Origin of the sequence: Streptococcus infantis, assembly GCF_047465185.1 — a bacterium.
Lineage (GTDB): Bacteria > Bacillota > Bacilli > Lactobacillales > Streptococcaceae > Streptococcus > Streptococcus infantis_O.
Window position 1 is genome coordinate 229461 of sequence record NZ_JASHAJ010000001.1, and the last position, 55004, is coordinate 284464.

Sequence of the window (55004 nt, forward strand, 5' to 3'; positions counted from 1 at the left end):
ACAGATTTGGGAGCAATTACTTCAAGCTTCCAAACATTTGCAGTGAGAGATAAGGCTCCGTTACTTGATGTCAAACTCATTTGGGAAGGTGGCAAGCCAGAGTTCTATGAAATGACAACATATTATCAAGAGCTTTCAGAAGAACCTGAGCAACCAACTCCAGATCCAGAGCCAACTCCGAACCCAGAGCCAACTCCAAATCCAGAGCCAACTCCAAATCCAGAGCCAACTCCAAATCCAGAGCCAACTCCAGATCCAGAGCCAACTCCGAACCCAGAGCCAACTCCAAATCCAGAGCCAACTCCAAATCCAGAGCCAACTCCAGATCCAGAGCCAACTCCAGATCCAAAGCCAACCCCAGATCCAGAGCCAACCCCAAATCCAGAGCCAACTCCAGATCCAGAGCCAACTCCAAATCCAGAGCCAACTCCAGATCCAAAGCCAACCCCAGATCCAGAGCCAACTCCAGATCCGAAACCAACTCCAGATCCAGAACCAACTCCAGAACCTGAAGTCCTTTCAAGTAAGGGAGATCAAGAACCACCAGTAGTTGAAATTCCTGAATTTACAGGTGGCGTTAATGCTGCAGAAGCGGCTGTTCATGAAATCCCAGAATTCAAGGGTGGCGTTAATTGGGTTGAAGCGGACAAGAATGAGCTCCCAGAATTCAAGGGTGGCGTTAATTGGGTTGAAGCAGCTAAGAATGAGGTTCCAGAATATAAAGAGCCTGTTGCAAACCCAGCTACACCAATTGCGGATCACAAGCCAGCTCAAATTTCAACAAACCAAAAACAAGAACAACCACATGCACCAGCAACTGAAGCAAAAGCTCAGCTTCCAGCAACTGGTGAGCAAGATTCAGTAGGTTTAGCTTTCCTAGCTAGTCTTGGATTGGTTCTTTCTGCAACCTTTATCAAAAAGGGGAAAGAAGACTAAGTACGAATCTTCATTCGATGCAGAATAGCTTGTTTTAAAAAGAAAAACCAGGGACACTAGTTCCTGGTTTTTTGTGATTCGAAAGTATAGAAAACTGCAAATAAAATACCAACGAAGTAATCGTTGGTATTGAAAAATGCTTAAGATGCTCCGTTATTTGCGCTAACTCCTGCTTCAGTAGTTGGAGTGTTTGAAGAAGAATCAGATTGCTCATTTTTCTGAGAATTGTTATCTGATTTTGTATCCTCCTTCTTGCTAGGAGTTTGAACCTCTTCTTTTTGAGTTGTTTCTTGATTGTTAGTTTGATTTTGTGCAGGGGTATTGGATTCAGCGGGAGCTTCCTTTTGAACTTCCTTGATAATAGTTGTTTGCGGATTTGTATCTTTTTTATCTTTTTCCTTATCAAAGGCATTCATAATCGTGATGCTAGCCGTAATCAAACCTAGAATACTAGCAATCGTCGCGATTGTTTTTTGAAAAACAGTGAATCCTTTTTTGATGTGTTCGGTCTTAGGCTTTGATCTTCTACGATAGTTAGACATAATAGCTCTCCTTTACTATGATTCATTATACCCAAAATCTTTAAAAAAAACTTAAATAAACCTGAACGGCCTTTCTTGTCGCCTGAACTGTTTCGTGTTACAATAGAAGCAGTGATTTTAGAAAGCGTGAGAAACCATGATTTACTTTGATAATTCGGCTACGACCAAGCCTTATCCAGAAGCACTTGAAACCTATATGCAAGTTGCTGCAAAAATTATTGGAAATCCTTCTAGTCTCCATCGATTGGGGGACCAGTCTACCAGAATTTTAGAAGCTTCTCGACAGCAGATTGCGGATTTAATTGGTAAGAAAAGCGACGAAATCTACTTTACATCTGGTGGTACTGAAGGGGATAACTGGGTTATCAAAGGAGTTGCATTTGAAAAAGCGCAATTTGGTAAACACATCATCGTGTCAGACATTGAGCACCCAGCAGTCAAGGAGTCAGCTCTCTGGCTTAAGACTCAAGGTTTTGAAGTGGATTTTGCACCTGTAGATAAAAAGGGATTTGTAGATGTAGCTGCTTTAGAAAAACTACTTCGTCCTGATACGACCTTGGTCTCCGTCATGGCAGTTAACAATGAAATTGGCTCTATCCAGCCCATCCAAGCTATTTCAGAGCTTTTAACAGATAAACCAACCATTTCTTTCCATGTAGATGCTGTTCAGGCCTTGGCAAAAATACCAACAGAAAAGTATTTGACAGACCGAGTTGATTTTGCAACCTTCTCCAGTCATAAGTTTCATGGAGTTCGTGGTGTTGGCTTTGTCTACATCAAGTCTGGAAAGAAAATTACACCCCTATTAACCGGTGGTGGTCAGGAGCGCGACTATCGTTCCACAACTGAGAATGTAGCAGGGATTGCAGCGACAGCTAAAGCACTACGTTTGGCTATGGAGAGATTAGACTTGTTTACTAGTAAAACGAGTCAGATGAAGGAAGTTATCCGTCAAGCTCTTCTTGAATATCCAGATATTTTTGTCTTTTCAGGTGAAGAAGGCTTTGCGCCCCATATTTTGACCTTTGGGATTAAGGGAGTTCGTGGGGAAGTCATTGTTCACGCATTTGAAGACTATGACATTTTCATTTCCACAACATCAGCTTGCTCGTCCAAGGCTGGGAAACCTGCTGGGACCCTGATTGCCATGGGCATTGAAAAGGATAAAGCCCAGTCAGCAGTACGACTCAGTCTAGATCTAGAAAATGATATGAGTCAAGTTGAGCAATTTTTGACTAAGCTAAAATTAATTTACAATCAAACTAAAAAAGTAAGATAGGAGCATTCATGCAATATTCAGAAATTATGATTCGCTACGGGGAACTTTCAACCAAAGGTAAAAACCGTATGCGTTTCATCAATAAACTACGTAATAATATCTCAGATGTTTTATCTATCTATCCTCAAGTCAAGGTAACTGCTGATCGCGACCGTGCCCATGCTTATCTTAATGGAGCCAACTATGCAGCAGTAGCTGAGTCTCTCAAACAGGTTTTCGGGATTCAAAACTTTTCTCCAGTGTATAAGGTTGAAAAATCCGTAGAAGTTCTGAAGTCTGCTGTCCAAGAGATTATGAAGGACATCTACAAGGAAGGGATGACCTTTAAAATCTCAAGTAAGCGTAGCGACCACAACTTTGAGCTAGATAGTCGAGAACTCAATCAGACACTTGGTGGAGCAGTATTTGAAGCTATTCCAAATGTGCAGGCACAAATGAAAAATCCTGATATTAACCTTCAGGTGGAGATTCGTGAAGAAGCAGCCTACCTTTCATATGAAACCATTCGTGGTGCAGGTGGTTTGCCTGTCGGAACTTCAGGGAAAGGGATGCTCATGTTGTCAGGGGGGATTGACTCACCTGTTGCTGGTTATCTAGCTCTAAAACGTGGAGTGGATATCGAGGCTGTTCACTTTGCGAGCCCTCCATACACAAGTCCAGGTGCCCTCAAGAAAGCCCAGGACTTAACCCGTAAATTGACTAAGTTCGGAGGAAATATCCAATTTATCGAGGTTCCCTTCACGGAGATTCAAGAAGAAATCAAGGCTAAAGCGCCAGAAGCCTATCTGATGACACTGACTCGTCGCTTTATGATGCGCATTACAGACCGTATCCGTGAGGTCCGAAATGGTTTGGTTATCATCAATGGTGAAAGTCTTGGTCAGGTGGCTAGCCAAACCCTTGAAAGTATGCAAGCTATCAATGCTGTTACAAATACGCCAATCATTCGTCCAGTTGTAACTATGGATAAACTAGAAATCATTGATATTGCACAAGAAATTGATACCTTTGAAATCTCTATCCAACCCTTTGAGGACTGCTGTACTATTTTTGCGCCAGATCGTCCAAAAACAAATCCTAAGATTAAGAATGCGGAGCAATATGAAGCACGTATGGATGTCGAAGGCTTGGTTGAGAGAGCACTAGCGGGAATCATGATTACGGAAATCACACCTCAGGCTGAGAAGGATTCAGTCGATGAGTTGATTGATGATCTCCTTTAATCAGAAAAACCAGAGGAAAAGATAAAATAAGTAAAAAAAAGTTAGTTTATTGTCTTAAATTTGGACGGAAACTGACTTTTTTTCTATTTTTATGATATAATTAGGTAAAATTTTGAATATAGAGAGTTTTCTGACAATGAATCAATCCTACTTTTACCTGAAAATGCGAGAGCATAAACTCAAGGTTCCATACACAGGCAAGGAGCGCCGTGTACGTGTTCTCCTCCCGAAAAACTACGAGAAAGACACGGATCGAACTTATCCGGTTGTCTATTTCCATGATGGTCAAAATGTCTTTTACAGTAAAGAATCCTATGTCGGTCATTCATGGAAGATCATTCCTACCATTAAACGTAATCCAGATATCAGCCGTATGATTGTAGTAGCTATTGACAATGATGGCCTAGGCCGTATGAACGAGTATGCGGCATGGAAATTCCAAGAGTCTAATATTCCCGGTCAACAGTTTGGTGGTAAGGGAGTCGAGTACGCTGAGTTTGTCATGGAAGTGGTCAAACCCTTTATCGATGAAAACTATCGTACAAAGTCTGATCGCAAGCACACTGCTATGGTTGGATCTTCTCTAGGTGGCAATATTACACAGTTTATTGGCTTGGAGTATCAAGACCAGATTGGCTGCTTGGGAGTGTTCTCATCAGCCAACTGGCTTCACCAAGAGGCCTTTGATCGCTATATGGAGCGAAAAAAACTATTACCTGATCAACGAGTCTTTATCTATGTCGGGACGGAAGAAGCAGATGACACGGATAAGATCCTTATGGCTGGTAATATTAAGCAGGCCTATATTGACTCTTCTCTTCGCTATTATCATGATTTGATAGCAGGAGGAGTTGAGTTGGAAAATCTCTCACTCAAGGTTCAAGCCGGGGCTATCCACCATGAAATTCCATGGGCAGAAAATCTTCCAGCTTGCTTACGCTTTTTTGCAGAAAATTGGTAATCAGTATAAAGGAGACAGGATATGCATATTGAACATCTTAGCCACTGGAGTGGTCATCTTAACCGTGAAATGTATGTCAATCGATACGGACATGGAGGCATCCCAGTTGTTGTCTTTGCTTCTTCAGGTGGTAGCCACAATGAATACTATGATTTTGGGATGATTGATACTTGTGCATCCTTTATTGAAGAAGGTCGCGTGCAGTTCTTTACCCTTTCAAGTGTAGATAGTGAGAGCTGGCTTGCGACTTGGAAAAATAGTCATGATCAAGCTGAGATGCACCGTGCCTATGAACGATATGTGATTGAAGAAGCGATTCCTTTTATCAAGCACAAGACAGGCTGGTTTGACGGTATGATGACAACAGGATGCTCTATGGGAGCCTATCACGCTTTGAATTTCTTCCTCCAACATCCAGATGTCTTTACCAAGGTAATCGCCCTCAGTGGTGTCTATGATGCTCGTTTCTTTGTTGGAGATTACTACAACGATGATGCTATCTATCAAAATTCACCAGTAGACTATATCTGGAATCAAAATGATGGTTGGTTTATTGATCGTTACCGTCAGGCTGAGATTATTGTTTGTACTGGTCTAGGTGCTTGGGAACAAGATGGCCTGCCTTCTTACTACAAGTTAAAAGAAGCCTTTGACCAAAAACAAATTCCTGCCTGGTTTGCAGAATGGGGGCACGATGTTGCCCATGACTGGGAATGGTGGCGCAAACAAATGCCATATTTCCTCGGTCATATGAGTCTTTAAAAGGAGTTGCTTATGAATTATCTTGTAATTTCACCCTATTACCCACAAAATTTTCAGCAATTTAGTATTGAGTTAGCCAATAAAGGAATCACAGTTCTAGGGATTGGGCAAGAACCCTACGAACAACTAGATGAACCATTGCGCAATAGCTTGACGGAGTACTTCCGAGTTGATAATCTTGAAAATATCGATGAGGTTAAACGAGCAGTTGCCTTTCTTTTCTATAAGCATGGTCCAATTGACCGCATTGAATCACACAATGAATACTGGCTTGAGTTGGATGCTGCCCTTCGTGAACAGTTCAATGTTTTTGGTGCCAAACCAGAAGACCTCAAGAAGACCAAGTTCAAATCTGAGATGAAAAAACTCTTCAAAAAAGCTGGAGTTCCAGTTGTGCCAGGTACTGTCATTGAAACAGAAGCAGATGTTGACAAAGCTGTGAAAGAAATCGGTCTTCCCATGATTGCCAAACCTGATAATGGAGTAGGTGCAGCAGCAACCTTCAAACTTGAAACAGAAGATGATGTAAACCACTTTAAGGCTGAATGGGACCACTCAACCATTTATTTCTTTGAAAAATTTGTTACCTCTAGTGAAATCTGTACCTTCGATGGTTTGGTGGATAGAGATGGAAATATTGTCTTTTCTACGACCTTTGACTATGCACATACACCACTTGATCTCATGATTTACAAGATGGACAATTCTTATTATGTTCTTAAAGATATGGATCCAAAATTGCGTAAATATGGTGAGGCAATTGTCAAAGAATTTGGCATGAAGGAACGCTTCTTCCATATCGAGTTCTTCCGTGAGGGTGATGATTATATTGCCATTGAGTACAATAACCGTCCAGCAGGTGGCTTCACTATTGATGTCTATAACTATGCGCATTCCTTGGATTTGTACAAGGGCTATGCAGCTATCGTTGCAGGTGAAGCATTCCCAGAGTCTCCGTTTGAAACCCAGTATTGCTTGGCAACATCCCGTCGCGCAAATACTAACTATGTTTATTCAGAAGAAGAACTTTTTGATAAGTATCGTGAACAACTTAAAGTTAAGAAAATCATGCCAGCAGCCTTTGCTGAATTGCAAGGAGATTATCTCTATATGCTAACGACATCAAGTCGTGAGGAAATGGAGCAGATGATTCAGGACTTTGGACAACGTCAAGAATAATTGAAATAAAGGCTTAACAAACTCTCTTTGTTAGGTCTTTTTTGAAGAGCAAAAATAAAAGCGTTTTCTCACAGGATTCTTTTAGAAAATCTGTTGCTAAAAGCCCTAAAAATTGATAGAATAGGGATTGTCTAAAAAATATTAAGGAGAATCTATCAATGGATTTCACATGGGCAGTCAAATATGCCACTGAATTTTTGGGAACAGCAATCTTGATTATCTTGGGTAATGGTGCAGTTGCCAACGTTGAACTTAAAGGTACGAAAGGTCACCAAAGTGGCTGGCTCGTTATCGCTGTTGGTTACGGTATGGGGGTTATGATCCCAGCTTTGATGTTTGGTAATGTTTCAGGTAACCATATCAACCCAGCCTTCACTCTTGGACTTGCAGTTAGCGGTCTCTTCCCTTGGTCACAAGTAGCTCAATACATCATCGCTCAAGTTTTGGGAGCAATCTTTGGACAAGCCTTGGTTGTTGCAGCTCACCGTCCATACTACTTGAAGACAGAAAACCCAAACAACATCTTGGGAACTTTCTCAACAATTTCAAGTATCGACCACGGAACAAAAGAATCACGCTTTGCAGCTTCAGTTAACGGTTTTATCAACGAGTTCGTTGGTTCATTCGTACTTTTCTTTGCAGCACTTGGTATGACAAAGAACTTCTTTGGTGCTGAATTAGTTACAAAAGCTCAAGCATTGATTAATGAACAAGTGGCACAAGCGACTGCTCAAGGTCAAACAATTCCTCAAGAACAAGTTACTGCAGCTCTTGAACAAGCAAAAACTCAAGTAGCTCCGTTCTTGTCACCAGGTCTTGCTGTTGCACACTTGGCTCTTGGTTTCCTTGTAATGGCCTTGGTTACTTCACTAGGTGGACCAACAGGGCCAGGTTTGAACCCAGCTCGTGACTTTGGACCACGTCTTCTTCACGCAGTACTTCCAAAATCAATCCTTGGTGAACACAAGGGTGATTCAAAATGGTGGTATGCTTGGGTACCAGTAGTTGCACCGATTGCTGCTGCTATTGCCGCTGTAGCACTCTTCAAATTACTTTACATGTAATCATCAAAAACTGGGAGTTTCCCAGTTTTTTCTTTTTCAAAACTTGAAATGATCTTCAACTCCTAAATGCTTAAATCGTCAGACTTTTTTCATTTTAAAACTAAAGGTGAAAATATGACAAAAATATGGTAAAATAGAGTATTAAGTAAACGTTAAAAAGGAATATTATGCGTAAAGAGATTGCACCTGAATTATATAATTACAATAAATTCCCTGGTCCTGAATTTCATCTATTTGGAGATAAAGTCGAAGCTGAAGGGTTTAACTTTACCTTGGTTGAAAATAGTAAGGACGCTTTTGATGCAACAGCTTTTACTCAACGCTTTTCGGAAGTTTTAAATAAGTATGATTATATTGTAGGAGACTGGAGCAATGAGCAGTTGCGCTTGCGAGGATTCTACAAGAATGAGCGAGCTGAAGAATCTTTGGAGAAAATCAGTCGTTTACAAGATTACCTACTTGAGTATTGTAGCTATGGATGTGCCTACTTTGTCTTAGAAAATGAGATTCCTAAACGAGCACCATTTGACCAAAAAATGCGCAAGAGAGAAGAAGAGAAAGACAACCGTAAAGGGAAGAAGTCTTCTCAAAATAGGAAAAGAAATCATACGGACAAGAGAAATAGACGACGTCGTAAGGAACAGAAACCTCAGAACGAAGAAAAAGGACAACGTCATTTCGTCATCCGTCAGAAAGATTAGAGAATAAGGAGAAAACATGAAACCGTCGATTTATAGTTTAACTCGTCAAGGCATGCAAGAATGGGTCTTGGAACAGGGCGAAAAGAAATTCCGTGCCGACCAAATTTGGGAGTGGCTTTACCGTAAACGTGTTCAGACATTTGAAGAAATGACCAATTTGTCTAAGGATTTGATTGCCAAGCTTAACGAGCAGTTTGTTGTCAATCCCTTGAAACAACGCATCGTTCAAGAGTCAGCTGACGGGACAGTTAAATATCTCTTTGAATTGCCAGATGGGATGCTGATTGAGACTGTTCTGATGCGTCAGCACTATGGTTTGTCAGTCTGTGTAACAACTCAAGTAGGATGCAATATCGGTTGTACCTTCTGTGCATCAGGTTTGATCAAGAAGCAACGTGACCTCAATAACGGGGAAATCGTTGCCCAGATTATGTTGGTTCAAAAATATTTTGACGAACGTGGACAAGATGAACGTGTAAGCCATATCGTTGTAATGGGTATCGGAGAGCCATTTGATAACTATAATAACGTTTTGAACTTTATCCGTACCATCAATGACGATAAGGGAATGGCAATCGGAGCTCGCCATATCACTGTTTCAACCTCAGGTTTGGCCCACAAGATTCGTGAGTTTGCTAATGAAGGTGTGCAGGTTAACCTTGCTGTCTCACTTCATGCGCCAAACAATGAACTTCGTTCAAGTATCATGAAGATTAACCGTGCCTTCCCAATTGAAAAACTCTTTGCAGCTATTGAGTATTATATTGAAACAACTAACCGTCGCGTAACTTTTGAGTACATCATGCTCAATGAAGTGAATGATGGAGTGGAACAAGCACTTGAGTTGGTAGAATTGCTGAAAAATATCAAGAAATTGTCATATGTCAACTTGATTCCTTACAACCCAGTTAGTGAACATGACCAGTACAGTCGTAGTCCGAAAGAGCGCGTGATGGCCTTCTATGATACACTCAAGAAGAAAGGCATCAACTGTGTTGTTCGTCAGGAACATGGTACTGATATCGATGCAGCATGTGGACAATTGCGTTCAAATACCATGAAGCGTGACCGCCAAAAAGCGGTAGCTGAAGTAAATCCATAAGATGAAACGAAAAAAATTACTAAGCTTGGGAGTCGTGCTATACAGTCTTTGTATTGTCTGTTTTTGTTTTACTCCCCAGCCAAAACTTCCGATAGGAGTGGAAACTCCAGGTATTCAAACTATTGGACGCCTGGTTTTTCTTTTGACGCCTTTTAACTCCTTTTGGAAATTGGGTGAAGTGACTAGCCTTCTGCAGCTATTCTGGATATTTTTGCAAAATGCCTTAAATATCCTCTTGCTCTTCCCACTGATTTTCCAGCTTCTCTATCTTATACCTGCTCTAAGAAAAACGAAGAAAGTGATTTTGTTTAGCTTTTTATTGAGCTTGAGCATAGAGTGTACGCAACTAATTTTAGATTTTTTCTTTGATTTTAACAGGGTATTTGAGATTGATGATTTATGGACCAATACTTTGGGTGGCTACCTGGCTTGGGTCCTTTATAAACTACTACATAGAAACAAGATAAGGAATTATAATGAGTATCTTAGAAGTTAAGAATTTGAGTCACGGTTTTGGAGACCGTGCGATTTTTGAAGACGTGTCTTTCCGTCTCCTCAAGGGTGAACACATCGGCTTAGTCGGTGCCAATGGTGAGGGGAAATCAACCTTTATGAGCATCGTGACTGGTAAAATGCTACCGGACGAAGGTAAGGTGGAATGGTCTAAATATGTGACAGCAGGTTACCTGGACCAGCATGCTGTGCTCAAAGAAGGTCAAACCGTACGTGATGTTCTTCGTACTGCCTTTGACGAATTATTCAAAGCCGAAGCTCGCATCAATGACCTTTACATGGAAATGGCAGAAGAAGGTGCAGATATCGAAGCTCTGATGGACGAAGTTGGAGAACTCCAAGATCGTTTAGAGAGTCGTGATTTCTATACATTGGATGCTAAGATTGACGAAGTCGCGCGTGCTCTTGGTGTCATGGATTATGGTATGGATACGGACGTAACCGCCTTGTCAGGTGGACAAAGAACCAAGGTTCTCTTAGCCAAACTCCTTCTTGAAAAGCCAGATATCTTGCTTTTGGATGAGCCAACCAACTATCTAGATGCGGAGCATATTGACTGGCTCAAGCGCTATCTCCAAAACTATGAGAATGCCTTTGTTCTTATTTCGCATGATATTCCTTTCCTAAATGATGTGATCAATATCGTCTATCATGTAGAAAATCAACAGTTGACACGCTACTCTGGCGATTACTACCAGTTCCAAGAAGTCTATGCTATGAAGAAATCTCAACTGGAGGCAGCCTATGAGCGTCAACAGAAAGAAATTGCGGACCTCAAGGATTTCGTAGCCCGTAACAAAGCTCGTGTCGCAACTCGAAACATGGCTATGTCTCGCCAGAAGAAATTGGACAAGATGGACATTATCGAGCTTCAAAGTGAGAAACCAAAGCCGTCCTTTGATTTTAAACCAGCTCGTACACCTGGTCGCTTTATTTTCCAAGCCAAGGATTTACAGATTGGTTATGACCGTCCGCTTACCAAACCTTTAAATCTCACCTTTGAACGCAATCAAAAGGTTGCCATCATTGGTGCCAACGGTATTGGTAAAACAACTCTTTTGAAAAGTCTCTTAGGAATTATTCCACCAATTGCTGGGGAGGTTGAACGTGGGGACTATCTAGAACTCGGCTACTTTGAACAGGAAGTGGAGGGTGGCAATCGCCAAACACCATTAGAAGCTGTTTGGAATGCCTTTCCGGCCCTCAATCAAGCAGAAGTTCGTGCAGCCCTTGCCCGCTGTGGTTTGACAACGAAGCATATCGAAAGCCAAATTCAAGTCTTATCAGGTGGGGAACAAGCCAAGGTTCGTTTCTGTCTCTTGATGAATCGTGAGAACAATGTCCTTGTTCTAGACGAGCCTACCAACCACTTGGATGTGGATGCCAAGGACGAACTCAAACGTGCTCTAAAAGAGTATAAGGGCTCTATACTTATGGTTTGCCACGAACCAGACTTCTATGAAGGTTGGATGGATCAAATCTGGGATTTCAATGAGCTAACATAAAAGTCATAAAAAAGCCAAGTCTCATCGGCTTGGCTTTTTTTACGTGGGTTGCAGCAAATAGTAGAAGTCGTATTTCTTCCGCTCTGTTTCTGTATCAAAAATAACTAATTGGTTTGATTTCCTTCGATTACGTTCTCCTCAAAGTGTCCCACACCACCTTCAACAACAAATGGGCAAGTAACTTTCTTTTTTATTCCATTTTCATCATAAGAACAAGTGATGTGATAGATTCCATCGGAAAATGAATTTTTTGGTAAAGATAAGATTTTTTCCTTAAAGGCGTCCACAGGACTAGCATTTTCTGCCTTTATATTCGAAAGGTCACAATCAATATCGAGAGTAAGACCCTTGTTTTTCATGAGATCATTTGTTGTAATATTATAAAAGCCGGCTGCGTCAGAATCTCCTTTTTCCCGATTGCTGACAGCCTGCGCCATAATTGCCACATAGTAGTTTTCTATTGGATATTTTCTAAATTCAAAACTAGAAGCAATTTTTCCTGGTGTATCAAAAAGCTTATTTATTTTGTCAGCAGTAGCATTTTTGATACTATCTTCTTCTTGTTGGAAATTCGGCCTTTCTTGGTTTACATCTAGCAAGAAACTGAATTCGTCTTGTTTGACAGTAGTAAATAGTGCCTTTTCTTTGTCGTTAAGAAGTGTTTCAAGATCTGTTCCTGAAAGAAGAAAGAAATTTGATAAATGTTCTCCATCCTTTCCATGAATTTTTGCAGTAGTAGTTTCTTTTAAAATAGTTCCATCTGATAAATTTTCTGTATATGTTAGCTTGTAGGCTGTTCCATAAAATGCTTCAATCTCTCTGTGTTTATCAACTAACTCAACCTTTCCCTTAAGCCCAAGAGATTGGAATTCCTCAGCAAAATTGGGAGTAGAGTATGTATTGGCTGGCGAAGAGGGAGAGAAAGAGGCTGTGAGCAGTGCTATGCTAGTAAGAAAAATTACCGTAGCCCCAAAGATAAAACCAAGTATAGCTAAAATATCTTTTCCCTGACCTAGCTTTATTATCTGATAAATACCGATAAGGAGAACGATAGAGTACACAATACTAGCGCTAACTAGTAGTGGATAATTATCAATGTAATTAAGTGGAGCCCCCTTAAAACCTACTATTTGCAGGAAAGCTCCAATTGTAGCTAATACTAACTGTATAGTAGAAGTCTTTTGAATCAAGTCATTGTCTTTGAAGGCAGATTTTAATTTTGAGATGTCTCGAAATATAAAAATATTTCCAACTACAATTGCCACATATGATAAGAAAAATACTGGCCACAAGATTATTAAAGCAAGTCCTGCAGAGTCATAAACAATCGAATATACAACATTAAAGACTAAATATGTTGGCAATAGTAAACCAAGCCGGAATAGGTTGATTTTATAGGGTTTCATAGGAAAATCTCCTCGTTACTATTGACTAAATTATATCATATTTGAAACAAAAAAGAGAGCGTTTACATAAAAGTGTAAATAAAAAAGATAGAGAATGACCTATCTTTTTAGTAGTTGAGATATTGTTCAATCTCAGATTTTTGGATTTCTTTGCCATAATGACAAATCGGGCAAGAAACGAAATAAGTTTTTCCATAAGGAAAGAGAGGAATCCAGTAAAGAGTAAACTTACGTCCGTATTCCGTAATTTCCCAAGTACCAACATTGTTACAATGGTCACATTCGATAGCAGTTTGTGTATGTCCCAACACTTTTTGGTAACCTTTTGACCCCCAAAATAGAATCATTTTTATACTCCTTATAGTTAATGGTGTTATTGTTTACTGAAATCGTAGTCTTTAACAATTTCGATACTGTCGATGGTAATAGCAGTAGTTGGTTTATCTTTTTCGTCTTTTTCAGCCTTGGCAATTTTATCTACTACATCCATCCCATCAATCACTTGACCAAAGACTGGGTGTTTCCCATCGAGAGTAGGATTTCCACCTTCTTTGTAGGCTTGGATAATTTTCTTAGGATAGCTATTTGTAGGAAGTTTAGCTGAATAGTCTGTTGTACTTTGGTTGATGAAGAACTGGCTACCATTTGAGTTTGGTTGACCAGTATTGGCCATAGATAGAGCACCGCGGATATTATAGAGGTATGGAGAGATTTCGTTTTTAAAACCTGTTCCCTTGTCTTTTGTTTGATCCTTACCGTGCCAGATAGATTCACCACCTGTACCATCACCTTTCGGATCTCCTGTTTGTATCATAAATCCATCAATTACACGGTGGAAAGTCACACCATTGTAGTAACCTTCTTTAGCATGAGTCAAGAAGTTTTCTACCGCAAGAGGGGCTAGCTTTGGAAAAAGTTTGATACGAATATCACCCAGACTTGTGTGAATGATAGCTTCAGCTTCGTCTTCAGCTACTTCCCTAGAAAGTTGAGGGAAGTTAGCATTTTCATTGGTTAAAGCGTCTTTGAAATCTTTTTCTGCTTGAGTAGCGGTTTTAGAACTTTCTTCAGTAGCAATTTTAGAATCTACGTAATCATCACCACGAAGAACACGTTGGATGCTTGTACATCCACCAAGGGCAAAGGTAGATATGAGTAGTAGTGTAGCTAATTTTTTCATGTTAATCCTCTCAAAAATCATTTTTACCATTGTACCCTAAAAGGAGGTGGATTTCAAATATTCAATTAAGAATATTTATCTAACACATGCAACTTTATAGCTTTACTTACACCATTTTGTTCATTAGAGTCAGTAACTGCTTTTGCACAAGTTTTGACATCTCTAGGAGCATTCCCCATTGCTATACCTAGCCCTGCGGTTTCAATCATGGGAATATCATTATAATTATCTCCAATGGTCATAATTTCATTAAGTGATAGTTGATAATACTTGGCTAATTCTAACAGAGCTTGTTTTTTGGATACTTGATTATGTGTGACTTCAAGATAGTTATCTTTAGAGAGATAGAAGTCGGTTTGAGGGAAATCTATTGAGGATAAGTTTTTTTGAAGTTTCTGTATGGTATCCGTATTATCTATCAGCAAAAGTTTATGAACAAGAGTTTTCTCGTCTCTTATAAAATCTGCTAAAGATGTAACTTTTGGACTTTCTCCAGTAATAGTTGCTTCGATTTCTACCCATTCATCAATAGTATTCACAAGCCAATCTTTTCCAGAATAAACATTTATAGAAACTGTCGGGAATTCTTTTTTCAAAAAGTCATGAAGTAAGAGCAATTCGCTTTTATCAATAGAATGCTGACTTAGGATTTTATCTCCTAAACTGATGAGTGCTCCATTATAGCAGGCAATAGGAAAGTCGGTGATGCCAAGTTCTTTAGAAATTGGCGCTATACCGAGAGGAGACCTAGCAGAAGCTAAAACAAAAGGAATATCACGTTGTTTTAAAAGCGGCATCAGTTCTATCAAATAAGAATCTAATTGGTGATTTTTATCCAAAATAGTGCCGTCAATATCACTCATAATTAATTTAATTCTTGACATATTTTGCTCCTTTTTAAAATAGTATTGTTGTTCTACCATCTAAAGATTCTTGTATTTCTACATCAGGCTCTTTATCTGTAATCCAGTAATCAAAATCAGCTAGTTCAGAAAGTATAAAATGAGAGTGTTTGTTTATCTTTCCTGTTTCAGCTAGCAAAACACGAATAGCACTTGTTTTAAATGCTCTTTTTTTCATGAGAACATCTTCTTGATCCTCAAAGCTAACTTGTCCGTCTGAAAGACTAGCAGCACCAAAAAATGCTACATCAAATCTAATTCCCTTTAAAGTGTTGGATTCTTCTAATGAATAATAAAAACGATTCTGTCTATGAAATTTTCCACCGAGAATATGAAAATCGACATTTTCATTATTTCCTAAGATAATTGCGTTATCTAATGAATGACTGAAAATAGTAACTTTTTTATCTATAATTTTTGCTAACTCAAGTATAGTGGTTGAAACATCAAAGAATATCAGTTGTGAATCGGAAATGAGTTCATTGGCTAAGTGAGCGATTTTTTCTTTTTCTTTATTAGATTTAGCTGCTCGTCCTTGAAAATCAAGAATGATTTGTTTTTTTATTGGCAACAAACCTCCGTGAGTTCGTTGCGCTCGCTTTTCCTTTGCAAGAATGGAAAAATCTCTCCGGATAGTATCCTTGGATACTTGGAAATAGTCAATCATTTCTCTTGCCGATAGACTTCCTCTATCTTCTAAAAGTTTTATGATTTCTTCTAATCTTTGTGCTTGGTACATAGGAATTCCTCCTTTTTTTAATACTATACTCTTTTTGTAAGTATTTGTCAATAATTGTAATGATTTGTAAGTGTTTTAAAAAATTACAAAAAAATCAACCAGTATTGGTTGATTAAAGATTCTTTTTAGGATGGCGGTCAATGATTGCCTGATGGTCTTTGAGCGCTTGTTCCCCTTTAGGGGTCAGTTTATAGCCACGGATGGAGAAACACTGGGATAATTCTTCTTCTGAAAAATGGTCATGAAATGCTTGATTCAAGTCGGCAGCCTTCATCTTAGAAAGTCCGGCAACCCCCTTCTTTTTAAGGATATTCTTTTTTGTAGTGGCATTTAGATGGTCAAGCGAGTCAAAGGCGGTTTCGATAGTAGCATATCCTTTTTCAACAAGCGTATCTAAATGTTTTGGGATATCAATGCCATAAGAATTACTATATTTTAAAAGAGAACATTTTCAAAGGATTTTTCTTTTGGCTCAATTTCTAATTAATCATTGAACTTAATGCTAGGTCTCGAAAAGAATTATGCTTCCTCTTTCTGTCTGAGTTCAAAGAGGTCTTCTACTTTCAAATCAAAAACTTGAGCAATTTTAAGAGCCATTTCCAGTGAAGGATTGTAACGGTTATTTTCCAAGTGCAGAATTGTCTCGCGTCGCATGCCGATGAGGTCGGCTAACTCCTGCTGGGTCATGCCTGTGGACTCACGAACAGATTTGAGATTAGTAATAATATTGCTTTCTTTGGCCATACTTATCCTCTCCGTTCCAAGATAAGATAGACAACCGCAAAGATGCAAATCAAGGCAGCTATGCTAAAAAATATCTGTCCCATGTAAAGAGTGAGAGACCCCATATACCCAATGATAACTGTTAGGATCATCAGTGCGCCTAGTATAAAAACAAACATCAAGCTAGCTGCCTTGGCTAAATTAGCATAAAAGCGTTCGTCCGGAGTTTCCTTGACATTTTTCAAACAGAAAAAAGCAAATACAATCACTTCAATAACGAGGCCAATTCCCAAAATCCATTCTTTAATACCAGAACTTTCGCTTGGGGTTGCAACCCAAATTCCTAATGTATAAAAAATACTTGCTGCAAACAAAAGTATCGTGTAAAGCTTAGCAGACAAGTCAAAAATAATCTTTCCCTTACCTTTCTGACTTTTATGAGGCCATAGTTTCATATGTAGCCAGCTCCAAATAGCTACAATTTGACATTGCACTGAAATACCAGTAATAACTAACTTGGGTCCCCAACTAAGATTAGAACCAAATAAAACAATAAAATCAATAAAGAGAGCTACGGCAATCATTGCAATGAGGCCACGCATTTTTTGACTTTTTTTCATGATAGACTCCTTTTTTGTGTTATAAATATATAACACTTAAATTTATGTTATAAATATATCACATTTAAATTTGGAAAGCAAGAATTTATATGCCAAGGTGGCAATTATTTGGAAAAATTTTTTAATTAAAGACCTCGCTAGTCAAACAACTAAAGAATTCTTTGAAGCAATGCATCGGATCTGGTTTGGATAGTTTCGTTAATAATATTTGATGATAAAGAATTTTTGGAAAATCTAGATACTGTATGAATCTCTACTTTTTTTCTTAGACTGTTATAAAGTCTGTCAGAATAAGCTTTGTAGGTGTAGAAGTTAATTTTCTCTTTCTAATTTATCCCTATTAGTCTAAAAAATTTAAAAATTTTAAACTCTGTCAAGTTTTTTTCTTGACACCTCTCAGAAATCTGCTATAATAGAACATGTGCTAAATAGCTTAGCTATTTCACCGAACTAAAAAATAAAAGAAAAGAGATATTAAAAATGGCAGTTAAAATCCGTTTGACTCGTATGGGTTCTAAGAAAAAACCTTTCTACCGTATTAACGTAGCAGATTCACGTTCACCACGTGACGGACGTTTCATCGAAACAGTTGGAACTTACAACCCACTTGTTGAAGAAAACCAGGTAACTTTGAAAGAAGACCGTATTCTTGCATGGTTGGCTGATGGAGCTCAACCTTCAGATACAGTTCGCAACATCCTTTCAAAAGAAGGCGTATTGAAGAAATTCCACGATTCTAAATTCTCAAAATAAGTTTAAAGTAGGTTGACAGATGGATACAATTGAAAATCTCATTATTGCAATTGTGAAACCTTTGATTTCACAACCAGATGCCTTAACTATCAAGATTGAAGATACACCAGAATTTTTGGAGTATCATTTGGATCTTGACCAAAGCGATGTGGGTCGTGTAATCGGTCGTAAGGGTCGCACTATTTCTGCGATAAGAACGATTGTCTACTCTGTCCCAACTGAAGACAAAAAAGTAAGAATCGTTATTGACGAAAAATAAGAAAAGCGGGACATGGTCTCGCTTTTTTTGCAAGGAGAAGGAATGAGAGATTTAACAGTTAGACAACTAGAGGAATACTTACTTGACCATTATCAACAATCTAGGACAGAAGAAGGACTCTTTATAAAACTAGTTGAAGAAGTTGGAGAAGTCGCTGAGGTTTTAAATGGACGTTCCGGTAGAAAAGAGGGTGTCCAAGATTCAAACGAGGAATTGGCAAAGGAGTTGGCAGATATCATTCACTATACAGTGGCAATTGCAGCTATCAACGATATTGACCTAACGAAGACCATTTTTGAAAAAGACAAAAAGGCATCCATCAAGTATCAGCATGTACAAGATTTGGAAAGCTTTTTAGATAAAAAACTTCCATAGTTCTCCTTTTCTCCAACTTGTGAAAATCCCTGTAACATGATAAAATAAAGGGAGAAACAGATACAGGAGATCAAATGAACTATTTTAACGTTGGGAAAATTGTCAATACTCAGGGCTTGCAGGGTGAGATGCGAGTCTTGTCAGTGACAGATTTTACTGAAGAACGCTTTAAAAAAGGGGCAGAACTTGCCTTATTTGATGAAAAAGATCAATTTGTGCGAACAGTGGTTATCGCTAGCCATCGTAAGCACAAAAACTTCGATATCATTAAGTTCAAGGATATGTACCATATCAATGACATTGAAAAATACAAGGGTTACAGTCTAAAGGTTGCTGAGGAGAATCTCAATGAACTTGATGATGGTGAGTTTTACTACCACGAGATTATCGGTTTAGAAGTCTATGAGGGAGATAACTTGATTGGAACCATCAAGGAAATCCTTCAGCCAGGTGCCAATGATGTCTGGGTGGTCAAACGTAAAGGCAAACGTGACCTGCTCTTACCCTATATTCCGCCTGTTGTCCTTAATATAGATATTCCTAATAACCGTGTGGATGTTGAACTCTTGGAAGGGTTAGACGATGAAGATTGATATTTTAACCCTTTTTCCAGAAATGTTCACACCCTTAGAACATTCCATCGTTGGAAAGGCTCGAGAAAAAGGACTCTTAGATATCCACTACCATAATTTTCGTGAATATGCAGAGAAGGCGCGTCATGTAGATGATGAACCCTATGGTGGTGGTCAAGGAATGTTGCTCCGAGCACAACCCATCTTTGATGCCTTTGATGCCATTGAAAAAAAGAATCCGCGCGTGATTCTATTGGATCCAGCCGGTAAGCAGTTTGACCAGGCTTATGCGGAAGATTTAGCGCAAGAAGAAGAACTGATCTTCATCTGTGGTCACTACGAGGGTTATGATGAACGGATTAAGACTCTGGTGACGGATGAGATCTCGTTAGGAGATTATGTCTTGACTGGTGGAGAACTAGCAGCAATGACTATGATTGATGCGACGGTTCGCTTGATTCCAGAAGTTATCGGAAAGGAAGCAAGTCACCAGGATGATAGCTTTTCATCAGGACTCTTGGAATATCCTCAGTACACAAGACCTTACGATTTTCGTGGTATGTTAGTTCCGGATGTGCTTATGAGTGGACACCATGAAAATATCCGTCAATGGCGACTCTATGAGAGCCTTAGGAAGACCTACCAACGTAGACCTGATTTGCTGGAAGAGTATGAATTGACAGCAGAAGAAGAGAAAATGTTAGCAGAAATTAAAGAAAATAACAATTAAAAGGAGAAAACTATGCAAGTAATTAAACGTGATGGACAAGTCGCTGATTTTGATCCAGATAAAATCTACCAAGCTATCCTCAAGGCAGCTCAAACAGTCTATGTATTGACGGACGATTTGCGCCAAAATCTAGCTCAAGTTACTAAAAAGGTTGTTTTGGATTTGGAAGAAGCAAAAGTAGAACGTGCAACTATCAGTATGATCCAATCAATGGTTGAGCACCGCTTACTAGGTGCAGGATATATCACTATTGCAGAACACTATATCTCTTACCGTTTGCAACGTGATTTGGAGAGAAGTGGTTATGGCGACCACATCGCTGTTCACCTTCATTTTGAACAAATTCGCTAAGATAAAAAGAGTGAGATGATAGAAGCATCTCACTCTTTCTTAAATCTTCTTTTTTGGGCCGTTTGGATAGTAGAAGGAACGAAAGTTACTCTTCGAATATCCGACACTCGAATAATACGGCTGACGTTTTTGGCGAAATTTTTAACGATAATTTGTTGGCGGTCAGTATCATACTTGATAATATCGCCTGTAAAACTTGACTCAGCAAAAATGATGTGTACAGCTGTTCTTTTAGCTAAGGCTTCTTCAAGTCTAGCAATTAGGGGATCGCTTTTTTCAGGAATGGAATCTTCATGTCCATTGACAAAATCATGGACTTTTTGCAAAGCCTGTTTTAATAAATCTTTCATTCCGGCCTCCCTTCTTTACATCATTATATAAAAATTTTATGAAATCTACAAGATTTTTCGAATAATCAATTGAGAACAAAAAGGAGAAAAACATGGCAGAATTTACATTTGAAATTGAAGAACACTTGCTTACTCTATCTGAAAATGAAAAAGGATGGACCAAAGAAATCAATCGTGTCAGCTTTAATGGTGCGCCAGCGAAGTTTGACATTCGTAGCTGGAGTCCTGACCACGCCAAGATGGGGAAAGGAATTACCCTCTCAAATGAAGAATTTCAAATCATGGTGGATGCTTTTAAGAATCAATAAACTTTCATCTAAGATTAATTAAAAAGAGGCTAGGGAAATTCCCGGCCTCTTTTATTTGCTTGAAAAATAAGCTTGTGTACGAAGACGTTGGAGTAGTGGTCGGCTGATGAAGCTAATGGCTACAATTTTGGCAAGATCAGGTATGATAAAGGGAATAACACCGACAGCGAGTGCCTTATCAAAAGGCATTCCAGCTAAGAAGTGGAGACTGAGAATACCACCGACAAAAACAAGTGAATCTCCCAAGAGATTTGCAAAGAAAATACGTAGGACACCACTATTGGTGTGAATGAGATAGGAAGCAAGCCCTGCATAGACAAGGTCGAACCAAAGATAACCAGCGCTTGGTCCAACTAAAACATGAAATCCAGCTCCACCGTTAGCAAAGACCGGTAGGCCAATAGCCCCAAGTAAGAGATAAATTCCGACAGAGAGAACAGCTTCTCTAGGTCTAAAAACAGTAGCGATGAGTCCGATAGCAAAGTTTTGCAGAGTGAAAGGAACTGGACCAATCGGCATACTGATTTGGGCCAATACAGCAATCAGTGCAGCCCCGATAGCTGGGATAGCGTAAATGTGTGCTTTTTTCAAAATAGTTAACCTCTTATATAAATTATAGTAACTATTATACTGAATGAGATATAAATGTCAACCTATTTTAAAATAAAAGGTTACAAAATTGTAACAGCCGATTTAAACAAAAAAGAGACCAAGGGGTCTCTCTTTTCTTTTAACGCATGGTCACAAATTCTTCTGATCCAGTTGGGTGGATAGCGACAGTAGCATCAAAGTCTGCTTTTGTAGCTCCCATCTTGATAGCAACTGCGAAACCTTGAATCATTTCATCGACACCATAGCCGATACCATGAAGTCCAACTACCTTTTCGTCTGCACCAGCTGTAACGAGCTTGAAGCGAGCTTCTTGACGGTGACTAGTAACGGCAGAATACATAGATGCAAATTTTGAAGTATAGACTTTGACGTTTTCTTGACCGTACTCTTTGATTGCTTCTTCCTCAGTCAGACCGACTGTTCCGATTGCTGGGTGTGAAAAGACTACAGTTGGAATAGTAGTGTAGTCCATTTTGGCATTGGTTTTACCGTTGAAAAGTCTCTCGGATAGGGTACGACCAGCCTTGATTGCTACAGGCGTTAGTTCCTTTTCACCTGTAACATCTCCAAGTGCGTAGATACCTTCAACGACTGTGTTCTGGTATTCATCAACCTGGATAAAGCCACGTTCATTGAGGGTAACACCAGCTTTTTCGAGTTGAAGTCCTTCAACGTTTGGACGGCGACCAGTTGCCCAGATAACTTGACTGGCAGTATGAGTGCTGCCATCTTCGAAATGAATGGTAATACCTTGTTCAGTTTCTTCAAGTTTAGCAGGAACCTTATGGGTGTGGAGGTTTAATCCAGTATTTTCCATTTCTTGAACTAGACTCTCAACGATATAGCTATCAAATCCACGTAGTGGACGTTCACGACGTACAAAAAGGTCAGTCTTTACTCCAAGTGTATGGAGTACACCAGCTAGTTCGACGGCAATGTAACCAGCACCTAGAATAGCTACCGATTCAGGTAACTCTTCCCAGGCGAAGACATCATCTGAGCTACCACCTAGTTCAGCACCAGGAATAGCAGGGATATGAGGATGAGCTCCAGTCGCAATCACAATATGCTTAGCGCTGATCAATTCGCCATTAACACTGACAGTATGAGCATCAACGAACTCAGCACGTCCTTCAATTAAATCAACTCCGTTACGCTTAAAGCTTCCATCGTAAGACGAGCGAGCACGGTCAATGTAGGCTTCGCGATTCTTACGAAGTGTTGCAAAATTAAATTCGTTATTAGTGCTTGTGAAACCATAGTCAGGTCCATATTTGTGGATACTCTCTGCAATTTGTGCTCCATACCACATGATTTTCTTAGGAACGCAGCCGAGGTTGACACAAGTTCCACCTAATTTCTTTTCCTCAATAACTGCCGCCTTAGCACCATGTTCACCAGCACGATTCATGGTAGCAATTCCCCCGCTACCTCCTCCGATGGCGATAATATCATATTCTCTCATAAGAAAGCTCCTTTATTTGTTTTCTAGTCATATTCTATCTTTTTTTGGAAGTCAATGCAAAAATCTGCTACGCTTAAATTTCTTAAGAAAATACTTGCAAAAATAAAAAAGAAGTTGTATTATATAACTAACACAACAATAAAAGATTCGGCAATTATTTTTGGATAGTCGGAAAGCAATTGTCCATTTTTAGGACTTGTGCTATAATCTTAATATATGTTTATAAAAGAGGTATGAAAATGAAAAAGAAGTCAAAAGCTAAAAAATGGCCCTTATTTACAGCTATAGGAGTTACGTCAGTTCTTGTAGTAGGAGCAGCTGCTGTTCTTCTATTGAGACAACCAAATCAAGCTGCAACACAAGACGAAACTGCAAAAATCGTTCTTGCCAAAGAGGGGTCAGTGGCTTCATCGGTTCTCTTATCTGGTACCGTAACAGCTCAAAATGAACAATATGTTTATTATGATGCTAGTAAAGGTGACTTGGATGAGGTTTCGGTCTCTGTCGGAGATAAGGTAAGTGAAGGCCAAGCTCTTGTTAAGTATAGTAGTACTGAAGCTCAGGCTGCCTATGATGCTGCCAGTCGTGCAGTTGCGAAAGCTGACCGTCATATCAATGAATTGAATGAGGCTCGAAATACCGCCGCAGCAACACCTGTGCTCCCTCAAGCTGGGATTGAAGGCGCTACGGACCAAACCCAAGCACAATCTTCTACATCAGCTACAGCTTCTATCGATTCACAAATCAGTGATGCGCGTGATGTTCGTGCAGATGCAGCGGCACAACTTGAAAAAGCTCAAGCACAGTTGGATGCTGCTACAGTTTTGAGTACAGTAGAAGGTACAGTTGTCGAAGTCAACCGCAATGTTTCAAAATCTCCAACAGGAAATAGCCAAGTATTGGTACATATCGTTAGTAACGACAACTTGCAGGTCAAGGGAGAACTTTCTGAGTACAACCTTGCTAATCTATCTGTAGGCCAAGAAGTTACCTTTACTTCAAAAGTTTACCCAGATAAAACTTGGAATGGTAAGATTAGCTATATTTCAAATTATCCAAAGAACAGTAGTGAAGCAAGCAGTAGCTTAGCTGGTTCAAACACAGGTTCTAAATATCCATATACGGTCGATGTAACTAGTGAAATTGGTGATCTGAAACAAGGTTTTACTGTCAGTGTCGAAGTCAAAAGCATGAGTAAAGCATTGCTTGTACCGATTACTAGCATTGTGATGGAAGAAGATAAAAACTATGTTTGGATTCTTGATGAAAATCAAAAGGCCAAAAAAGTTGAAGTTGGATTGGGCAATGCAGATGCAGAAAACCAAGAAATTACATCTGGTCTGACAGATGGAGCAAAAGTCATCAGTAATCCGACAGCTTCCTTGCAAGAAGGAAAAGAGGTGAAGACTGATGAAGCAACTAATTAGCCTCAAAAATATCTGCCGTAGCTATCGAAATGGTGATCAAGAACTTCAAGTCCTTAAAGACATTAACCTAGAAGTCCATGAGGGAGAATTTGTGGCTATTATGGGACCATCTGGTTCTGGTAAGTCTACCCTCATGAATACAATTGGTATGTTAGATACACCTACAAGTGGTCAGTATTTTCTAGACGGAAAAGAAGTAGCTGGTTTGGGTGAAAAACAATTAGCCAAGGTTCGAAATCAAGAAATCGGCTTCGTCTTTCAACAATTCTTTCTCTTGTCCAAAATGAATGCTCTACAAAATGTAGAACTTCCCTTGATTTATGCAGGAGTTTCAGCTTCTAAACGTCGCAAACTAGCAGAAGAATATCTGGAAAAGGTTGAACTGACCGAGCGTAGCCATCACTTACCTTCGGAATTATCAGGTGGTCAGAAGCAAAGGGTTGCCATAGCGCGTGCTCTCGTTAACAATCCTTCTATCATCTTAGCTGATGAACCAACAGGAGCTCTGGATACCAAAACGGGTAATCAGATCATGCAACTCTTAGTTGAATTAAACAAAGAAGGAAAAACCATCATTATGGTAACGCATGAGCCTGAAATTGCCGCCTATGCGAAGCGTCAAATCGTCATCCGCGATGGTGTCATTTCATCTGACAGTGGTATCGAAGAAAAGGAGGAAAACTAAGATGCAGAATCTGAAATTTGCCTTTTCTTCAATCATGGCCCACAAGATGCGTTCCTTCCTGACCATGATTGGTATTATCATCGGTGTTTCCTCAGTTGTCGTGATCATGGCCTTGGGCGATTCCATGTCTCGTCAGGTCAATAAAAACATGACCAAGTCTCAGAAAGACATTCATGTCTTTTTCTCACCTAAAAAGAGTAAGGACGGTTCCTTTACCCAAAAACAATCTGCCCTGACCTTGTCTGGCGGACAAGAAGAAGATATTGTTGAACCACCAAAACCTCAAGAAGCTTGGGTCAAGGAAGCTGCTAAGCTCAAGGGTGTGGACAGCTACTATGTAACCAACTCATCCAATGTGACCTTGACTTATAAGGATAAAAAGGTTGAACGTGCGAGCTTGACAGGTGGAAACATCACCTATATGGATGCGGTTGAAAACAAAATCGTTGCAGGCCGTAGTTTAAGAACACAAGATTATAAGGATTTCGCTAGTGTTATCATTTTAGATGAAGAACTTGCTAATAGCCTTTTTGGTTCAGCACAAGAAGCTCTCAACCAAATTGTTGAAGTAAATGAAATCAGTTATCGTGTTATTGGTGTTTATGCAAGTAAGGAAGCTAAGGCTGCAAAAACCTTTGGGATTGGAGGACTACCAATCACGACCAATATTTCTCTTGCGGCCAATTTTAACACCGACGAAATTTCTGATATTGTGTTTCGTGTTAACGATACGACCCTGACTCAGACTTTGGGTCCAGAATTGGCTAGAAGAATGACAGAGATTGCAGGTCTTCAACAAGGGGAATATCAAGTTGCAGATGCGTCTGCTGCCTTCCAAGAAATTCAACAACTCTTTGCCTTCATAACAACGATTATTAGTGCTATTGCGGGGATTTCCCTTTTTGTCGGTGGTACTGGTGTTATGAACATTATGCTTGTTTCAGTGACAGAGCGTACTCGTGAGATTGGTCTACGTAAAGCGCTAGGAGCAACACGTGGGAATATTCTGGTTCAATTTTTGATTGAATCTATGATTTTGACCATGTTAGGTGGCTTCATCGGTCTTCTGTTCGCTGCAGGAGTGACGATGCTTGCAGGGGCTCTACTTCAAAACATGATTGCAGGAATCGAAGTTGGCGTATCCATTCCAATCGCTCTCTTTAGTTTAGCGGTATCAGCTGGTATCGGAATGATATTTGGTGTTTTACCAGCCAATAAGGCTTCTAAGCTTGATCCGATTGAAGCCCTTCGTTATGAATAAGATAAACAAGATAGACATTTGTCTGTCTTGTTTTTGTATGGATTTCTTTATCGAAAATCACTAAAAATGTGGTATAATGAAGTGTTAGAAAAACAGGTTTCATTAGCCTGGAAAGGAAATATTATGTCTGAAAAGAATTTTTATATTACAACACCGATTTACTATCCATCTGGTAAACTTCATATCGGTTCTGCCTATACAACCATCGCCTGTGATGTCCTAGCTCGCTACAAACGCCTCATGGGCTACGATGTTTTTTATCTGACTGGTCTGGATGAGCATGGTCAGAAAATCCAACAGAAAGCTGAAGAAGCTGGTATCACACCTCAAGCCTATGTTGACGGTATGGCAGTTGGTGTTAAAGAACTCTGGCAATTACTCGATATCTCATACGATAAATTTATCCGTACAACAGATGACTACCATGAAAAAGTAGTAGCTCAAGTCTTTGAACGTTTGCTTGCTCAAGATGATATCTACTTGGGTGAATACTCTGGTTGGTATTCAGTTTCAGATGAGGAATTCTTTACAGAAAGCCAGCTTGCAGAAGTTTTCCGTGATGAAGCTGGAAATGTAACCGGCGGTATTGCTCCATCAGGTCACGAGGTGGAATGGGTTTCAGAAGAGTCTTATTTCCTTCGCCTCAGCAAATACCAAGACCGCTTGGTCGAATTTTTCAAATCACATCCTGACTTCATCACTCCAGATGGACGTCTCAATGAAATGTTGAAAAACTTTATTGAGCCTGGTTTGGAAGACTTGGCGGTTTCTCGTACAACCTTTACCTGGGGTGTACCAGTCCCATCAAATCCGAAACACGTTGTCTATGTGTGGATTGATGCTCTTCTTAACTATGCGACAGCTCTTGGTTACGGTCAAGATGAACATGGCAACTTTGACAAGTTCTGGAACGGAACAGTCTTCCATATGGTTGGGAAAGACATCCTTCGTTTCCACTCAATCTACTGGCCAATCCTTCTTATGATGTTGGATATCAAATTGCCTGACCGCTTGATTGCCCACGGTTGGTTTGTCATGAAAGACGGTAAGATGTCCAAGTCTAAAGGGAATGTCGTTTATCCTGAAATGTTAGTAGAGCGTTATGGTCTTGATCCACTTCGTTACTACCTCATGCGTAGCCTTCCAGTCGGTTCAGACGGAACCTTCACTCCAGAGGATTATGTAGGTCGTATCAACTATGAATTGGCAAATGACCTCGGAAACCTCCTCAACCGTACGGTTTCTATGATTAACAAGTACTTTGATGGACAAATCCCTGCCTATGTAGAAGGTGTAACAGACTTTGATAATGCACTTGCTGACGTTGCAGAACAATCAATCGCTGACTACCATACCTACATGGAAGCAGTTGACTATCCACGTGCGCTTGAAGCAGTCTGGACTCTTATCTCACGTACGAATAAATACATCGATGAGACAGCTCCTTGGGTCTTGGCTAAAGATGAAGCTCTTCGTGACCAATTGGCAAGTGTTATGAGCCATTTGGCAGCCAGCCTTCGTGTCGTAGCTCACATGATTGAACCATTTATGATGGAAACCAGTCGTGCAGTCTTGACTCAACTTGGTCTCGCAGAAGTTTCTAGTCTTGAAAACTTAAGTTTAGCTGATTTCCCTGCAGGTGTCACTGTAGTTGCTAAAGGAACACCAATCTTCCCACGTCTCGATATGGAAGAAGAAATCGCCTATATCAAGGAACAAATGGAAGGCAACAAGCCAGCTGTTGAAAAAGAATGGAATCCTGATGAAGTTGAACTCAAACTAAACAAGGAAGAAATCAAGTTTGAAGACTTTGATAAGGTTGAAATCCGTGTTGCTGAAGTCAAAGAAGTTTCTAAAGTAGAAGGTTCTGATAAGTTACTTCAATTCCGCTTGGATGCTGGAGATGGTGAAGATCGTCAAATCCTTTCTGGTATTGCAAAATATTATCCAAACGAACAAGAATTGGTCGGCAAGAAAGTACAAATCGTTGCCAACCTCAAACCACGTAAGATGATGAAAAAATATGTCAGCCAAGGGATGATTCTCTCAGCTGAACATGATGGCAAATTAACCCTTCTCACAGTTGATCCAGCTGTACCAAACGGAAGTGTGATTGGCTAAGATTTAAAAGGACCAGTTTGAGCTGGTTCTTTTCTTTTGTATGACGATAGTTGATAAAAGAGGCATTCTACTTTATAATGAAGAAAAACGGAGGAAGTTGCCATGAAATACATTCCATTTGGTCAAGAGAAAAGAGAACTGTCAGAAATTGTCCTCGGTATGATGCGAATCAGTGACAAGTCGGTTAAAGAAGTTGAGGAGCTGGTTGAAACAGCCTTATCTGTGGGAATCAACGCCTTTGACGTGGCAGATATCTATGGTCGTGGACGTTGCGAAGAATTACTGGGTCAAGTGTTAAACAAACGTCCTGACCTGAGAGAAAAGATGTGGATCCAGTCCAAATGTGGCATTCGCATAGAAGAATTTACCTATTTTGATTTTTCAAAAGATTATATTTTAGAGTCAGTAGATGGGATTCTACAACGATTGCAGGTTGATTACCTAGATAGCTTGCTTCTCCATCGTCCGGACGCCCTAATGGAAGCAGACCAAGTGGCAGAAGCTTTTGATATTCTACAAAAATCAGGTAAGGTTCGAGACTTTGGTGTGTCTAACCAAAATCCCATGATGATGGAATTACTGAAGAAAGAAGTTAAGCAACCTCTAACTATTAATCAGCTACAACTAAGCGCAGCTTTCACGCCAGGATTTGAATCAGGTTTCCATGTCAATATGGAAGGTGACAAGGCAGCTTTGCGTGATGGTAGCGTCTTTGAATACTGCAAACTGAATGACATGGTCATTCAGGCCTGGTCAGTTTTGCAGTTTGGTTTCTTCAAAGGGAATTTTGTTGGCAATGAACAGTTTCAAGCTTTGAATCAAGTTTTAAACCGCCTTGCGCAAAAATATGGAGTAAGCCCATCAGCCATTGCTATCGCTTGGGTGTTACGCTATCCAGTTAAGATGCAGGCAGTAGTGGGAACAACTAACCCTAAACATTTGATAGAAGCAAGCCAAGCAAGTAATGTCAACCTAACTCGAAAAGAATGGTATGAGATTTACCTCGCAGCAGGGAATGATTTGCCATAGGAAAAAATGCATTTTAAGAAATCACAGTCAAAAAGCCGTTGAAAAACGGTTTTTTGTTATAATGAAATTGAGATTCATAGATAACAGAGGAGAAAAATATGACATTTGAAGAAATCTTGCCGGGGCTAAAGGCTAAAAAGAAATACGTCCGTACTGGCTGGGGTGGGGCTGAAAACTATGTCCAGCTCTTTGATACTATCGAGCAAAACGGGGTTGCCCTTGAAGTGACACCTTATTTCCTCATCAACGTATCTGGAGAAGGGGAAGGTTTTTCTATGTGGAGTCCAACCCCTTGTGATGTCCTAGCAACAGACTGGGTGGAAGTCCATGACTAAACGTGTACTCATTACGGGTGTTAGCTCAGGGATTGGCCTAGCACAGGCTCGACTCTTTTTAGAAAAAGGTTATCAGGTTTTCGGAGTGGATCAGGGTGAAAATCCTGCCTTACAAGGTGACTTTCACTTTTTACAACGTGATTTAACGCTTGACTTGGAACCAATTTTTGACTGGTGCCCTCAGGTGGATATTTTGTGTAACACAGCTGGGGTTTTGGATGACTACAAGCCCTTACTAGAACAAACAGCCCAAGAAATCCAAGAGATTTTTGAAATCAACTATGTGACTCCAGTAGAGCTGACGCGATATTATCTTACTCAAATGCTGGATAATAAAAAAGGAATCATTATCAATATGTGTTCCATTGCTTCAAGCCTAGCTGGGGGTGGTGGTCACGCCTATACCTCGTCTAAACACGCCTTGGCTGGTTTTACCAAGCAATTAGCTCTAGACTATGCCGAAGCTGGTATTCAGGTCTTTGGAATCGCACCTGGTGCAGTCAAAACTGGTATGACCGCTGCGGACTTTGAACCAGGCGGACTGGCAGACTGGGTAGCAAGCGAAACACCTATCAAACGCTGGATAGAACCAGAGGAAGTGGCAGAAGTCAGCCTCTTTTTAGCAAGCGGAAAGGCAATCGCCATGCAGGGACAGATTCTGACGATTGATGGTGGTTGGTCTTTGAAGTAATATAGTTGATACTCAATGAATATGTGGAGGTGAACTATGAAAAGAGATGAGTTTGGATTTGTCTTGCCCAATCTCTACTATCAGTTTTTAACGGAGTGGAAAGAGATTGACCCCTATGAAATTGGAGATTCAGGCATCTGTTTGTATGCCAAGGAGGATCTACAGGAGCGTAATGAGACTTATCAGATTGAGGAAGTAGAGCCAGATTACTTTATGATTGGACAGGAAGGAGATTTGGCTTACTTTATTAAGAAAAATTCTGATGATTGCATTTATGAAAATGACTTGGGAGCTTTAGGTTCCTTAGAAATGCAAAAAGTTGCTAAAAACATCAATGACTTTATTGATAAGGTATTGGAAGAAGAATTGTAGAAAACTGAGGGAGTAATCATGTTTAGGATGCTTGATGAAGATTCACCGATTTCAAAAGAAGAATTTTTACAATTTGAGGAGATTCTTGGAAAGAAATTGCCAAAAACTATGTTGGACTTTTATCTCAAGTACAACGGTGGCCAGCCCCAAGTAAGGGGGGTCCACGATGAACATCACGTCTTTCCTTTCAATTCCTTTAATTCACTTGAGGAGATGAGGAAGTCTCTTACATGGTATGACGATGAGGCTATGCCTGCAGGATTTAGGGCTACAGACCTTCTCCATTTCGCCTATGATCCTGGTTCTGGCACTTACGCTCTTTCTCTAAGGGAAGAAGATTATGGTAAGGTGTATTTCTATGTCTTAGAAGAAAAAGCTGAGATCTATGGTCAATGGGCTTCTTTTGAGGAATTTTTGAACTCTTTTGTTGAAGAGTGAGATTAAAAAGGAGACGGGATGCGAAAACACCAAGAACTTTCACTAGAGCAGATAATTGAGCAGGTGCGCGTAGATCAATTGGTATCAGATGATTTTTGCCTCTATGGCAAGGAGGATGGAGAACTGGCACTGGAAAAGCTCTATTGGGTATCAGATTATCCAGATGTTGTGGAAGATCGTGATGTCTACCCAGCTGATGCAACGGAGCAAGATCTCCAGCTAGTCTACTATGGAGATCAGTTGATTGATGTTCTCACCGTAGCGATTGAAGAAAAGCCAGATGCAAGTCTCCAAGACTTGGTTGATACTTTGAATTATTATAATCAGCATGATAGCTTTATGCCTTTTGATGCTGAGTAGATCTACTAGATTTATGAAGTCCTGTTACCAATAAACGCGTTCCATAAGGAGTTTAAAAATGATGGATTACGAAAAAATAAATGAAAAAATTGCCCCTTTTAGCCTGCTTGTATATGATGAGGATCCTAAAAATGTTCGAGGGTCGCTCATTTATTACCCTGATGGAGAATACAGACAGGAAGTGTTTGACACTCGAGAAGAGGAGGGATTTGAAGGAAATGGCTACGATTGGGCATCCCTAGCTTGGGTATTTTTGGAGGAAAAAATGCCTGAATTAAGCGATGCTATCGACTTTGATCCTGAAGGAAGTATGTTTTGCGCCTATTCTTCCAAGGTGGACGCCTTGGCTAAATTCGCTTTAGAATTTAAAGAATTTTGCGATGATATCGAAGCTATGAAAGACTTGTTCAGTCGAGCAGAGTTGGATTAGTTGACTAAAATCTCTTTAAATTTTTTTAAAAAGAATAGAAAGGATTTCAAATGAAGCTACCAGAAGTAGTTGAACAACTGGAAAAACATCCAGACCTACATCTCTATTTAGATAAAATTTTAAAAAAGAATAAGAAAACCCAAGCTAGCTATCTCGATTCGCTAAATCATCTGGCCTATCTACTTTATCTGGATGATCAAGAGGAAATGACTAAAAAATTATTAGATAGGATCATACAAGTTCCATTTGAAGGGAATTATAACATTTGGACCTTTGTTGATAGCTCTCTGGTTTTATTGGCCTATCTGGAAAGAGAAAAAGAAAATCAGGTACTCGTCTATAAAAAACTCCTTTTGTCTCCGTTAGAACAAGGGGAGGAATCCACTCAAAACATAAGAAGGAGAGTTCATCAGAGATTTTTGAATGGTGATAGCTTGGAGCAAAAGCTTGCAAAAATCGAGCAAGCTTCAAGTCCTGAATCGGAAATGGAACGCCGTCTACTATACTTGACAGATCTATTGAAGATTCATCTTTTTATTGTTGAGTCAACTTGTGAAGAGACTGATATCCAGGCAAAAATCGAAGAGAATATGGAGATACTGAAGAAGTATATCAAAGAGCATGAAATCTATAGCCTCTTTCCTTTTAAGGGATAAGGTAAGTTATTGATCTTGGACTTTTAGAAAGAGAGGAAAATGGAAATAAAAAATCACTTTGGGGTATACGGAGTCTGTCTTCAAGAGGGGAAATTGCTCTGTATTGAAAAAACAAGAGGCCCCTATCAGCATCGTTTTGATTTACCGGGTGGTAGTCAGGAACTCGGTGAGGGGTTGACAGAAACCCTCAAAAGAGAAGTTCTGGAAGAGACAGGCTATACTCTTAGCTGTTATTCAAATCCTAGGATTTATGATGTGCTGGTTCAAGAAGAAGGGCAAGACTTCGCAGTACATCATATCATGGCCTTTTATGATATCGTACTCGATTTCGAGAGCTCTCAACAATCCCTTCCTCAGGAGGTTCTTGATGGAAGAAATGATTCAGCAAAGGCCATTTGGCTTCCTCTTGAGCAGATTACCGAAGAAAATGCCTCCCCTTTAATATTAAAAGTGAAGGCAGAGTTACGAGGATTTCCAGAATTAGAACTGACAAGCTATAGGAATTGGAAGGTAAAACATGCAAAATCAACTTGCTTTTAGTGGCGAAAGAATTGATGAAAAAGTTTATCCCCAGTTATTGAACCACGTCGGCTTGATTCGCGGGGAATACTTGTTGAGAGAGCTCAACCAAAACATCCTGTTACCAAGTTGTCAGCAATTTGTAAAAGATTATCTAGACACTATTTGCCATTTATACTCAGATGAAGAAGTCTGGTATCGCTTTTCAGAGTTAACAAATGCAGAAGCAAATAGTCTAGACGGGACTAAAGAGTATTTTGACGAACGCCACCCATTATTTGGATATAGAGGGACTAGGCGTTTATTGGCGTGTCCAGATGAATTTCAGGCTGAGGCACATGTCGTTACAGAAGTTTATCAAACCAATCCCAATCTGTCTGTTATTTTTCCTTTTGTGAATGATGCTGAACAGTTAAAACAAGCTATTAGAGTATTGCGCCAGTATGGTTTTACTGGAAAAGTTGGAACAATGATTGAATTGCCGTCAGCTTATTTTGACTTGGACAGGATGCTGGAAACTGGTATTTCAAAGATTGTAGTGGGAATGAATGATTTGACTTCTTTTGTTTTTGCCACTGTGAGAAATAGTCAATGGCATGATATGGAAAGTCCCATTATGTTAGAAATGCTGAGACAGATGCAAGATAAAGCAAGGACGAAAAAAATAGATTTCGCTGTAGCAGGCTATCTGAATCCTTCTTTCATACAAAAAATGAATCAGATGGGGATTGAGTGCATTATCCACTACAGTTCTATTCCAGAGATTTTTAATTTAGAGATTGACCATCCAGATCATCTCAAACGTATAAAAGAAGAAAGTAAAAAAAACAAAGGAGCAACCCATGACACCGCAAGAAATGTGGAATGCCTACAAACAAATCAACCACTCTATCGGAGATGAGATAGATGCCTGGGCTTTTGGAGTGGAACCAGACCTTTTAGCAGATTTGGTGCTTAAAGGCGAAAAAACAGCAACCGCCTCTGCCTACGACCTTTACGCACTAGAGGATGAACCCCTTCCCCAAGAAGGAACCTTTGATATTATTTTAGACAGTCAAGATCAAGCTGTCTGCATCGTCGAAATTACAAAGGTGTCTGTTCAGCCTTTCCATCAAGTGTCAGCAGACCATGCCTACAAGGAAGGCGAAGGTGACAAATCTCTGGCCTATTGGCGTCAGGTTCATGAAGACTTTTTCAAAGACTGCTTAGGAGAAGCAGGTCTGACTTTTACACCTGAAAGCAAGGTTGTTTTAGAAGAATTTCACAATGTCTACCCCTTGTAAAAAGCAGACATAAGAAAGTTTTGGAAATCATTATTCAAAGCTTTTTCTGACTTTAAATGATAAAACGAGCAAACAAAAAGCGGACAATCATGTCCGCTTTTTTGAATCTAGCAAGTGAAGTTCTGGATAAAGTATATCAAAGATGTTTATCTTTTGAATCCCTATTCATATCACTTCTACATTGGTTGATTATTTTTTACGATAATGTAAAACTGTTCCTACAGCTACGATAAGCATTGCAACACCAGCAACAGAAACAATTAGGCTATTACGTTCACCAGTGTTCGGAAGTCCTGGTTTGTCCCCAGTTGTTGAAACTGTTGTAGGTTCTCCAGTAGTTGTAGTGGTTGTTGAACCATTAGCTTCAGGAGTTGTTTTTTCCGAAGTTGAAGCTGTTGTATCTGCAGTTGGAGCTGTTGTCTCTGAAGTTGAACTTTCAGGAGTTGTAGTTGTTGTAGAGCTTGATTCTTCACTACTATTTTGACTAGTTGGTTCTTCAGGAGTTGTAGTAGTTGAAGTTGAAGTCTTAGGCTCTTCAGTCGTAGTTGTAGTGGATGAAGTTGTAGACTCAGGAGTCGTAGTTGTAGTAGATGAAGTTGTAGACTCAGGAGTCGTAGTTGTAGTGGATGAAGTTGTAGACTCAGGAGTCGTAGTTGTAGTAGATGAAGTTGTAGATTCAGGAGTCGTAGTTGTAGTAGATGAAGTTGTAGATTCAGGAGTCGTAGTTGTAGTAGATGAAGTTGTAGACTCAGGAGTCGTAGTTGTAGTGGATGAAGTTGTAGACTCAGTAGTTGTAGTAGTAGATGTCGTAGTCGTTGTTGAAGTTGTTGTGGTAGTAGATGTAGTCGTTGTTGAAGTTGTTACATCACTATTGTAGACTTGTGCATCTGCTGAAGCAGCTTTGTTAACCCAAGTGTTTTCTTTGGTTACAGCTGTTTTGTGTTGATCACTTGTAAGAGAAGCAACATTTGTTACGCTCTTAATTTGATCAGCATGTTGTAGAAGTGTTTGGTATGATAGGGTAATTTCGTCTGTAGATGCAACTTTAAATTGGTCGCTAACCTTAGTCAAATCAAGTTTAAATCCATGTTCTGTCCACTCGATGTATGGTTCTAATGCAAGACCAGACATTGGTTTTCCATCAACTACAAAAGTTTTACCATTGACTTTCAAGTCAAATGATGCTGGAAGGTAAGTTCCACCTTTGAAGTATTGAGACACATCTTGACCTTTAGCAGATTTAATACGGCTATAGTCAAGTGCAGGAAGGTTAGGCATTTGGTCAGTAAAGACGATGCTTGAAGCAGCTTCTTTCTTGTCAACAGCATTGTTTACTGAGATGTGCCAGAACAAGAAACCATCAGTAGTCTTATCAGTTACTTCTAGGGTATCTCTCCAGTCTGGAATTCCTGTAGGTCCCCAAATTTTTTGAGCATGTTGCAAGTTAGTGTTATCTGTACCACCAGAATTATACTTCTTAATCGGAAGTAGGACTGGTACTGGACCTTGTCCAGAACGTCTGACAATTGCAGATTCTGAACCGATTTTAATGGAGCGTTCTTGGTCTTGACCAGTGGTGTTATCTCCATCCCATTTATACCAGAATGATACGTTTCCTTCAGCCCCTTTATTCCCTCCTTTTACAAAGGTAATAGTCAGAGTCTTACCGTCATCTGATACTTTTCCTGTTGCAATTTCTTCGCCACTAGAGTTTTTCATTGAGCTAAAAGCGGAAGAAGCAAACTTAACGTCCTCTGGCATAGAAATTGTGAATGTATCACCTACTTCTACGCCACCGTCAATTTCCCAGTGATATGAAATCTTTTCGCCTTCAGTTGTCACTTGAGAAATTTTCACTTGGCTGGTTAATTCTTTTGCTTGCGTTCTATATGCACCGATAGAAATTAGAAGTGCAAGGGCCGCAAACGCAGAAATAACAGCAAAAAATAACTTTTTCATTGTTCCTCCTTTTTATAGTTGATTTACCAAACAAGACAATTTTAGCACTAACATATTAAGCGGTCAAATAATACGACTTAACAATTTTTATAAAACATCTATAGAGTTACGTGAGATGAAAATATTGTAAAAATCATTTCAATCCTTCTTTCTATTTAAAAATATGATAAAATAGGTATGTTTGAACTAGAGCATTCGCTCAGAAATTTAGAATAGGAGAATATGATGCAAGCAGTAGAACATTATATTGAAAAATTTGTTCCTGAACATTATGATTTGTTTTTAGACTTGAGTCGTGAGACCAAGACTTTTTCAGGAAAAGTAACTATTACTGGTCAAGCTAAAAGTGACCGTATTTCCCTTCACCAAAAGGATTTGGAGATTTCTTCAGTTGAAGTAGGAGAACAAGCTCGTCCATTTACAGTTGATAACGAAAATGAAGCCCTTCATATCGAACTTGCAGAAGCAGGTTCAGTTGAATTGGTTATCGCTTTTTCAGGTAAAATCACAGACAACATGACAGGAATCTATCCATCATACTACACAGTTGATGGAGTTAAGAAGGAAGTTTTGTCGACTCAGTTTGAGAGCCACTTTGCCCGTGAAGCCTTCCCATGTGTGGATGAGCCAGAAGCTAAAGCAACCTTTGATCTAGCACTTCGCTTTGACCAAGCAGAAGGCGAACTTGCCTTGTCAAACATGCCTGAGATTGATGTTGAAAATCGCAAGGAAACTGGCATCTGGAAGTTTGAAACTACACCTCGAATGTCCTCATACTTGCTAGCCTTTGTAGCTGGTGATTTGCAAGGGGTAACTGCTACAACTAAAAACGGTACTCTCGTTGGTGTTTACTCAACCAAGGCACACCCACTTTCAAACCTGGAGTTTTCACTAGACATCGCTGTTCGTTCTATCGAATTTTACGAAGACTATTACGGAGTTAAGTATCCAATTCCTCAATCTCTTCACATCGCCCTTCCTGACTTCTCAGCAGGTGCTATGGAAAACTGGGGTCTCGTAACCTACCGTGAAGTCTACTTGGTTGTAAATGAGAACTCTACTTTTGCCAGCCGTCAACAAGTAGCTCTTGTCATTGCCCACGAGCTTGCTCACCAATGGTTCGGTAACCTCGTAACTATGAAATGGTGGGATGACCTCTGGCTCAACGAAAGCTTCGCCAACATGATGGAATACGTCTGTGTGGATGCGATTGAGCCAAGCTGGAATATCTTTGAAGACTTCCAAACAAGTGGAGTGCCAGCCGCACTTAAACGTGATGCGACTGATGGTGTTCAGTCTGTTCACGTTGAAGTTAAACATCCAGATGAAATCAATACACTCTTTGACTCTGCTATCGTTTATGCTAAAGGAAGCCGTCTCATGCACATGCTTCGTCGTTGGCTAGGAGATGCTGATTTTGCTAAAGGTTTGCGTGCTTACTTTGAAAAACACCAATACGGAAATACCATTGGTCGTGACCTTTGGAATGCCCTTGCTCAAGCATCAGGCCGTGATGTAGCAGCCTTTATGGATTCTTGGTTGGAGCAACCTGGTTATCCAGTTTTGACTGCTACAGTTGAAAATGATGTTTTGAAGATTTCACAAAAACAATTCTTCATCGGTGAACACGAAGACAAGAACCGTCTTTGGGTAGTACCCCTTAACAGTAATTGGAAAGGTTTGCCAGATACACTCGAAACTGAAAGCATCGAAATCCCTGGCTACGCCGCTCTTCTTGCTGAAAACAAAACAGCTCTTCGTCTTAACACTGAAAATACTGCCCACTACATTACTGACTATCAAGGTGAATTACTGGATGCTATCCTTTCAGAATTAGTAGAACTTGATAATACAAGTAAGCTTCAAATCGTCCAAGAACGTCGCTTGCTTGCTGAGGCAGGACACATTTCATTTGCAGACTTACTTCCAGTCCTTGATAAACTTGCTAAGGAAGAGTCTTACCTTGTTGTTGCTGCAGTTTCTCAAGTGATTTCTGCCCTTGAGCGCTTTATCGATGAAGGAACAGAAGTTGAGAAAGACTTTAATAACCTCATTGCTAAATTGGCTCGTCACAACTATGAACGACTTGGTTTTGAAGCAAAAGAGGGTGAATCTGATGAAGATGAATTGGTTCGTCAATTAACCATTTCTATGATGATTCGTTCAAATGATGAAGAAGCTAGTCAAGTTGCTAGTCAAATCTTTGCAGCTCATAAAGAAAATCTTGCAGGACTTCCAGCGGCTATTCGCTCTCAAGTCCTCATCAATGAGATCAAACATCATGAGACTAAGGAGTTGGTAGCGACTTATCTGGACTTATACACTCATGCAACAGATGCGGTCTTTAAACGCCAGTTGGCAGCTGCTCTAGCATACAGTACAGATGCAGAAAATATCCAAACTTTGATTAGTTCATGGAAGGATAAATTTGTGGTGAAACCACAAGACTTGTCTGCTTGGTATTACCAGTTCCTAGCTCATCAAACAACTCAAGAAACTGTTTGGGTATGGGCGCGTGAAAACTGGGATTGGATCAAGGCAGCCCTCGGTGGAGATATGAGCTTTGATAGCTTTGTTATCCTTCCTGCTCATGTATTTAAGACAGAGCGACGCTTGGGAGAATACAAGGAATTTTTTGAACCACAACTCTCTGACCTAGCTCTTAGCCGTAACATCGGTATGGGAATCAAGGAAATCGCAGCACGCGTTGAATTGATTAAACGTGAGAAAGCAGCAGTTGAAGCAGTTGTTGCACAATATGGCAAGGCTTAAAAACTTCTTGACTAAATAGAATATAAAAACTCAACTTTCTCTTAGAAAAACAAGGAAAGTTGAGTTTTTTTTAAGATATTTTTGCTATAATGGATATAATAAGGAGGAATTTTTGATGATTAAAATTCTATTAGTGGAAGATGACCTAGGCCTGTCAAATTCAGTCTTTGATTTTTTGGATGATTTTGCAGATGTCATGCAGGTATTTGATGGCGAAGAAGGTCTCTACGAGGCTGAAAGTGGCGTCTATGACCTGATTCTATTGGACTTGATGTTACCAGAAAAAAATGGTTTTCAAGTCTTAAAAGAACTACGTGAAAAAGGTGTTTCGACTCCTGTTCTCATCATGACAGCCAAGGAAAGTCTCGATGACAAAGGTCATGGATTTGAGCTGGGAGCAGATGATTATCTAACCAAACCATTCTACCTAGAAGAACTCAAGATGCGTATCCAGGCTCTACTCAAACGTTCTGGTAAGTTCAACGAAAATACTCTTTCTTATGGTGATTTGACTGTCAATTTATCTACAAATGAGGTTAAAGTCAATGATACTGTTGTGGAACTATTGGGTAAAGAATTTGAGCTTCTGGTTTATTTCCTCCAAAATCAAAATGTTATCTTACCAAAAACACAAATTTTTGACCGTTTATGGGGATTTGACAGTGACACAACCATTTCCGTTGTAGAAGTTTATGTATCAAAAGTTCGTAAGAAATTGAAAGGTTCAGCCTTTGCTGAAAATCTCCAAACTTTGCGTAGTGTTGGGTATATTTTAAAACATGTTTAAGAAATTAAAAAAGAATTGGTACGCAGAAGATTTTAGCTACTTTATCCGTAATTTTGGTGTTTTCACCCTAATTTTCTCTGCCATGACCTTGATTATCTTGCAGGTTATGCACTCCAGTCTCTACACATCAGTGGATGAGAAACTGCTATCTCTCAGCAACAATCCTCAGGATATCATTCAATTGGCGGTTAATCGTGCAACTGAAGACGTAAAGGATTTAGATAGTGGCAATGTCGCTCCAGCATCTGATAAAAAACCAAATGTGAGTTCCAATACTGAAGTGATTTTGCTAGATTCAAATTTGAATCAATTAGTGACTGGCAATCGCTTTTTAGGATTAGACAGAATAACTTTCAATAAAAAGGATTTAAATCATATCCGCCAACTTCATGTTGTCAATAGTTATGGTCAGGATGAGATTTATCGCGTTGTACTGACAGAAATAAAAATTGATTCTGTTTCGACTAATATTAAGTATGCTGCTATCCTGATTAACACAAGCCAACTAGAGCAAATTAGTCAAAACCACGAGCAGTTAATCGTGGTGGTGATGGCAAGTTTTTGGATTCTATCTATCTTAGCCAGTCTCTATCTTGCACGTGTCAGTGTTAAACCCTTACTTGAAAGTATGCAAAAGCAGAAAAGCTTTGTGGAAAATGCCAGTCATGAATTACGGACTCCGTTGGCAGTTCTTCAGAACCGTCTGGAAACTCTTTTTAGAAAACCAGAGGCGACTATTATGGAGTCAAGTGAGAGTATCGCTTCTAGTTTGGAAGAAGTTCGAAATATGAAGTTTCTAACGACTAACCTTCTCAATCTGGCACGTAGAGACGATGGAATCAAGCCTGAGTTTGGAGAGATAGAGCCAGACTTCTTTAATACAACCTTTACTAACTATGAGATGATTGCGTCCGAGAATAATCGTGTCTTTCGTTTCCAAAATCGTGTTCATCGCACCATTATCACAGATAAACTCCTTCTCAAGCAATTGATGACCATTCTGTTTGACAATGCGGTCAAGTATACAGAAGAAGAAGGAGATATATATTTTGAGATTTCAACGAAAGAACGAAGCCTCTATCTAACGGTAGCTGATAATGGAATCGGTATTTCTGCAGCCGATAAAAAGAAAATCTTTGATCGTTTTTATCGCGTGGATAAGGCACGTACACGGCAAAAGGGTGGTTTCGGTTTAGGCTTATCTTTAGCTAAGCAGATCGTCGATGCCTTAAAAGGCTCTATCAGTGTGAAAGATAACAAACCTAACGGAACAATTTTTGAAGTCAAGATAGCGATCACAACACCATCAAGACGAAAGAATAAATAAAAAAACCTTCGATTCATCGAAGGTTTTTATTTGAATTTTTTCTTGATAAAAGTGCGCTGAAATTGTAAAGCTACAAGACTGAGGCCGATAGCCAAAGCAAATGATAAGACAGTGTTTACTTTTAGTGATAAGAACAAAAAGCTAAAAATCGCTAAAAAGACGCAGAAGCAAGCGATGTTTACAAAAAATAGGACTTCCTTTACACTAGCGACAGAAGCATTTTCTGGAACATAATCTTGAAACTGAGCAGTTTTTATACTTTCTTGTTCAAACTCATACGGGTGCAATTTTCTAGCGGGCATATTTCTCTCCTTAACAGTACATTACTATTTTATCATTTTTTAAAGAGAGAATTATTACAGGAATGTTACAAATTGCATAAAATCTGTTATCAGGGGCAATTTCAGTTTTCTTGACATGCCTTAGGGAAAATGATAGGATGGGTGAACCGTTTAAACTTTATTATTTTTCTCTTATTTTAAACGAGGGGAAGTTTGATGGTTAAAACGAATAAAAATCATACACAGATGCAAATAAATTCAATTTTGAAGTAAGGACAGGATTCTTTTAAATTGATTCTAGTTGTTCATGACAAGATGGTTTTCTATCTTTAGTGCTATGGTAGAGGGGGGCTGTATTCCCCGGCAACAGAATAGTTAAAGGAGATTGGCATGTATCTTGCTATCAAAGAAATTTTACAGAATAAACTACGTTACAGTTTAATTCTAACTACCATTTTTCTCATTGCTTTTATGGTCTTTTTTATGACCAGTTTTGCTCTCGGGCTTGTTCGAAATAATAGGGCTGCTATCGATAATTGGCAAGCAACAGGAGTTGTTCTATCCGATTATGCAAACGATAATTTGACTGCATCCTTTATACCTGAAAAAGACTACAAGGATAAGGTTTCTGAGGATGCTGTTCCCCTAAGCTATATGTTTGCTGTAACAAACTTGGTTAATAGTAGTGACAAGATGAATGTCTCTATTTTTGGTCAAGAGTGGGACAGTTTTATCTCTCCAACCTTGATTGAAGGGAGTTACCCAGAAAATGACCAAGAAGTGGTAGTGGATCAGTCTTTTGAAAATTACGGCATCAAACTCGGGGACGCTATTCAACTCAACGGAAGTGAGACAAGTTTTAAGATTGTAGGTTTGACCAGAGAAAATAAATTTTTCACGGAACCTGTTGTCTTTACTAGTTTAACAACGTATTGGGATTTACAAGGAATAACAAAAGGCAATCGTTCGATCTCTGCATTGGTATTGCAAAATGATGTAGAAGTGACTGGCGATGGCTTGAAGCAGATTTCTATTCAAAAAATGATTTCGAAAATTCCTGGCTATACCCCTCAGGTCAATGTATTCTCAGGAATGATTCTAGCTATGATTGTCATTACAGGTCTGATTGTAGGAATTTTTATCTACATCATTACCATTCAAAAATTAGGCCTCTATGGAATTATGCGAGCGCAAGGGATTCAGATAAAATCCATCGTATGGTCCCTTTTCTGCCAGATCTTTCTCTTATCTGGTTTGGGTATAGGATTGGCTTTATTAGCCATTTGGGCTGTCATTTTAGTCTTACCTGCAACCTTCTTTTTCTACCCTAGTTGGTTGGCATACTTTATGCTAAGCCTGGTCATTTGCTTGATGGCACTACTAGGTGGCGTCATTTCGCTTCCGCGTCTACTTAAAGTAGATCCAATTACAGCGATTGCAGAATGATAAGGAGAATGATATGACGACATTAATTGAGATGATTCAGGTGACAAAAACTTATGGCGAAGGCAATATGAAAGTTACAGCTCTCCATGAGACCAATTTTCAGCTAAACGCTGGGGAGTTTGTAGCGATTGTGGGGCCTTCTGGATCAGGTAAAACAACCTTTTTAACGACTCTAGGACAACTTCAGGAAGCTTCAAGTGGAAAGATCCTAGTAAAGGGAAAAGAGACTGGGCATTTATCTGAAAAAGAAAAAACGGATTTGCGCTTTAGTGAATTTGGTTTTATCCTCCAGGCTTCAAATCTGATTCCCTTTTTAACGGTTAAGGAGCAATTAGATTTAATTGACCGTTTGGATAAAAAGAAATCAGAAAAATGTGACCGACAAGAGTTGTTCAGTTTGTTGGACTTGGAAAAGGTTCAAAATCACTATCCCAAAGCTCTCTCTGGTGGTGAACGCCAACGAGCTGCAATTGCTAGAGCCCTTTATAATAATCCTAGTATCGTACTTGCAGATGAGCCGACAGCTAGCTTGGATACACAACGTGCATATCAAGTGACGGATATGTTGGCTTCAATTGCCCATGAGCAAGGCAGGGGTGTTGTCATGATTACACATGATACACGCTTACTAGATAAGGTTGACCGTATTTATGTGATGAATGACGGACGACTTGTTGAAAAGACACAAGCATAAATCTAAAAAGTGAACTGTTATTGATACGGTTCACTTTTTTTAAAATTTGGACTAACAAGACCCACTTTTCTTTATAGCTGATTTTTTGGAAATGTGGTATAATTTTCTCTATGGAAAAGATTATCATTACAGCAACTGCTGAAAGTATTGAACAAGTAAAACAGCTACTTGAAGCTGGTGTCGACCGCATTTATGTCGGTGAGAAAGATTTTGGTCTTCGTTTGCCAACTACCTTTAGTCATGAAGAATTGCGTGAAATCGCAAAAATTGTTCATGGTGCCGGTAAGGAATTAATCGTTGCGGTCAATGCTCTTATGCACCAAGACATGATGGACCGTATCAAGCCCTTCTTGGACTTTTTAGAAGAAATCAAAACGGACTACATCACAGTTGGGGACGCAGGTGTCTTTTATGTGGTTAACCGTGATAACTATTCTTTCAAAACGATTTACGATGCCTCAACCATGGTCACAAGCAGTCGTCAGATTAATTTCTGGGGACAAAAAGCAGGAGCATCAGAGGCTGTTTTGGCGCGTGAAATCCCATCTGCAGAACTCTTCAAGATGCCTGAAATTTTAGAAATTCCTGCTGAGGTCTTGGTATACGGTGCTAGTGTCATCCACCATTCGAAGCGTCCACTCTTGCAAAACTACTATAATTTCACTCAAATCGATGATGAAAAATCTCGTCAACGTGACTTGTTCTTGGCTGAGCCAAGTGACCCAGAGAGCCATTATTCTATTTTTGAAGACAATCATGGGACTCATATCTTTGCTAATAATGATCTTGATTTGATGACCAAATTGACAGAACTAGTAGAGCATGGATTCACTCATTGGAAACTTGAGGGTCTTTATACACCTGGCCAAAACTTTGTAGAAATCGCAAAACTCTTTATTCAAGCGCGCAATTTAATTCAAGAAGGTAACTTTACTCATGACCAGGCCTTCTTGCTCGATGAAGAAGTTCGCAAGCTCCATCCTAAAAATCGTTTCTTGGATACTGGATTTTACGACTATGACCCTGATATGGTTAAGTAAACATCACAAAACCCGACATAAATTGTTCGGGTTTTTCTAGTGTAAGGATGAATTTGAAGCGTATTCATGATATAATAGAAGTAGCTCTATTTGGAGGTGTATAAGTGGAAAATCTGAAAAAAATGGCAGGGATTAAAGCTGCCGAGTTCGTCAAAGATGGTATGGTTGTCGGGCTTGGAACAGGCTCAACTGCCTACTATTTCGTAGAAGAAATAGGTCGTCGTATCAATGAAGAGGGCTTACAGATTACAGCTGTAACGACTTCTAGTGTGACCAGCAAGCAGGCAGAAGGACTCAATATTCCTCTTAAGTCTATTGATCAAGTGGACTTTGTAGACCTGACAGTTGATGGTGCAGATGAAGTAGACAGTCAGTTTAACGGAATCAAAGGCGGTGGTGGGGCCCTTCTCATGGAAAAGGTTGTCGCAACTCCATCTAAAGAATATATCTGGGTTGTTGATGAAAGTAAGCTAGTAGAGAAACTTGGTGCCTTTAAATTACCAGTAGAGGTTGTTCAATATGGTGCCGAACAGGTCTTCCGTCGATTTGAGCGAGCTGGCTATAAACCAAGTTTCCGCGAAAAGGATGGCCAACGCTTTGTAACGGATATGCAAAACTTTATCATCGATTTGGCCTTGGAAGTGATTGAAGACCCAATTGCTCTTGGACAAGAATTGGACCATGTCGTTGGTGTCGTCGAGCATGGCTTGTTTAACCAAATGGTGGATAAGGTCATCGTTGCTGGACAAGAGGGCGTTCAGATTTTAACTTCAACAAAAGCAAAATAATCAAAATAAAAAGGAGACACACTATGCCAAAATTTAATCGTATTCACTTGGTGGTACTAGATTCTGTAGGAATCGGTGCAGCACCAGATGCTCATAACTTTGTCAACGCTGGTGTTCCTGATGGTGCATCAGACACGCTTGGACACATTTCAAAATCAGTAGGTTTGAATGTTCAAAATATGGCAAAACTTGGTCTTGGGAACATTCCTCGCGAAACACCATTGAAGACAGTTCCAGCTGAGAGCAATCCAACAGGTTATGCGACTAAGCTTGAAGAGGTATCTCTAGGTAAAGATACCATGACTGGTCACTGGGAAATCATGGGTCTTAATATTACAGAACCGTTTGATACTTTCTGGAATGGATTCCCAGAAGAAATCTTGACAAAAATCGAAGAATTCTCAGGTCGCAAGGTCATCCGCGAAGCCAACAAACCATACTCAGGAACAGCAGTCATCGATGACTTTGGACCACGCCAAATGGAAACTGGCGAGTTGATTATCTATACATCAGCTGACCCCGTTCTTCAAATCGCAGCTCACGAAGACATCATTCCTTTGGATGAACTCTACCGTATCTGTGAATACGCTCGTTCGATTACTTTAGAGCGTCCAGCTCTTCTCGGACGCATTATTGCTCGTCCTTATGTTGGTGAGCCTGGAAACTTCACTCGTACGGCTAACCGTCGTGACTTGGCTGTATCTCCATTTGCCCCAACTGTTTTGGACAAATTGAACGAAGCTGGTATCGATACATATGCAGTTGGTAAGATTAACGATATCTTCAACGGTGCAGGTATCAACCACGATATGGGCCACAACAAATCAAACAGCCACGGTATTGACAACTTGATCAAGGCTATGAAATCAGAAGACTTCAAACATGGCTTCTCATTTACAAACTTAGTAGACTTCGATGCCCTTTATGGACACCGTCGTGATCCACACGGCTATCGTGATTGTTTGCATGAGTTTGATGAGCGCTTGCCAGAAATCATTGCAGCAATGAGAGAAGACGATCTTCTTTTGATTACTGCTGACCACGGAAATGACCCAACCTATGCTGGTACTGACCATACTCGTGAATATATTCCACTTTTGGCATACAGTCCATCCTTTAAAGGCAATGGATTAATTCCAGTTGGACACTTCGCCGACATATCAGCAACAATTGCGGATAACTTTGGCGTTGAAAAAGCCATGATCGGTGAAAGTTTCTTAGATAAATTGGTATAAGATGACGCGATATGTTTTACTTGTTCGGGGCATTAATGTCGGTGGGAAAAATAAGGTTGTCATGGCGCAACTTCGTCAAGAACTGACAGAGTTGGGACTGGAAAAGGTTGAAACCTACATCAACAGTGGCAATATTTTCTTTAATAGCATTGTGCCTAGAACTAAATTAATAGAGAATTTACAGGCTTTCTTTGAAAGACGTTATCCATTTATTCAGAGTTTTTCCTTGTTGTCTTACGAAGACTATGAAGAGGACCTTAGAAATCTTCCTGATTGGTGGAATCATGAGATGGCTCGAAAGGATGTGCTCTTTTACACTGAGGGCTTGGATGTGGATCAAGTCATCGAGAAAGTGAACAGTTTTGAACTGGAAGATGAAGTCGTTCATTTTGGAAGACTTGGGATTTTCTGGGGGAAATTCTCTGAAGAATCATACTACGAAACAGCCTATCACAAATACTTACTCAAGATGCCTTTCTATGGCAATATTACCATTCGTAACGCTAATACCTTTGACAAAATTGGTCAATTTTTAAAACATAAAAAAGGAGATACCTAATGACATTTTTAAATAAAATCAATGAAACAGCAGCATTTTTGAAGGACAAAGGAATCGAAGCTCCTGAGTTCGGTTTGATCCTTGGTTCAGGTCTTGGAGAATTGGCTGAAGAAATCGAAAATGCAGTCGTAGTAGACTACTCTGACATTCCAAACTGGGGTCAATCAACAGTAGTCGGACACGCTGGTAAATTGGTTTATGGTGATCTTGCTGGACGTAAAGTCTTGGCCCTTCAAGGACGTTTCCACTTCTATGAAGGAAACCCATTGGAAGTGGTGACTTTTCCAGTTCGTGTCATGAAAGTGTTGGGATGTGAAGGAGTTCTTGTAACCAACGCTGCCGGTGGTATCGGCTTCGGTCCTGGTACCTTGATGGCAATCACTGATCACATCAACATGACAGGTCAAAACCCATTGATCGGTGAAAACTTGAATGAGTTTGGCCCTCGCTTCCCAGATATGTCGAAGGCTTACACTCCAGAATACCGTGTAACTGCACATGAAGTGGCTCAAAAACTTGGAATCAAACTTGATGAAGGTGTCTATATCGGTGTTACTGGTCCAACTTATGAAACACCTGCAGAAATTCGTGCCTATAAGACACTTGGCGCTGATGCTGTCGGAATGTCAACTGTTCCAGAAGTTATCGTTGCGGCTCACTCTGGCTTGAAGGTTCTTGGAATTTCATGTATTACTAACCATGCTGCTGGTTTCCAAGAAGAACTCAACCACGAGGAAGTTGTAGAAGTGACCGAACGTGTTAAAGGTGACTTCAAAGGCTTGCTTAAAGCGATTCTTGCTGAATTGTAAGATGATGAAAGCACGACTCCAAAGTCTGCCCTATGGCTGGCGTCTGCTTTTAGCGACCGTCGCTTTAGGAATAGGAACAGGTCTGGTCGGAATCGCCTGTCATTTTCTACTAGATGGCGTACAAAAGTTGGCTTTCGGCCAAGAACGATCTGATCTGCTCCAGCAATTTCGGGAAGCCGGAGGTCTTCGTAGATTTCTTGTCTTATCTGTGACAGGGCTTTTGGCAGCAGGATTCTGGTATGTTTTGCAGAAACGTTATAAGATCCTGTCTATTCGTAAGCAAATTGATCAGGTTGGGGATAGAGAACCAGCGCCCCTAGCCCATATCCTTCATGCAAGTATGCAGGTTGCGATTGTCGGAGCTGGCGCTTCGGTCGGAAAAGAAGGAGCTCCACGTGAGGTTGGGGCACTTATAGCTGGTCGTTTGGGAAAAGTTTTGTCCTTGACGATCAAAGAGCAAAGAGTTTTGATTGCTTGTGGAGCTGGAGCGGGGTTAGCTGCGGTCTATCAGATTCCCTTTGCTAGTAGCTTGTTTGTCTTTGAGACCTTAGGGTTGTCCTATCGCTGGAAAAATGTCTTACTGGTCTTGTCCAGTACTTATCTAGCGGCTTGGGTGGCCCAACCAATCGTTGGTCATGGTGCTATTTACCACCTGTCGCAAGTTCATTGGTCAGCAAGTGGTTTCTTGCAGGCTGTCTTAGTGGCTCTATTGGTTACTCCATTGGCACTTGCCTTTCGTTTTCTAGCCAAACAGGCTAGTCGCAAACGGCGGAAGGATTGGACCATTCTATGGGCTCTGCCTTTAGCATTTATGGTGCTAGCTGGCATTGTGATCTTTTACCCGATTTTTATGGGGAATGGACAGGTTCTAGCTCAAGCCGTTCTATCAGGTCAACCATTTTCTAATCTAGCCTTGATCTTGGTCGTGAAAGGGCTCCTGGTCTATATCCTCTTGAGTAATGGTGCCTATGGGGGAACCTTGACGCCATCATTTGCCTTAGGAATTGGATCTGGTTATTTGGTGACCATGATTCTTTCTGCAGTTGGCGTTCAACTAGATCCTGCTCTAGGAATGTTGCTTGGAGCGACAGTCTTTTTAGGGACAACATTACAAGCTCCCATGACTGCCATTGCCCTAAGTCTTGGTTTTACAGGACAGAGCTGGGCCTTGATTCTACCGCTGGCACTATCTGCTGGTGTGTCTTATGTGATTCAAAATAGATGGGAGAATAAACGATGAGAGTGCATTTTGTTTTGCACGAAACTTTTGAAGTACCTGGTGCCTATCTAAAGTGGGCGCAGGAGCGTGGTCATCAGGTGAAAATGACCAAGGTCTACGAGCGGGAAGCTCTACCTGAGACAGTGGATGAAATCGATTTTTTGATTGTCATGGGAGGACCACAATCGCCAGATGAGGATCGCGCAACCTTCCCTTACTATGATCCGCAAGCTGAGATTGAACTAATTCAAAAAGCTATGAAGGCGGATCGCTACATCGTTGGTGTCTGTCTTGGTGCGCAGCTCCTGTCTGTAGCTTATGGCGCAGAGTATGAACATAGTCCAGAACGAGAGATTGGTGTTTATCCGGTGGACCTAACCCTTGAAGGATTAGCAGATCCGAATGTCGCCTTATTTGGTGAGAGCTTTGATTCAGGACACTGGCATGGAGATATGCCGGGATTGACAGAGGATGCTGTTGTCCTTGCGACCAGTCAAGGTTGTCCACGGCAGATTATACGCTTCAGTCCTAAACACTATGCCTTCCAAGCTCACTTGGAATTTGATCCAGAAGCAGTCAATCTCTTAATTGCTGCAGATGGTGAAGCCGCTTTGGAAGCCCAAAGTCAAAAATTGCCATTTGTCGAAAAACCTGAAGCCATCCGTGCTTACGATTATCAAGAAATGAATGCAAAATTATACGCATTTTTGGATTCATTAACAAATTAAAAATAAGAGAGGAAGAGCATGTGTTCTAATTTGAACACGAGCGGAAAGCTTTTCTGAATAAAAAATATACACAGAAAGGAAGGGTTAACTGTATTCGCTGAACTGAATATGGGCGGAGAACTGTGGAAAAAAGATAAACTGTCTAGCATCTGTGATGCTTCGTCAGTTTCCTATTTTTCCTTTGTTCTCTGTCGCCCTTTATATCTTAAACATGTCTATCCATATTGCTGCTAAGCAGGGTGAAATTGCTGATAAAATTCTTCTTCCTGGGGATCCTCTTCGTGCGAAATTTATCGCTGAGAATTTCCTTGAAGATGCTGTTTGCTTTAACGAAGTCCGTAACATGTTTGGTTACACAGGAACTTACAAAGGTCATCGTGTATCTGTCATGGGTACTGGAATGGGGATGCCATCTATCTCCATCTATGCGCGTGAGTTGATTGTAGATTACGGTGTGAAGAAATTGATTCGTGTCGGAACTGCTGGTTCTTTAAATGAGGACGTACATGTCCGTGAATTGGTATTGGCACAAGCTGCTGCCACCAACTCAAACATCATCCGCAACGACTGGCCTCAATACGATTTCCCGCAAATCGCTAGCTTTGACTTGCTAGATAAGGCTTATCATATCGCCAAAGAGCTTGGCATGACTACGCACGTAGGAAATGTATTGTCATCGGATGTCTTTTATTCAAACTACTTTGAAAAGAATATCGAACTTGGTAAATGGGGCGTGAAAGCTGTCGAAATGGAAGCAGCAGCTCTTTATTATCTAGCTGCTCAACACCATGTTGATGCGCTTGCCATTATGACCATTTCTGATAGCTTGGTTAATCCAGACGAGGACACTACAGCAGAAGAACGCCAAAACACCTTCACTGATATGATGAAGGTTGGTCTAGAAACCTTGATTGCTGAATAAAAGAGAACACAAAAGGAAGACTTTCTGGATGAAAATCTTCCTTTTTTAGTCATTCAGTCCATACTGTGACCTTAATGAAATGTTGCTCTATTGTCTATTTTGAAGAGATTGTAAGAAACAATCAATCTCTGCTTGAGAATGAAGAATACGCAACTTTTCTGGGTAAGTATTGCTTAAGTGTTGGTATCTTTCCTTAGCATTTTTTGTTCGTCCATCCCAGAGAATCCAACGGATAAACTCCCAGTCAAAACGTTCAGGACACCCTGCAGCAATACTTTCTCTGACTGTTCCTCTGTATTTAAGATAACGCTTAAAGGCTCGAAGCAGACAATTCCAACGTGAGAAATTTAGAAAGATGATTTGATCTGCTTCTTTCATTCTTTCCTCGTAATAACACCAAGAATAATTACCATCAATCACCCAATCGGAATGTTCGGTGAGAAAATCTCTCATCTCTTTTAACATCCAATCGCGGTCACTGTCTACCCAGCCTGGCTGAAATTGAAGAGTGTCCATATGAAGTTTGGGAATGGAGTAGTAGCGAGACAATTTTTCTGCTAGAGTTGACTTACCTGCTCCAGAATATCCTATAATCGTAATTTTCATGATAACCTCCAAAAATTTGGTACAAAAAAAGCTCCGAAGAGCTCATTTTGTTTTCAGTTATTAATTAACCAAGTTTAGCAGCAAGACGTGCTTTATCACGGCTAGCTTTGTTTTTGTGGATCAAACCTTTAGTTTCTGCTTTATCGATGGCTGAGCTAGCAGCACGGTAAAGTTCTTCAGATGGGTTTGCTTCAAAAGCTTTGATAGCAGTACGCATAGCTGATTTTTGAGCTGAGTTCTTTTCGTTTTGTTTAACGTTCAATTCAGCGCGTTTGATAGCTGATTTAATGTTTGCCAATGTTCTTACCTCCATATTTACTAACTATACCATTATATCTGAAAACTATTATTTTGACAAGGGGAAATCACTTTTTTAAATAAATTTCATCAATTTCATGATTTTTAGATTTGTGAAGAATAACTTCAGCCCGATTTCTGGTCGGTTCGATGTAGTTTTGCAGATTGGTCAAATTAATACTTGTCCAAACCTGATGGGCAAAATCTTTGACTTCACTAATTGGTTGCTGGGTGAAGCGATAGTAATAGTTGCTTGGATCATCTTGTGCAAAACTGAGGAGTTTTAAGAAACGGTCCAAATACCAACTCTCGATATCCTCAACTGCAGCATCTACGTAGATTGAAAAATCAAAGAAGTCTGTAATATAAAGACGGCTGTTATGAGGGGTTTGAAAGACGTTGATACCCTCTACGATTACAAAATCCGCTGCTTGAACTCTTTGTGTTTTATCAGGTACGATATCATAGATTTCGTGAGAATAAACAGGAATGTCAACATCTTGCCCGTTTTTAAGTTGGTCAAGAAAATTAAGTAGAGCTTCCATATCATAGCTCTCGGGGAAACCTTTTCTATTTAGAATGTTGCGCTCGTTTAAGATGCTATTAGGATAGAGAAAACCATCAGTCGTAACTAATTCAACACTTGCTTCTGGGAAAATACGAGAAAGCAGAATTTGTAAGAGTCGACTAGTAGTTGACTTTCCGACTGCTACACTACCTGAAATCCCGATAATGAATGGCTGATTTTTACTCTCCCTTTGGAGAAAAATCCCTTTTGAAAAGGCTAGATCTTCTTTGGATCGTTTGTAGATTTGAATAAGGTGAGCCAGCGGTAGATAAATATCTGTTACATCTTGGAGACTGATCTGGTCATTGAAACTCTTAATAGAATCTAATTCCTCCTCGGTTAAAGGAGGTGTTGTCTTACGATGTAATGATTGCCAAGTTCCTCGGCTGATTTTTTCATAATGTAAAAATTCGTTGGTCATAAAATTTCCTCGTTTGATATCTCAGTATACCATAATTTACAGAGAAAGACATCTGAATCATTTGAGAAAAAGCGCTTTCTTTGTTAAAATATAAGTAGTATAGCAATCAAAAGAGGTGATGTTATGAGACTAGTAGTGAGTGATAAATTTATAAAACTGACTAGCTTACTGGTTGTGATTCTGTGGTTATCTCCGACTTTGATTGAGTTTACTGTGAGTTTAGGAAGTCAAACCTATAGTTGGTCTGCCTTTGTCTTGTTATTCTTGCTACCAATTATTGGTTTTATTTACTTGATTCTCGCCATTTTAACAAGAAAATGGTGGCTTTTCTTGTTTGGTCTAGCCTGTATTTTTTCCTTTGCTATCACTATGGCATTGGGTTCTTACTTGCTTGGCCCCTAAGGGATTAGGCAACTTATACTATTTTTTAATAAATCGATGCCAAAGAAAAGCCTTTGTTGTCATGTGAACGATTTACAATTAACTTATTTATGTGGTAAAATGAAACTATGAGTAAAATGTATTATGCAGAAAATCCAGATGCGGCCCATGATGTTCATGAGCTAAGAGTGGAACTACTTGGAGAAAAGATGACTTTTTTGACGGATGCAGGTGTCTTTAGCAAAAAAATGATTGATTTTGGAAGTCAGTTATTGCTAAGATGTCTCGATGTTGAAAAAGGTGAAAAAATTCTGGATGTTGGTTGTGGCTATGGTCCTATTGGCTTGTCTTTAGTCAAGGCATATGGTGTACAAGCGACTATGGTGGATATCAATAATCGTGCCCTAGATTTAGCCCAGCAAAATGCAGTAAAAAACAATGTTCAAGCGACGATCTTCCAGTCCAATATTTATGAGCAAGTAGAAGGACAATTTGACCATGTTATTTCGAATCCGCCCATTCGTGCTGGTAAGCAAGTAGTCCACGAAATTATCGAGAAGAGTATTGACTATCTCGTAGATGGTGGTGATCTGACCATCGTTATTCAAAAAAAACAAGGAGCTCCCAGTGCCAAAAACAAGATGGAAGAAGTATTTGGCAACTGCGAGGTTGTAAAAAAAGATAAGGGATATTATATCCTTAGAAGTGTGAAAGAATGAGAGCAGTAGATCTAATCCAGAAAAAAAGAGACGGCCAAGAACTCAGCTCTAGTGAAATCCAATGGCTGATTGAAGGCTATGTTGCAGGAACAGTTCCTGACTACCAGATGTCTGCCTTTGCTATGGCTGTTTATTTTAAAGGCATGACCACTAGAGAGATTTCTGACTTGACCATGAATATGGTGAAGACAGGTCAGGAATTTGACTTATCTGCTATTCAAGGTATCAAGGTTGATAAACATTCTACAGGCGGAGTCGGTGACAAGGTTACCTTGATTTTAGCTCCCTTAGTCGCTAGTTTTGGTGTTCCAGTAGCTAAAATGAGTGGTCGAGGTCTGGGGCACACCGGAGGGACTATCGATAAATTAGAATCTATCAAAGGGTTTCAAGTAGAGCGAAGTCAGGATGATTTTATCAAACAGGTTCAGGATATCGGGGTTTCAGTTATTGGTCAATCTGACCAACTAGTCAAAGCGGATAAGCTGCTCTATGCACTACGTGATGTGACAGCAACAGTTGATACTATTCCACTGATTGCTAGTTCTGTCATGAGTAAAAAGATTGCAGCTGGAGCGGATGCTATTTTGCTTGATGTTACTGTCGGTGAAGGTGCCTTTATGAAAACAGTCGACGAGGCGCGTGAACTGGCTCAAACCATGGTGAATCTCGGGAAAGCTGTTGGTCGCAAGACAGTAGCAGTCATTACGGACATGAGTCAACCTTTAGG

At 40.0% G+C, this 55004-nt stretch carries 66 protein-coding genes (2 of these 66 cut by a window edge); 49 read left to right on the top strand and 17 right to left on the bottom strand.

Annotated elements, in window-relative coordinates:
* Positions 1–936, top strand: partial view of an SIALI-17 repeat-containing surface protein gene (locus QM382_RS01060; protein ID WP_414272152.1) — the 3' end only. It extends 7557 nt beyond the left edge of the window; 936 of the gene's 8493 nt are visible here — the last part of the coding sequence; the start codon falls outside the window, past its left edge; its stop codon occupies positions 934–936.
* Between the two features lie 140 nt (positions 937–1076).
* Here the strand turns inward: QM382_RS01060 and QM382_RS01065 are convergent, their stop codons facing one another.
* Positions 1077–1478 (bottom strand): DUF6556 family protein, encoded by a 402-nt coding sequence (locus tag QM382_RS01065; RefSeq protein ID WP_414272153.1) that lies wholly within the window; start codon positions 1476–1478, stop codon positions 1077–1079.
* Positions 1479–1614: 136 nt separating this feature from the next.
* On the opposite strand from QM382_RS01065, the gene QM382_RS01070 reads away from it, so the two are divergent.
* From QM382_RS01070 to QM382_RS01115, 10 genes are all read left to right on the top strand, one after another.
* Positions 1615–2757, top strand: a complete 1143-nt coding sequence (locus QM382_RS01070) for a cysteine desulfurase family protein (protein ID WP_414272154.1) — start codon at positions 1615–1617, stop codon at positions 2755–2757.
* Between the two features lie 8 nt (positions 2758–2765).
* Positions 2766–3980 carry a tRNA uracil 4-sulfurtransferase ThiI gene (thiI, locus tag QM382_RS01075; RefSeq protein WP_414272155.1) on the top strand — a complete coding sequence of 405 codons (1215 nt, stop codon included), beginning with the start codon at positions 2766–2768 and terminating at the stop codon, positions 3978–3980.
* Positions 3981–4116: 136 nt separating this feature from the next.
* Complete coding sequence (locus QM382_RS01080; RefSeq protein WP_414272156.1) at positions 4117–4941, top strand: alpha/beta hydrolase; 825 nt, start codon at positions 4117–4119, stop codon at positions 4939–4941.
* 21 nt (positions 4942–4962) lie between these two features.
* Positions 4963–5703, top strand: coding sequence for an esterase family protein (locus QM382_RS01085; protein ID WP_247921376.1), 741 nt, complete (start codon positions 4963–4965; stop codon positions 5701–5703).
* Between the two features lie 12 nt (positions 5704–5715).
* Complete coding sequence (locus QM382_RS01090; protein WP_247921377.1) at positions 5716–6882, top strand: ATP-grasp domain-containing protein; 1167 nt, start codon at positions 5716–5718, stop codon at positions 6880–6882.
* Positions 6883–7040: 158 nt separating this feature from the next.
* A complete protein-coding gene (gene gla, locus QM382_RS01095) occupies positions 7041–7946 on the top strand; it encodes an aquaglyceroporin Gla (protein ID WP_414272157.1) in 906 nt (301 codons plus the stop codon).
* Between the two features lie 167 nt (positions 7947–8113).
* Complete coding sequence (locus QM382_RS01100) at positions 8114–8647, top strand: YutD family protein (protein ID WP_254729702.1); 534 nt, start codon at positions 8114–8116, stop codon at positions 8645–8647.
* Between the two features lie 16 nt (positions 8648–8663).
* A complete protein-coding gene (gene rlmN / locus QM382_RS01105) occupies positions 8664–9749 on the top strand; it encodes a 23S rRNA (adenine(2503)-C(2))-methyltransferase RlmN (protein ID WP_254729704.1) in 1086 nt (361 codons plus the stop codon).
* A 1-nt stretch (position 9750) separates the two neighbouring features.
* Entirely contained in the window at positions 9751–10245 is a 495-nt protein-coding gene (locus tag QM382_RS01110; protein ID WP_254729706.1) for a VanZ family protein, read from the top strand.
* Positions 10226–11767 carry an ABC-F family ATP-binding cassette domain-containing protein gene (locus QM382_RS01115; RefSeq protein ID WP_414272158.1) on the top strand — a complete coding sequence of 514 codons (1542 nt, stop codon included), beginning with the start codon at positions 10226–10228 and terminating at the stop codon, positions 11765–11767. Before QM382_RS01110 ends, QM382_RS01115 begins: the two co-directional genes overlap by 20 nt.
* Positions 11768–11871: 104 nt before the next feature.
* On the opposite strand, the gene QM382_RS01120 is transcribed toward QM382_RS01115, so the two are convergent.
* From QM382_RS01120 to QM382_RS01155, 8 genes are all read right to left on the bottom strand, one after another.
* Positions 11872–13173 (bottom strand): hypothetical protein, encoded by a 1302-nt coding sequence (locus QM382_RS01120; protein WP_414272159.1) that lies wholly within the window; start codon positions 13171–13173, stop codon positions 11872–11874.
* A 107-nt stretch (positions 13174–13280) separates the two neighbouring features.
* Positions 13281–13520: a zinc-ribbon domain-containing protein gene (locus tag QM382_RS01125; protein WP_414272160.1), complete on the bottom strand. Its 240-nt coding sequence runs from the start codon at positions 13518–13520 to the stop codon at positions 13281–13283.
* 26 nt (positions 13521–13546) lie between these two features.
* Positions 13547–14353 (bottom strand): peptidylprolyl isomerase, encoded by an 807-nt coding sequence (locus QM382_RS01130; RefSeq protein ID WP_414272161.1) that lies wholly within the window; start codon positions 14351–14353, stop codon positions 13547–13549.
* Between the two features lie 65 nt (positions 14354–14418).
* A complete protein-coding gene (locus QM382_RS01135; protein ID WP_414272454.1) occupies positions 14419–15237 on the bottom strand; it encodes an HAD family hydrolase in 819 nt (272 codons plus the stop codon).
* A gap of 13 nt (positions 15238–15250) precedes the next feature.
* The gene (locus QM382_RS01140) at positions 15251–15994 is read right to left on the bottom strand and encodes a DeoR/GlpR family DNA-binding transcription regulator (RefSeq protein WP_414272162.1); all 744 of its coding nucleotides are present in this window, start codon (positions 15992–15994) and stop codon (positions 15251–15253) included.
* Between the two features lie 112 nt (positions 15995–16106).
* Positions 16107–16253 (bottom strand): hypothetical protein, encoded by a 147-nt coding sequence (locus QM382_RS01145; protein WP_229026676.1) that lies wholly within the window; start codon positions 16251–16253, stop codon positions 16107–16109.
* Positions 16254–16513: 260 nt separating this feature from the next.
* Positions 16514–16738: a helix-turn-helix transcriptional regulator gene (locus tag QM382_RS01150; RefSeq protein WP_373113829.1), complete on the bottom strand. Its 225-nt coding sequence runs from the start codon at positions 16736–16738 to the stop codon at positions 16514–16516.
* Between the two features lie 2 nt (positions 16739–16740).
* Positions 16741–17337 (bottom strand): DUF3796 domain-containing protein, encoded by a 597-nt coding sequence (locus QM382_RS01155; protein WP_414272163.1) that lies wholly within the window; start codon positions 17335–17337, stop codon positions 16741–16743.
* 480 nt (positions 17338–17817) lie between these two features.
* On the opposite strand from QM382_RS01155, the gene rpsP reads away from it, so the two are divergent.
* The 6 genes from rpsP (at position 17818) to QM382_RS01185 (ending at position 20377) form a co-directional block, all read left to right on the top strand.
* On the top strand, positions 17818–18090 hold the full coding sequence (rpsP, locus tag QM382_RS01160; RefSeq protein WP_004253064.1) for a 30S ribosomal protein S16: 273 nt from the start codon (positions 17818–17820) through the stop codon (positions 18088–18090).
* Positions 18091–18109: 19 nt separating this feature from the next.
* Positions 18110–18349 (top strand): RNA-binding protein KphA, encoded by a 240-nt coding sequence (kphA, locus tag QM382_RS01165; protein ID WP_000379617.1) that lies wholly within the window; start codon positions 18110–18112, stop codon positions 18347–18349.
* Positions 18350–18391: 42 nt separating this feature from the next.
* Positions 18392–18724, top strand: a complete 333-nt coding sequence (locus QM382_RS01170; protein ID WP_414272164.1) for a MazG nucleotide pyrophosphohydrolase domain-containing protein — start codon at positions 18392–18394, stop codon at positions 18722–18724.
* A gap of 74 nt (positions 18725–18798) precedes the next feature.
* Positions 18799–19317, top strand: a complete 519-nt coding sequence (gene rimM, locus QM382_RS01175) for a ribosome maturation factor RimM (protein WP_070888711.1) — start codon at positions 18799–18801, stop codon at positions 19315–19317.
* Positions 19307–20026: a tRNA (guanosine(37)-N1)-methyltransferase TrmD gene (gene trmD / locus QM382_RS01180; RefSeq protein ID WP_414272165.1), complete on the top strand. Its 720-nt coding sequence runs from the start codon at positions 19307–19309 to the stop codon at positions 20024–20026. The genes rimM and trmD overlap by 11 nt, the downstream gene beginning before the upstream one ends.
* Before the next feature lie 12 nt (positions 20027–20038).
* A complete protein-coding gene (locus tag QM382_RS01185; RefSeq protein ID WP_004253071.1) occupies positions 20039–20377 on the top strand; it encodes an ATP cone domain-containing protein in 339 nt (112 codons plus the stop codon).
* A 29-nt stretch (positions 20378–20406) separates the two neighbouring features.
* Here the strand turns inward: QM382_RS01185 and QM382_RS01190 are convergent, their stop codons facing one another.
* Complete coding sequence (locus QM382_RS01190; protein ID WP_414272166.1) at positions 20407–20727, bottom strand: hypothetical protein; 321 nt, start codon at positions 20725–20727, stop codon at positions 20407–20409.
* A gap of 92 nt (positions 20728–20819) precedes the next feature.
* Here QM382_RS01190 and QM382_RS01195 point away from each other — a divergent pair, with 92 nt between their 5' ends.
* Positions 20820–21035 (top strand): YdbC family protein, encoded by a 216-nt coding sequence (locus QM382_RS01195; protein ID WP_414272167.1) that lies wholly within the window; start codon positions 20820–20822, stop codon positions 21033–21035.
* Between the two features lie 51 nt (positions 21036–21086).
* Here the strand turns inward: QM382_RS01195 and QM382_RS01200 are convergent, their stop codons facing one another.
* Positions 21087–21626 carry a biotin transporter BioY gene (locus QM382_RS01200; RefSeq protein ID WP_247921387.1) on the bottom strand — a complete coding sequence of 180 codons (540 nt, stop codon included), beginning with the start codon at positions 21624–21626 and terminating at the stop codon, positions 21087–21089.
* 139 nt (positions 21627–21765) lie between these two features.
* Complete coding sequence (gene gor / locus QM382_RS01205; RefSeq protein WP_414272168.1) at positions 21766–23112, bottom strand: glutathione-disulfide reductase; 1347 nt, start codon at positions 23110–23112, stop codon at positions 21766–21768.
* Positions 23113–23351: 239 nt separating this feature from the next.
* Here gor and QM382_RS01210 point away from each other — a divergent pair, with 239 nt between their 5' ends.
* The 15 genes from QM382_RS01210 to QM382_RS01280 all read left to right on the top strand — a co-directional run bounded on the left by QM382_RS01210 (position 23352) and on the right by QM382_RS01280 (position 34719).
* Complete coding sequence (locus tag QM382_RS01210; protein ID WP_414272169.1) at positions 23352–24539, top strand: efflux RND transporter periplasmic adaptor subunit; 1188 nt, start codon at positions 23352–23354, stop codon at positions 24537–24539.
* Entirely contained in the window at positions 24523–25224 is a 702-nt protein-coding gene (locus QM382_RS01215; protein ID WP_225750181.1) for an ABC transporter ATP-binding protein, read from the top strand. Before QM382_RS01210 ends, QM382_RS01215 begins: the two co-directional genes overlap by 17 nt.
* A gap of 1 nt (position 25225) precedes the next feature.
* Complete coding sequence (locus QM382_RS01220) at positions 25226–26485, top strand: ABC transporter permease (RefSeq protein ID WP_414272170.1); 1260 nt, start codon at positions 25226–25228, stop codon at positions 26483–26485.
* Between the two features lie 123 nt (positions 26486–26608).
* Positions 26609–28606: a methionine--tRNA ligase gene (metG, locus tag QM382_RS01225; RefSeq protein ID WP_414272171.1), complete on the top strand. Its 1998-nt coding sequence runs from the start codon at positions 26609–26611 to the stop codon at positions 28604–28606.
* A gap of 102 nt (positions 28607–28708) precedes the next feature.
* Complete coding sequence (locus tag QM382_RS01230; RefSeq protein ID WP_414272172.1) at positions 28709–29635, top strand: aldo/keto reductase; 927 nt, start codon at positions 28709–28711, stop codon at positions 29633–29635.
* A 98-nt stretch (positions 29636–29733) separates the two neighbouring features.
* Complete coding sequence (locus tag QM382_RS01235; protein ID WP_000141913.1) at positions 29734–29970, top strand: DUF2829 domain-containing protein; 237 nt, start codon at positions 29734–29736, stop codon at positions 29968–29970.
* Positions 29963–30661: a 3-oxoacyl-ACP reductase gene (locus tag QM382_RS01240; protein ID WP_414272173.1), complete on the top strand. Its 699-nt coding sequence runs from the start codon at positions 29963–29965 to the stop codon at positions 30659–30661. Before QM382_RS01235 ends, QM382_RS01240 begins: the two co-directional genes overlap by 8 nt.
* A 36-nt stretch (positions 30662–30697) precedes the next feature.
* Positions 30698–31033 carry a hypothetical protein gene (locus tag QM382_RS01245; protein WP_414253798.1) on the top strand — a complete coding sequence of 112 codons (336 nt, stop codon included), beginning with the start codon at positions 30698–30700 and terminating at the stop codon, positions 31031–31033.
* An 18-nt stretch (positions 31034–31051) separates the two neighbouring features.
* The gene (locus QM382_RS01250) at positions 31052–31471 is read left to right on the top strand and encodes an SMI1/KNR4 family protein (RefSeq protein WP_414272174.1); all 420 of its coding nucleotides are present in this window, start codon (positions 31052–31054) and stop codon (positions 31469–31471) included.
* 18 nt (positions 31472–31489) lie between these two features.
* The gene (locus tag QM382_RS01255; protein ID WP_414272175.1) at positions 31490–31831 is read left to right on the top strand and encodes a hypothetical protein; all 342 of its coding nucleotides are present in this window, start codon (positions 31490–31492) and stop codon (positions 31829–31831) included.
* 58 nt (positions 31832–31889) lie between these two features.
* Positions 31890–32261 carry an Imm51 family immunity protein gene (locus tag QM382_RS01260; protein ID WP_414253795.1) on the top strand — a complete coding sequence of 124 codons (372 nt, stop codon included), beginning with the start codon at positions 31890–31892 and terminating at the stop codon, positions 32259–32261.
* Between the two features lie 50 nt (positions 32262–32311).
* On the top strand, positions 32312–32917 hold the full coding sequence (locus QM382_RS01265; RefSeq protein ID WP_414272176.1) for a DUF6707 family protein: 606 nt from the start codon (positions 32312–32314) through the stop codon (positions 32915–32917).
* Between the two features lie 39 nt (positions 32918–32956).
* Positions 32957–33457 (top strand): NUDIX hydrolase, encoded by a 501-nt coding sequence (locus tag QM382_RS01270; RefSeq protein ID WP_414272177.1) that lies wholly within the window; start codon positions 32957–32959, stop codon positions 33455–33457.
* Positions 33435–34337, top strand: a complete 903-nt coding sequence (locus QM382_RS01275; RefSeq protein ID WP_414272178.1) for a putative PEP-binding protein — start codon at positions 33435–33437, stop codon at positions 34335–34337. The genes QM382_RS01270 and QM382_RS01275 overlap by 23 nt, the downstream gene beginning before the upstream one ends.
* The gene (locus tag QM382_RS01280; protein ID WP_414272179.1) at positions 34279–34719 is read left to right on the top strand and encodes an ASCH domain-containing protein; all 441 of its coding nucleotides are present in this window, start codon (positions 34279–34281) and stop codon (positions 34717–34719) included. Before QM382_RS01275 ends, QM382_RS01280 begins: the two co-directional genes overlap by 59 nt.
* A 189-nt stretch (positions 34720–34908) precedes the next feature.
* On the opposite strand, the gene QM382_RS01285 is transcribed toward QM382_RS01280, so the two are convergent.
* Positions 34909–36678 (bottom strand): Ig-like domain-containing protein, encoded by a 1770-nt coding sequence (locus tag QM382_RS01285; protein ID WP_414272180.1) that lies wholly within the window; start codon positions 36676–36678, stop codon positions 34909–34911.
* Between the two features lie 225 nt (positions 36679–36903).
* Here QM382_RS01285 and QM382_RS01290 point away from each other — a divergent pair, with 225 nt between their 5' ends.
* From QM382_RS01290 to QM382_RS01300, 3 genes are all read left to right on the top strand, one after another.
* Positions 36904–39450 (top strand): M1 family metallopeptidase, encoded by a 2547-nt coding sequence (locus QM382_RS01290; RefSeq protein WP_414272455.1) that lies wholly within the window; start codon positions 36904–36906, stop codon positions 39448–39450.
* A gap of 115 nt (positions 39451–39565) precedes the next feature.
* On the top strand, positions 39566–40237 hold the full coding sequence (locus QM382_RS01295) for a response regulator transcription factor (RefSeq protein ID WP_414272181.1): 672 nt from the start codon (positions 39566–39568) through the stop codon (positions 40235–40237).
* Positions 40230–41564, top strand: coding sequence for a sensor histidine kinase (locus QM382_RS01300; protein WP_414272182.1), 1335 nt, complete (start codon positions 40230–40232; stop codon positions 41562–41564). The genes QM382_RS01295 and QM382_RS01300 overlap by 8 nt, the downstream gene beginning before the upstream one ends.
* 26 nt (positions 41565–41590) lie before the next feature.
* On the opposite strand, the gene QM382_RS01305 is transcribed toward QM382_RS01300, so the two are convergent.
* Positions 41591–41866, bottom strand: a complete 276-nt coding sequence (locus QM382_RS01305) for a DUF3270 family protein (RefSeq protein WP_414262008.1) — start codon at positions 41864–41866, stop codon at positions 41591–41593.
* A 369-nt stretch (positions 41867–42235) separates the two neighbouring features.
* Here QM382_RS01305 and QM382_RS01310 point away from each other — a divergent pair, with 369 nt between their 5' ends.
* The 10 genes from QM382_RS01310 to deoD all read left to right on the top strand — a co-directional run bounded on the left by QM382_RS01310 (position 42236) and on the right by deoD (position 51285).
* Positions 42236–43291 (top strand): ABC transporter permease, encoded by a 1056-nt coding sequence (locus tag QM382_RS01310; protein WP_414272183.1) that lies wholly within the window; start codon positions 42236–42238, stop codon positions 43289–43291.
* A gap of 13 nt (positions 43292–43304) precedes the next feature.
* Entirely contained in the window at positions 43305–43985 is a 681-nt protein-coding gene (locus QM382_RS01315) for an ABC transporter ATP-binding protein (protein ID WP_414272184.1), read from the top strand.
* A gap of 110 nt (positions 43986–44095) precedes the next feature.
* The gene (locus tag QM382_RS01320; RefSeq protein WP_414272185.1) at positions 44096–45025 is read left to right on the top strand and encodes a peptidase U32 family protein; all 930 of its coding nucleotides are present in this window, start codon (positions 44096–44098) and stop codon (positions 45023–45025) included.
* A 104-nt stretch (positions 45026–45129) separates the two neighbouring features.
* On the top strand, positions 45130–45813 hold the full coding sequence (rpiA, locus tag QM382_RS01325) for a ribose-5-phosphate isomerase RpiA (protein WP_414272186.1): 684 nt from the start codon (positions 45130–45132) through the stop codon (positions 45811–45813).
* Positions 45814–45836: 23 nt separating this feature from the next.
* Positions 45837–47048, top strand: coding sequence for a phosphopentomutase (locus QM382_RS01330; protein WP_414272187.1), 1212 nt, complete (start codon positions 45837–45839; stop codon positions 47046–47048).
* Between the two features lies 1 nt (position 47049).
* Positions 47050–47607 (top strand): DUF1697 domain-containing protein, encoded by a 558-nt coding sequence (locus QM382_RS01335; protein ID WP_414272188.1) that lies wholly within the window; start codon positions 47050–47052, stop codon positions 47605–47607.
* Positions 47607–48416 (top strand): purine-nucleoside phosphorylase, encoded by an 810-nt coding sequence (locus QM382_RS01340; RefSeq protein ID WP_414272189.1) that lies wholly within the window; start codon positions 47607–47609, stop codon positions 48414–48416. The genes QM382_RS01335 and QM382_RS01340 overlap by 1 nt, the downstream gene beginning before the upstream one ends.
* Positions 48417–48420: 4 nt before the next feature.
* On the top strand, positions 48421–49656 hold the full coding sequence (locus tag QM382_RS01345) for a chloride channel protein (RefSeq protein WP_414272456.1): 1236 nt from the start codon (positions 48421–48423) through the stop codon (positions 49654–49656).
* Positions 49653–50363: a glutamine amidotransferase-related protein gene (locus tag QM382_RS01350; protein ID WP_263393439.1), complete on the top strand. Its 711-nt coding sequence runs from the start codon at positions 49653–49655 to the stop codon at positions 50361–50363. The genes QM382_RS01345 and QM382_RS01350 overlap by 4 nt, the downstream gene beginning before the upstream one ends.
* A gap of 211 nt (positions 50364–50574) precedes the next feature.
* On the top strand, positions 50575–51285 hold the full coding sequence (deoD, locus tag QM382_RS01355) for a purine-nucleoside phosphorylase (protein WP_000022080.1): 711 nt from the start codon (positions 50575–50577) through the stop codon (positions 51283–51285).
* Between the two features lie 87 nt (positions 51286–51372).
* Here deoD and QM382_RS01360 read toward each other — a convergent pair whose 3' ends face one another.
* The 3 genes from QM382_RS01360 to coaA form a co-directional block, all read right to left on the bottom strand.
* The gene (locus QM382_RS01360) at positions 51373–51891 is read right to left on the bottom strand and encodes a DNA topology modulation protein (protein WP_414272190.1); all 519 of its coding nucleotides are present in this window, start codon (positions 51889–51891) and stop codon (positions 51373–51375) included.
* A 64-nt stretch (positions 51892–51955) separates the two neighbouring features.
* On the bottom strand, positions 51956–52204 hold the full coding sequence (gene rpsT / locus QM382_RS01365) for a 30S ribosomal protein S20 (RefSeq protein ID WP_029689628.1): 249 nt from the start codon (positions 52202–52204) through the stop codon (positions 51956–51958).
* Positions 52205–52256: 52 nt separating this feature from the next.
* The gene (gene coaA, locus QM382_RS01370) at positions 52257–53177 is read right to left on the bottom strand and encodes a type I pantothenate kinase (RefSeq protein ID WP_045615125.1); all 921 of its coding nucleotides are present in this window, start codon (positions 53175–53177) and stop codon (positions 52257–52259) included.
* Between the two features lie 123 nt (positions 53178–53300).
* On the opposite strand from coaA, the gene QM382_RS01375 reads away from it, so the two are divergent.
* From QM382_RS01375 to QM382_RS01385, 3 genes are all read left to right on the top strand, one after another.
* The gene (locus QM382_RS01375) at positions 53301–53579 is read left to right on the top strand and encodes a 1,4-dihydroxy-2-naphthoate prenyltransferase (protein WP_178894856.1); all 279 of its coding nucleotides are present in this window, start codon (positions 53301–53303) and stop codon (positions 53577–53579) included.
* Positions 53580–53686: 107 nt separating this feature from the next.
* On the top strand, positions 53687–54277 hold the full coding sequence (locus tag QM382_RS01380) for a class I SAM-dependent methyltransferase (RefSeq protein WP_310437580.1): 591 nt from the start codon (positions 53687–53689) through the stop codon (positions 54275–54277).
* Positions 54274–55004, top strand: the 5' portion of a protein-coding gene (locus QM382_RS01385) for a pyrimidine-nucleoside phosphorylase (protein ID WP_414272191.1). 553 nt of this gene lie beyond the right edge of the window; the window shows 731 of its 1284 coding nt (coding positions 1–731); the start codon lies at positions 54274–54276; the stop codon falls past the right edge of the window. The genes QM382_RS01380 and QM382_RS01385 overlap by 4 nt, the downstream gene beginning before the upstream one ends.

What these genes read in the sequence shown, in the direction of transcription:
- QM382_RS01240 (WP_414272173.1), top strand. Translation starts at nt 29,963, where the DNA reads ATGACTAAACGTGTACTCATTACGGGTGTTAGCTCAGGGATTGGCCTA.
- QM382_RS01085 (WP_247921376.1), top strand. Translation starts at nt 4,963, where the DNA reads ATGCATATTGAACATCTTAGCCACTGGAGTGGTCATCTTAACCGTGAA.
- coaA (WP_045615125.1), bottom strand. Translation starts at nt 53,177, where the DNA reads ATGACCAACGAATTTTTACATTATGAAAAAATCAGCCGAGGAACTTGG.
- QM382_RS01230 (WP_414272172.1), top strand. Translation starts at nt 28,709, where the DNA reads ATGAAATACATTCCATTTGGTCAAGAGAAAAGAGAACTGTCAGAAATT.
- QM382_RS01120 (WP_414272159.1), bottom strand. Translation starts at nt 13,173, where the DNA reads ATGAAACCCTATAAAATCAACCTATTCCGGCTTGGTTTACTATTGCCA.
- rimM (WP_070888711.1), top strand. Translation starts at nt 18,799, where the DNA reads ATGAACTATTTTAACGTTGGGAAAATTGTCAATACTCAGGGCTTGCAG.
- QM382_RS01190 (WP_414272166.1), bottom strand. Translation starts at nt 20,727, where the DNA reads ATGAAAGATTTATTAAAACAGGCTTTGCAAAAAGTCCATGATTTTGTC.
- thiI (WP_414272155.1), top strand. Translation starts at nt 2,766, where the DNA reads ATGCAATATTCAGAAATTATGATTCGCTACGGGGAACTTTCAACCAAA.
- QM382_RS01080 (WP_414272156.1), top strand. Translation starts at nt 4,117, where the DNA reads ATGAATCAATCCTACTTTTACCTGAAAATGCGAGAGCATAAACTCAAG.
- QM382_RS01245 (WP_414253798.1), top strand. Translation starts at nt 30,698, where the DNA reads ATGAAAAGAGATGAGTTTGGATTTGTCTTGCCCAATCTCTACTATCAG.
- rlmN (WP_254729704.1), top strand. Translation starts at nt 8,664, where the DNA reads ATGAAACCGTCGATTTATAGTTTAACTCGTCAAGGCATGCAAGAATGG.
- QM382_RS01150 (WP_373113829.1), bottom strand. Translation starts at nt 16,738, where the DNA reads ATGGCCAAAGAAAGCAATATTATTACTAATCTCAAATCTGTTCGTGAG.
- trmD (WP_414272165.1), top strand. Translation starts at nt 19,307, where the DNA reads ATGAAGATTGATATTTTAACCCTTTTTCCAGAAATGTTCACACCCTTA.
- QM382_RS01115 (WP_414272158.1), top strand. Translation starts at nt 10,226, where the DNA reads ATGAGTATCTTAGAAGTTAAGAATTTGAGTCACGGTTTTGGAGACCGT.
- QM382_RS01350 (WP_263393439.1), top strand. Translation starts at nt 49,653, where the DNA reads ATGAGAGTGCATTTTGTTTTGCACGAAACTTTTGAAGTACCTGGTGCC.
- QM382_RS01310 (WP_414272183.1), top strand. Translation starts at nt 42,236, where the DNA reads ATGTATCTTGCTATCAAAGAAATTTTACAGAATAAACTACGTTACAGT.
- QM382_RS01195 (WP_414272167.1), top strand. Translation starts at nt 20,820, where the DNA reads ATGGCAGAATTTACATTTGAAATTGAAGAACACTTGCTTACTCTATCT.
- QM382_RS01110 (WP_254729706.1), top strand. Translation starts at nt 9,751, where the DNA reads ATGAAACGAAAAAAATTACTAAGCTTGGGAGTCGTGCTATACAGTCTT.
- QM382_RS01300 (WP_414272182.1), top strand. Translation starts at nt 40,230, where the DNA reads ATGTTTAAGAAATTAAAAAAGAATTGGTACGCAGAAGATTTTAGCTAC.
- QM382_RS01375 (WP_178894856.1), top strand. Translation starts at nt 53,301, where the DNA reads ATGAGACTAGTAGTGAGTGATAAATTTATAAAACTGACTAGCTTACTG.
- rpsT (WP_029689628.1), bottom strand. Translation starts at nt 52,204, where the DNA reads ATGGAGGTAAGAACATTGGCAAACATTAAATCAGCTATCAAACGCGCT.
- QM382_RS01090 (WP_247921377.1), top strand. Translation starts at nt 5,716, where the DNA reads ATGAATTATCTTGTAATTTCACCCTATTACCCACAAAATTTTCAGCAA.
- QM382_RS01315 (WP_414272184.1), top strand. Translation starts at nt 43,305, where the DNA reads ATGACGACATTAATTGAGATGATTCAGGTGACAAAAACTTATGGCGAA.
- QM382_RS01125 (WP_414272160.1), bottom strand. Translation starts at nt 13,520, where the DNA reads ATGATTCTATTTTGGGGGTCAAAAGGTTACCAAAAAGTGTTGGGACAT.
- QM382_RS01170 (WP_414272164.1), top strand. Translation starts at nt 18,392, where the DNA reads ATGAGAGATTTAACAGTTAGACAACTAGAGGAATACTTACTTGACCAT.
- gla (WP_414272157.1), top strand. Translation starts at nt 7,041, where the DNA reads ATGGATTTCACATGGGCAGTCAAATATGCCACTGAATTTTTGGGAACA.
- QM382_RS01255 (WP_414272175.1), top strand. Translation starts at nt 31,490, where the DNA reads ATGCGAAAACACCAAGAACTTTCACTAGAGCAGATAATTGAGCAGGTG.
- QM382_RS01330 (WP_414272187.1), top strand. Translation starts at nt 45,837, where the DNA reads ATGCCAAAATTTAATCGTATTCACTTGGTGGTACTAGATTCTGTAGGA.
- QM382_RS01065 (WP_414272153.1), bottom strand. Translation starts at nt 1,478, where the DNA reads ATGTCTAACTATCGTAGAAGATCAAAGCCTAAGACCGAACACATCAAA.
- QM382_RS01070 (WP_414272154.1), top strand. Translation starts at nt 1,615, where the DNA reads ATGATTTACTTTGATAATTCGGCTACGACCAAGCCTTATCCAGAAGCA.
- kphA (WP_000379617.1), top strand. Translation starts at nt 18,110, where the DNA reads ATGGATACAATTGAAAATCTCATTATTGCAATTGTGAAACCTTTGATT.
- QM382_RS01250 (WP_414272174.1), top strand. Translation starts at nt 31,052, where the DNA reads ATGTTTAGGATGCTTGATGAAGATTCACCGATTTCAAAAGAAGAATTT.
- QM382_RS01270 (WP_414272177.1), top strand. Translation starts at nt 32,957, where the DNA reads ATGGAAATAAAAAATCACTTTGGGGTATACGGAGTCTGTCTTCAAGAG.
- QM382_RS01360 (WP_414272190.1), bottom strand. Translation starts at nt 51,891, where the DNA reads ATGAAAATTACGATTATAGGATATTCTGGAGCAGGTAAGTCAACTCTA.
- QM382_RS01290 (WP_414272455.1), top strand. Translation starts at nt 36,904, where the DNA reads ATGCAAGCAGTAGAACATTATATTGAAAAATTTGTTCCTGAACATTAT.
- rpsP (WP_004253064.1), top strand. Translation starts at nt 17,818, where the DNA reads ATGGCAGTTAAAATCCGTTTGACTCGTATGGGTTCTAAGAAAAAACCT.
- QM382_RS01305 (WP_414262008.1), bottom strand. Translation starts at nt 41,866, where the DNA reads ATGCCCGCTAGAAAATTGCACCCGTATGAGTTTGAACAAGAAAGTATA.
- QM382_RS01320 (WP_414272185.1), top strand. Translation starts at nt 44,096, where the DNA reads ATGGAAAAGATTATCATTACAGCAACTGCTGAAAGTATTGAACAAGTA.
- QM382_RS01260 (WP_414253795.1), top strand. Translation starts at nt 31,890, where the DNA reads ATGATGGATTACGAAAAAATAAATGAAAAAATTGCCCCTTTTAGCCTG.
- QM382_RS01130 (WP_414272161.1), bottom strand. Translation starts at nt 14,353, where the DNA reads ATGAAAAAATTAGCTACACTACTACTCATATCTACCTTTGCCCTTGGT.
- QM382_RS01335 (WP_414272188.1), top strand. Translation starts at nt 47,050, where the DNA reads ATGACGCGATATGTTTTACTTGTTCGGGGCATTAATGTCGGTGGGAAA.
- QM382_RS01185 (WP_004253071.1), top strand. Translation starts at nt 20,039, where the DNA reads ATGCAAGTAATTAAACGTGATGGACAAGTCGCTGATTTTGATCCAGAT.
- QM382_RS01140 (WP_414272162.1), bottom strand. Translation starts at nt 15,994, where the DNA reads ATGTACCAAGCACAAAGATTAGAAGAAATCATAAAACTTTTAGAAGAT.
- QM382_RS01340 (WP_414272189.1), top strand. Translation starts at nt 47,607, where the DNA reads ATGACATTTTTAAATAAAATCAATGAAACAGCAGCATTTTTGAAGGAC.
- QM382_RS01380 (WP_310437580.1), top strand. Translation starts at nt 53,687, where the DNA reads ATGAGTAAAATGTATTATGCAGAAAATCCAGATGCGGCCCATGATGTT.
- QM382_RS01155 (WP_414272163.1), bottom strand. Translation starts at nt 17,337, where the DNA reads ATGAAAAAAAGTCAAAAAATGCGTGGCCTCATTGCAATGATTGCCGTA.
- QM382_RS01275 (WP_414272178.1), top strand. Translation starts at nt 33,435, where the DNA reads ATGCAAAATCAACTTGCTTTTAGTGGCGAAAGAATTGATGAAAAAGTT.
- QM382_RS01265 (WP_414272176.1), top strand. Translation starts at nt 32,312, where the DNA reads ATGAAGCTACCAGAAGTAGTTGAACAACTGGAAAAACATCCAGACCTA.
- QM382_RS01135 (WP_414272454.1), bottom strand. Translation starts at nt 15,237, where the DNA reads ATGTCAAGAATTAAATTAATTATGAGTGATATTGACGGCACTATTTTG.
- QM382_RS01210 (WP_414272169.1), top strand. Translation starts at nt 23,352, where the DNA reads ATGAAAAAGAAGTCAAAAGCTAAAAAATGGCCCTTATTTACAGCTATA.
- metG (WP_414272171.1), top strand. Translation starts at nt 26,609, where the DNA reads ATGTCTGAAAAGAATTTTTATATTACAACACCGATTTACTATCCATCT.
- gor (WP_414272168.1), bottom strand. Translation starts at nt 23,112, where the DNA reads ATGAGAGAATATGATATTATCGCCATCGGAGGAGGTAGCGGGGGAATT.
- QM382_RS01215 (WP_225750181.1), top strand. Translation starts at nt 24,523, where the DNA reads ATGAAGCAACTAATTAGCCTCAAAAATATCTGCCGTAGCTATCGAAAT.
- deoD (WP_000022080.1), top strand. Translation starts at nt 50,575, where the DNA reads ATGTCTATCCATATTGCTGCTAAGCAGGGTGAAATTGCTGATAAAATT.
- QM382_RS01280 (WP_414272179.1), top strand. Translation starts at nt 34,279, where the DNA reads ATGACACCGCAAGAAATGTGGAATGCCTACAAACAAATCAACCACTCT.
- QM382_RS01100 (WP_254729702.1), top strand. Translation starts at nt 8,114, where the DNA reads ATGCGTAAAGAGATTGCACCTGAATTATATAATTACAATAAATTCCCT.
- QM382_RS01285 (WP_414272180.1), bottom strand. Translation starts at nt 36,678, where the DNA reads ATGAAAAAGTTATTTTTTGCTGTTATTTCTGCGTTTGCGGCCCTTGCA.
- QM382_RS01295 (WP_414272181.1), top strand. Translation starts at nt 39,566, where the DNA reads ATGATTAAAATTCTATTAGTGGAAGATGACCTAGGCCTGTCAAATTCA.
- QM382_RS01220 (WP_414272170.1), top strand. Translation starts at nt 25,226, where the DNA reads ATGCAGAATCTGAAATTTGCCTTTTCTTCAATCATGGCCCACAAGATG.
- QM382_RS01345 (WP_414272456.1), top strand. Translation starts at nt 48,421, where the DNA reads ATGAAAGCACGACTCCAAAGTCTGCCCTATGGCTGGCGTCTGCTTTTA.
- QM382_RS01235 (WP_000141913.1), top strand. Translation starts at nt 29,734, where the DNA reads ATGACATTTGAAGAAATCTTGCCGGGGCTAAAGGCTAAAAAGAAATAC.